The sequence below is a fragment of the Blautia sp. HCP3S3_B11 genome (assembly GCF_052064435.1).
Classification (GTDB): Bacteria; Bacillota; Clostridia; order Lachnospirales; family Lachnospiraceae; genus Blautia_A.
Genome location: NZ_JBQHVP010000026.1, coordinates 1 through 48,719, shown reverse-complemented (window position 1 = coordinate 48,719; position 48,719 = coordinate 1). Strand labels below are relative to the sequence as shown.

Annotated in this window: 44 protein-coding genes, 2 pseudogenes and 1 riboswitch; of the genes and pseudogenes, 11 read left to right on the top strand and 35 right to left on the bottom strand. The window is 41.7% G+C overall.

The window, feature by feature from the left end; genetic code table 11:
- Positions 1-399 precede the first annotated feature (399 nt).
- The 8 genes from ACTNC0_RS16745 to ACTNC0_RS16710 form a co-directional block, all read right to left on the bottom strand.
- A complete protein-coding gene (locus tag ACTNC0_RS16745) occupies positions 400-1,137 on the bottom strand; it encodes an SDR family NAD(P)-dependent oxidoreductase (protein WP_441088283.1) in 738 nt (245 codons plus the stop codon).
- Positions 1,138-1,236: 99 nt separating this feature from the next.
- On the bottom strand, positions 1,237-2,979 hold the full coding sequence (locus ACTNC0_RS16740) for a thiamine pyrophosphate-binding protein (RefSeq protein WP_441088282.1): 1,743 nt from the start codon (positions 2,977-2,979) through the stop codon (positions 1,237-1,239).
- A gap of 11 nt (positions 2,980-2,990) precedes the next feature.
- A complete protein-coding gene (locus ACTNC0_RS16735) occupies positions 2,991-4,151 on the bottom strand; it encodes a LicD family protein (RefSeq protein ID WP_441088281.1) in 1,161 nt (386 codons plus the stop codon).
- A 20-nt stretch (positions 4,152-4,171) separates the two neighbouring features.
- Positions 4,172-6,466 carry a LicD family protein gene (locus tag ACTNC0_RS16730; RefSeq protein ID WP_441088280.1) on the bottom strand — a complete coding sequence of 765 codons (2,295 nt, stop codon included), beginning with the start codon at positions 6,464-6,466 and terminating at the stop codon, positions 4,172-4,174.
- Entirely contained in the window at positions 6,463-7,770 is a 1,308-nt protein-coding gene (locus tag ACTNC0_RS16725; RefSeq protein WP_441088279.1) for an adenylyltransferase/cytidyltransferase family protein, read from the bottom strand. Before ACTNC0_RS16725 ends, ACTNC0_RS16730 begins: the two co-directional genes overlap by 4 nt.
- Before the next feature lie 364 nt (positions 7,771-8,134).
- Positions 8,135-9,592 carry an acyltransferase family protein gene (locus ACTNC0_RS16720; RefSeq protein WP_441088278.1) on the bottom strand — a complete coding sequence of 486 codons (1,458 nt, stop codon included), beginning with the start codon at positions 9,590-9,592 and terminating at the stop codon, positions 8,135-8,137.
- A gap of 115 nt (positions 9,593-9,707) precedes the next feature.
- Positions 9,708-10,457 carry a glycosyltransferase family 2 protein gene (locus ACTNC0_RS16715; RefSeq protein ID WP_441088277.1) on the bottom strand — a complete coding sequence of 250 codons (750 nt, stop codon included), beginning with the start codon at positions 10,455-10,457 and terminating at the stop codon, positions 9,708-9,710.
- A gap of 2 nt (positions 10,458-10,459) precedes the next feature.
- Complete coding sequence (locus ACTNC0_RS16710) at positions 10,460-11,860, bottom strand: sugar transferase (protein ID WP_441088276.1); 1,401 nt, start codon at positions 11,858-11,860, stop codon at positions 10,460-10,462.
- A gap of 264 nt (positions 11,861-12,124) precedes the next feature.
- On the opposite strand from ACTNC0_RS16710, the gene ACTNC0_RS16705 reads away from it, so the two are divergent.
- The 3 genes from ACTNC0_RS16705 to ACTNC0_RS16695 all read left to right on the top strand — a co-directional run bounded on the left by ACTNC0_RS16705 (position 12,125) and on the right by ACTNC0_RS16695 (position 15,342).
- Positions 12,125-13,264, top strand: coding sequence for a glucose-1-phosphate adenylyltransferase (locus ACTNC0_RS16705; RefSeq protein ID WP_441088275.1), 1,140 nt, complete (start codon positions 12,125-12,127; stop codon positions 13,262-13,264).
- Between the two features lies 1 nt (position 13,265).
- The gene (glgD, locus tag ACTNC0_RS16700) at positions 13,266-14,381 is read left to right on the top strand and encodes a glucose-1-phosphate adenylyltransferase subunit GlgD (RefSeq protein ID WP_441088274.1); all 1,116 of its coding nucleotides are present in this window, start codon (positions 13,266-13,268) and stop codon (positions 14,379-14,381) included.
- 367 nt (positions 14,382-14,748) lie between these two features.
- Entirely contained in the window at positions 14,749-15,342 is a 594-nt protein-coding gene (locus ACTNC0_RS16695) for a 50S ribosomal protein L25 (protein WP_441088273.1), read from the top strand.
- An 85-nt stretch (positions 15,343-15,427) separates the two neighbouring features.
- Here ACTNC0_RS16695 and ACTNC0_RS16690 read toward each other — a convergent pair whose 3' ends face one another.
- From ACTNC0_RS16690 to ACTNC0_RS16670, 5 genes are all read right to left on the bottom strand, one after another.
- Positions 15,428-16,954: an APC family permease gene (locus ACTNC0_RS16690; RefSeq protein ID WP_441088272.1), complete on the bottom strand. Its 1,527-nt coding sequence runs from the start codon at positions 16,952-16,954 to the stop codon at positions 15,428-15,430.
- A 20-nt stretch (positions 16,955-16,974) separates the two neighbouring features.
- Positions 16,975-17,157: a P-II family nitrogen regulator gene (locus tag ACTNC0_RS16685; protein WP_441088271.1), complete on the bottom strand. Its 183-nt coding sequence runs from the start codon at positions 17,155-17,157 to the stop codon at positions 16,975-16,977.
- A gap of 20 nt (positions 17,158-17,177) precedes the next feature.
- Entirely contained in the window at positions 17,178-17,621 is a 444-nt protein-coding gene (locus ACTNC0_RS16680; RefSeq protein ID WP_441088270.1) for an iron-containing alcohol dehydrogenase, read from the bottom strand.
- A complete protein-coding gene (locus tag ACTNC0_RS16675; RefSeq protein WP_441088269.1) occupies positions 17,596-18,348 on the bottom strand; it encodes a PucR family transcriptional regulator ligand-binding domain-containing protein in 753 nt (250 codons plus the stop codon). The genes ACTNC0_RS16680 and ACTNC0_RS16675 overlap by 26 nt, the downstream gene beginning before the upstream one ends.
- Positions 18,349-18,434: 86 nt before the next feature.
- Positions 18,435-19,145 carry a sulfite exporter TauE/SafE family protein gene (locus tag ACTNC0_RS16670; RefSeq protein WP_441088268.1) on the bottom strand — a complete coding sequence of 237 codons (711 nt, stop codon included), beginning with the start codon at positions 19,143-19,145 and terminating at the stop codon, positions 18,435-18,437.
- 322 nt (positions 19,146-19,467) lie between these two features.
- Here ACTNC0_RS16670 and mscL point away from each other — a divergent pair, with 322 nt between their 5' ends.
- Entirely contained in the window at positions 19,468-19,884 is a 417-nt protein-coding gene (mscL, locus tag ACTNC0_RS16665; protein ID WP_441088267.1) for a large conductance mechanosensitive channel protein MscL, read from the top strand.
- A gap of 57 nt (positions 19,885-19,941) precedes the next feature.
- On the opposite strand, the gene ACTNC0_RS16660 is transcribed toward mscL, so the two are convergent.
- Entirely contained in the window at positions 19,942-20,808 is an 867-nt protein-coding gene (locus ACTNC0_RS16660) for a helix-turn-helix domain-containing protein (protein ID WP_441088266.1), read from the bottom strand.
- A gap of 706 nt (positions 20,809-21,514) precedes the next feature.
- On the opposite strand from ACTNC0_RS16660, the gene ACTNC0_RS16655 reads away from it, so the two are divergent.
- From ACTNC0_RS16655 to ACTNC0_RS16645, 3 genes are all read left to right on the top strand, one after another.
- Entirely contained in the window at positions 21,515-22,411 is an 897-nt protein-coding gene (locus ACTNC0_RS16655; protein WP_441088265.1) for a serine hydrolase, read from the top strand.
- Positions 22,412-22,566: 155 nt separating this feature from the next.
- The gene (locus ACTNC0_RS16650) at positions 22,567-23,547 is read left to right on the top strand and encodes a hypothetical protein (protein ID WP_441088264.1); all 981 of its coding nucleotides are present in this window, start codon (positions 22,567-22,569) and stop codon (positions 23,545-23,547) included.
- Positions 23,548-23,624: 77 nt separating this feature from the next.
- Entirely contained in the window at positions 23,625-24,068 is a 444-nt protein-coding gene (locus ACTNC0_RS16645) for a phosphate-starvation-inducible PsiE family protein (RefSeq protein WP_441088263.1), read from the top strand.
- 370 nt (positions 24,069-24,438) lie between these two features.
- On the opposite strand, the gene ACTNC0_RS16640 is transcribed toward ACTNC0_RS16645, so the two are convergent.
- Positions 24,439-25,569: an Ldh family oxidoreductase gene (locus tag ACTNC0_RS16640; protein ID WP_441088262.1), complete on the bottom strand. Its 1,131-nt coding sequence runs from the start codon at positions 25,567-25,569 to the stop codon at positions 24,439-24,441.
- A 282-nt stretch (positions 25,570-25,851) separates the two neighbouring features.
- Here ACTNC0_RS16640 and nudC point away from each other — a divergent pair, with 282 nt between their 5' ends.
- A complete protein-coding gene (nudC, locus tag ACTNC0_RS16635; RefSeq protein ID WP_441088261.1) occupies positions 25,852-26,700 on the top strand; it encodes an NAD(+) diphosphatase in 849 nt (282 codons plus the stop codon).
- A gap of 149 nt (positions 26,701-26,849) precedes the next feature.
- Here nudC and ACTNC0_RS16630 read toward each other — a convergent pair whose 3' ends face one another.
- The 17 genes and pseudogenes from ACTNC0_RS16630 to ACTNC0_RS16550 form a co-directional block, all read right to left on the bottom strand.
- The gene (locus tag ACTNC0_RS16630; protein WP_441044281.1) at positions 26,850-28,001 is read right to left on the bottom strand and encodes a DnaJ C-terminal domain-containing protein; all 1,152 of its coding nucleotides are present in this window, start codon (positions 27,999-28,001) and stop codon (positions 26,850-26,852) included.
- 125 nt (positions 28,002-28,126) lie between these two features.
- Entirely contained in the window at positions 28,127-28,594 is a 468-nt protein-coding gene (locus ACTNC0_RS16625) for an Hsp20/alpha crystallin family protein (RefSeq protein ID WP_008705425.1), read from the bottom strand.
- A gap of 185 nt (positions 28,595-28,779) precedes the next feature.
- Positions 28,780-29,247 carry an Hsp20/alpha crystallin family protein gene (locus ACTNC0_RS16620; RefSeq protein ID WP_441088260.1) on the bottom strand — a complete coding sequence of 156 codons (468 nt, stop codon included), beginning with the start codon at positions 29,245-29,247 and terminating at the stop codon, positions 28,780-28,782.
- Positions 29,248-29,616: 369 nt separating this feature from the next.
- Complete coding sequence (locus ACTNC0_RS16615; RefSeq protein WP_441088259.1) at positions 29,617-30,822, bottom strand: ATP-binding protein; 1,206 nt, start codon at positions 30,820-30,822, stop codon at positions 29,617-29,619.
- A 396-nt stretch (positions 30,823-31,218) separates the two neighbouring features.
- Positions 31,219-34,365 (bottom strand): ATP-binding protein, encoded by a 3,147-nt coding sequence (locus tag ACTNC0_RS16610; protein ID WP_441088258.1) that lies wholly within the window; start codon positions 34,363-34,365, stop codon positions 31,219-31,221.
- A 136-nt stretch (positions 34,366-34,501) separates the two neighbouring features.
- Positions 34,502-35,218, bottom strand: a complete 717-nt coding sequence (locus ACTNC0_RS16605; RefSeq protein WP_441088257.1) for a 4Fe-4S binding protein — start codon at positions 35,216-35,218, stop codon at positions 34,502-34,504.
- Positions 35,219-35,383, bottom strand: coding sequence for a CD1871A family CXXC motif-containing protein (locus ACTNC0_RS16600; RefSeq protein ID WP_291814583.1), 165 nt, complete (start codon positions 35,381-35,383; stop codon positions 35,219-35,221).
- Positions 35,384-35,419: 36 nt separating this feature from the next.
- A complete protein-coding gene (locus ACTNC0_RS16595; RefSeq protein WP_441088256.1) occupies positions 35,420-35,626 on the bottom strand; it encodes a HipA N-terminal domain-containing protein in 207 nt (68 codons plus the stop codon).
- A 20-nt stretch (positions 35,627-35,646) separates the two neighbouring features.
- Positions 35,647-35,952, bottom strand: a pseudogene (locus tag ACTNC0_RS16590) (group II intron maturase-specific domain-containing protein); the annotation flags it as partial.
- Positions 35,953-35,990: 38 nt separating this feature from the next.
- A complete protein-coding gene (locus tag ACTNC0_RS16585) occupies positions 35,991-37,067 on the bottom strand; it encodes a threonine aldolase family protein (RefSeq protein ID WP_441088255.1) in 1,077 nt (358 codons plus the stop codon).
- A gap of 37 nt (positions 37,068-37,104) precedes the next feature.
- Positions 37,105-37,746, bottom strand: a complete 642-nt coding sequence (locus ACTNC0_RS16580) for a helix-turn-helix domain-containing protein (protein WP_441088254.1) — start codon at positions 37,744-37,746, stop codon at positions 37,105-37,107.
- Positions 37,727-38,401 (bottom strand): DUF3990 domain-containing protein, encoded by a 675-nt coding sequence (locus tag ACTNC0_RS16575; RefSeq protein ID WP_441088253.1) that lies wholly within the window; start codon positions 38,399-38,401, stop codon positions 37,727-37,729. The genes ACTNC0_RS16580 and ACTNC0_RS16575 overlap by 20 nt, the downstream gene beginning before the upstream one ends.
- 195 nt (positions 38,402-38,596) lie before the next feature.
- On the bottom strand, positions 38,597-39,463 hold the full coding sequence (locus ACTNC0_RS16570; RefSeq protein ID WP_441088252.1) for a DMT family transporter: 867 nt from the start codon (positions 39,461-39,463) through the stop codon (positions 38,597-38,599).
- Positions 39,464-39,641: 178 nt separating this feature from the next.
- Entirely contained in the window at positions 39,642-40,532 is an 891-nt protein-coding gene (locus ACTNC0_RS16565; RefSeq protein ID WP_441088251.1) for a ribokinase, read from the bottom strand.
- A gap of 81 nt (positions 40,533-40,613) precedes the next feature.
- Positions 40,614-40,952 (bottom strand): hypothetical protein, encoded by a 339-nt coding sequence (locus ACTNC0_RS16560; protein WP_441088250.1) that lies wholly within the window; start codon positions 40,950-40,952, stop codon positions 40,614-40,616.
- A gap of 65 nt (positions 40,953-41,017) precedes the next feature.
- Positions 41,018-41,158, bottom strand: coding sequence for a hypothetical protein (locus ACTNC0_RS16555; protein ID WP_441088249.1), 141 nt, complete (start codon positions 41,156-41,158; stop codon positions 41,018-41,020).
- Positions 41,159-41,424: 266 nt separating this feature from the next.
- Positions 41,425-41,529, bottom strand: a complete 105-nt coding sequence (locus tag ACTNC0_RS16550) for a DUF6783 domain-containing protein (protein ID WP_441088248.1) — start codon at positions 41,527-41,529, stop codon at positions 41,425-41,427.
- A gap of 30 nt (positions 41,530-41,559) precedes the next feature.
- A riboswitch (TPP riboswitch) is annotated at positions 41,560-41,663 on the top strand.
- Positions 41,664-41,722: 59 nt separating this feature from the next.
- Here ACTNC0_RS16550 and thiW point away from each other — a divergent pair.
- Together thiW and thiM are read left to right on the top strand one after the other, a co-directional pair.
- Positions 41,723-42,310 (top strand): energy coupling factor transporter S component ThiW, encoded by a 588-nt coding sequence (thiW, locus tag ACTNC0_RS16545; RefSeq protein WP_441088247.1) that lies wholly within the window; start codon positions 41,723-41,725, stop codon positions 42,308-42,310.
- Complete coding sequence (thiM, locus tag ACTNC0_RS16540; protein ID WP_441088246.1) at positions 42,240-43,031, top strand: hydroxyethylthiazole kinase; 792 nt, start codon at positions 42,240-42,242, stop codon at positions 43,029-43,031. Before thiW ends, thiM begins: the two co-directional genes overlap by 71 nt.
- A 237-nt stretch (positions 43,032-43,268) precedes the next feature.
- On the opposite strand, the gene ACTNC0_RS16535 is transcribed toward thiM, so the two are convergent.
- From ACTNC0_RS16535 to ACTNC0_RS16525, 3 genes and pseudogenes are all read right to left on the bottom strand, one after another.
- Positions 43,269-44,597 (bottom strand): MATE family efflux transporter, encoded by a 1,329-nt coding sequence (locus tag ACTNC0_RS16535; RefSeq protein ID WP_441088284.1) that lies wholly within the window; start codon positions 44,595-44,597, stop codon positions 43,269-43,271.
- A 352-nt stretch (positions 44,598-44,949) separates the two neighbouring features.
- Positions 44,950-45,282 (bottom strand): annotated as a pseudogene (locus tag ACTNC0_RS16530) (2-hydroxyacyl-CoA dehydratase); the annotation flags it as partial.
- Positions 45,278-46,642 carry a chloride channel protein gene (locus tag ACTNC0_RS16525; RefSeq protein WP_441088245.1) on the bottom strand — a complete coding sequence of 455 codons (1,365 nt, stop codon included), beginning with the start codon at positions 46,640-46,642 and terminating at the stop codon, positions 45,278-45,280. The gene ACTNC0_RS16525 and the pseudogene ACTNC0_RS16530, both read right to left, overlap by 5 nt.
- Positions 46,643-46,947: 305 nt before the next feature.
- Here ACTNC0_RS16525 and pepT point away from each other — a divergent pair, with 305 nt between their 5' ends.
- Positions 46,948-48,165: a peptidase T gene (gene pepT / locus ACTNC0_RS16520; RefSeq protein WP_441088244.1), complete on the top strand. Its 1,218-nt coding sequence runs from the start codon at positions 46,948-46,950 to the stop codon at positions 48,163-48,165.
- The last annotated feature ends 554 nt before the right edge of the window (positions 48,166-48,719 follow it).

Sequence of the window (48,719 nt, the reverse complement as noted above, 5' to 3'; positions counted from 1 at the left end):
AGAATCAATCATATGTGAATTGTCAAAGTTCTCCGGCTGCTGAAAAGTAGCCGGGTATTTTTCTATCAACGGCTGAAAATTAAGCGCTTACCACAAATCTGTCACATAAAATTATTTTTTTCAGAAATAATCCACTTTTTTTCAAAAATAGTCCCCTATTTTTTTCATCATGATATCACGAATTATCATGTAGGACAACTCTTAGAATGTACAAAAAAAATCCGAAAATGTAAAAAAATTCCCGACAGTTTCTGAAGAAGCTTCTCCATTTTATCTGTCGGGAATTCAAGCGGATATTTGCGATCCACTTTCGTCACTTGGTTTAAATCAACCGGATATTTGCAATTGAAGCAGGGGACTTACTTGATTCGGTTAAATCACCTGATTGGTCAGGTTCTTTTAGAAGTAGTCATATCCTCCATGGATATCCACGATGCTTCCATTCATATAGTTGTTCGTGAGAATACTGTACGCCATATCCGCCACATCCTTGATCTCTCCGAATCTGTGGAGGGCGATCTTGCGGTTGATGCGTTCGTAGCTTTCCGGTGTGCGGTTCTCGTGCCACGGGGTCTGGATAAATCCCGGGGCTATGGCATTGACTGTGATGCCTTTTGGCTCGAATTCCTTTACCAGGGATTTAGTAAGGAAATGAATTGCCGCCTTAGTCACTCCGTATACGAGTGAAGAAGAATATGCCTGCTGCCCCGCATAAGATCCCATAAAGAGAACTCTGCCGCCTTCCGTCATGACCGGCATAAATTCCTTGATCATAAATACCGGGATGGAAAGGTTGGTGTTTACGATGTTATTCCATTCTTCAAATGTGTAATCCTGAAATTTATCATAGGTGCTGATCCCGGCATTGCTAATCAGCCAGTCTACATGTCCGGCTTTTTCTTTCACTTCTTTGACGAAATTCATCATATCGTCATAGGAAGACATATCCGCTTTCATTATGATAAGCTTCTCCTGATCTTCCGGTTTCAGGCTGTCCCAGAATTCGTTTGCCTTGTACGCATTGTGCGCATAGGTGGCAAAGATCAGATCGTCCTGTTCTGAATTTTCCAGGATCTTCTCCACAATGCCACGGCCGATTCCGGAAGTACCGCCTGTGATTACTGTTACTCTGCTCATTTTTTCCGCTACCTCTTTGTTATATTCATCTTTATCTATCAGTTTAATAGATAATCCTGATACGCTTTCGCTGCTTAACATTAATCTATGGCAATTGTTTTATAATTCCATCAGTCTGTCATAAACATTCTTCGGCGCGTATGGCTGCTGGTTGTGGATCGGTTCACCCAGGCAGGTCTTCGGATATGCGAAAGTTCCGTGCTCAAGCATAACTTCCAGAAGTTTCGGACCCTCACCTTCAAGGAATTCCGGTGCCTGTTCTCTTACCGCATCGCAGTGCATTCTCAGTGCGGGAATGCCGTAAGCCTTTGCCACTCCTGCAAAGTCACAGGATGCAAATCCACATCCGTCTGTAGTTCCTGCAAAGAGACAGTCAAAGTAATCTCTCTGGAGATGACGGATCATACCCAGTGCTTCGTTATTCATTACCATTATTTTAATAGGAAGATTCTCTCTCTTCACCCACTCCAGTTCCTGGATATTCATCTGGAGTGCACCGTCTCCGCAGATGCAGGCGGTCGGTTTTCCGGTTGCATAATACGCTCCGATAGCTGCCGGAAGCCCGTAGCCCATAGCTCCATGTCCGCCGGAGAAGAGAAGTTTCTGTCCTTCATGGTTCTTAAATGACTGATAGCTCCATACCATGTGCTGGCCCACATCAACTGCGATAGCAGATGTATCCTCCAACATATCACTAAGGTCTGCGATCATACGGTTCGGATATCTTTCCGGCGTGTTATCATCCACTGCCTGGAGATTCTCTTTGATCTCTGTGCAGACATTCAGCCAGTCGCTTAAGCCATCCATTTCCGGACAATGTGCTCTTGCCAGACAATTGATCACTGCACCGGTCTCAGCCTGAAGTTTCACTTCATTCTCTCCGTTCTCATGAATATCTCTCTGAAGATTATACTGGTCGATGTCCACACGGATGATCTTTGCTCCTTTGGCAAATTCATGTACTTTCGTTCCAATCTGTCTGGTGCAGAGAGAAATACCGAAACAGAGAAGCAAATCACTCTTTGCATTTGCGATCATGTTCGCATAGCGGTGTCCATACGCACCTCCGATACAGCCGAAGTTCAGCGGATGGTCATAGCCCAGCACAGATTTTGCAAGGACACTTGTGATGATCGGAATCTGTCTTTTCTGTGCGAAATGAATCAGCTCCTGCTGGCTTACCTCGCTGTCTACTCCATGTCCGAGCATAATCACAGGGCGCTTCGCCTGTTTCAGTGCTTCCAGAATTGTGTCAGCTGCCTTCTGCGCTGTGGCCTCATCTGTATGTTTATCCTCGAATTTCATGTCATAAACAGGATTCTCTACTTCACTTCTCTGAATATTCATAGGCAGGTCGATAAGTACCGGGCCTCTTCGTCCTGTCGTTGCGATGTGATAAGCCTTATTTAATTCTTCGACGATATCCTCAGGATTACGAATCTGGACAGCATACTTCGTGATCGGTTTCGCCATTGCCACGATGTCAGTTTCCTGAAATCCCTGCTGGCGCAGTCCCTCGATACCGGAATATTCATAAGTGTTTAACTGTCCTGTGAGGAAAATCACAGGCAGGGAATCATAATAAGCATCTGCCACACCACTCAAAAGATTGACCGCTCCCGGTCCGCTGGTCGCATAGGCACATGCACATTCCTGTTTCGTCTGCGCATAACCACATGCTGCAAAAGCCGCTCCCTGTTCATTATAGCTGGAGTGATTTTCCGTCTCCGGATTTCGTTCAATAGAATCTACCACATGTGCGATCATCGTTCCCTGATATCCAAAGAAATGGCGGATACCTTTTTTCTGTAAAAACGTAACAATATAATCTGAAAGTTTCATTTTTCCTCCCGTCAGATCAGTGCACCGATCTTCTCTCTCTGTACTGTTTTTCCTGTTTTTTCCAGCACATCTGTATAAATATCAAGAATCTCTTCGTCCTCCGCAAAGAGTTCGCCTTTTTGCAGACTCTTCTGCATCATCTTGAAGTATGGACGAAATACTTTCTCAAGTGTCATATAATCTTCATTCTTATACAGGTTCTTGATATAGTCCTTCTGTTTCTCATAAGATACGCCCAGGTTCATCCGCTCTCCGCAGAATTCCACATAATCCCAGCATTCGTTAAAGTAGTCCTTATGCCGTCTGCTCTTTGCAAGCCTGCGGGCATTTTTCATACGTTCTTTGCAGTATTTGTCGAAATCTCCTGCTTCTTTCCAGAATTGTGTGTAGCTTACTCTGGCGCTGACTGCCAGCGCGATCGGAGTGACATAACGCGGCTCTGTGACATCCTTATAATTCTTTCCATAGCTTATGGTCAGATATTCTTCGGTTTTTGCCGGAACCTGGAGCTTAACTCCCTCCATCTCGACACGCTTACTCTTCGCAAAAATGTCGGCAGGATAAACGGTGGTCTGTTTTTTTCTCTTAAGGGTATATTTGCCTGTCTCCGGCTTCTGATACAATCTGAGGAATCGGTCGTATAAACGGGAAGCCTGTCTCTGACGTCCATTGACCAGACAGCGCAGCCTCATCCAGGTACGGTTGAGCCTGTTTTTCAGACTCCTGTCTGCATAATTGATATGGCAAAGTTCCATCCACGCATTCTCATCTCTTGAGAACCTGCGTCCGGCCGATGCTGACTCTGATTCCGATCTGAGGGGGAAAATGCTGATTCCGATTCCCGGAAATGCGTAATCTCTGGTGTTATCCATATTCAGGCACAGAGTATCTGTGTTTGTATAGCGCAGATACAATCCCGAGAACCATTTATGGCTTTTCAGCGACTCCAGCGCGCGTCTCTCTCTCGGATCTTCATCTACTGCCTTACGGAAATGCTCCATGTCTGCTACTTTCATCAGAACGATTCCAAACATGGGATTCTGTGGGAAAGGTTTTCCCTCCACAGCACAGAGAGTCAGTCGTGGAGAGAGGTAATATTCAATTTGATTCTGCTGGCATATTTCATCTATTTCCTGTAATAATGATAAAATTACCTTTTGTTTTTTATTCAACTCTTTACTCCATTTCTATTTCACATTACTGACTGTACGATTCGCTTCACATCTTCAATACTTCCGTATTTATCCAGCCAGTTATCAAGCACAACTGTGATGTCTGCCTTCTTTGCAAAGCTCTTCGCCTGTCTGCTTCCATCGTTCAGATCATTGATAAAAATACGGTACAGTTCGGTCTTTACGTAGGATGGCATCTCATATTCCAGTGCTTTCTTATAATTTGCAAAAGCTTCTCTGGTCTGTCCCTGTTTCATGCGGACATCTCCTACCAGTTTATAAACGCAGGCCTTCTCCTCTTTGCGGAACTGTTGGTTTCTCACCTGCTCGGCAAGCCATTCCAGCTCACTCTCCTCACCGGTACAGATGATCTGTGTGCGCAGGGCTGCTAATTCTTTGGAATAGCCAAGACGTTTCCATGCTCTCGTAAGTGCTTTTTTATACATCTGGTGTTCTTCAGATTTCTTATTTTTATTTGTTTTCTCTTTCACCGGTGTAAGCATTGGTATCTCGATCACTCTGCGGATCTCATTAATTTCCTGCTCTATCTCACTCTGGGTGCGTGCGCAGGCTACTTTTGCCAGATAGAACGCGCCCTGGATATCGTCATCCTCCGGAATCAGCTGATTCCACAGTTCCATAAGGGAGAATGCCTCTTTCTTTCTGCGGGCTGCCAGAAGCTCTTCGCAGTTTTTCAGAATCTCTGCCTTATATCCTCTGAAAAATCTGTCCATCTCCAGCCAGACAACTCCATTCGTGGTCTTACTCTTCACCTGAAGATAGAGTTCTGCTGCCTTTTGTACCTCGCCGTTCATCCAGAAGATATCAGCCTTATATTTCAGGAAATAACCATCCTCAGGAAACATCTTAAGAGCCTTATCAAGAAAACGTTCTGCTTCGATCCGGTTCTCTCCCGCATCCTCCATCAGGAACCTGCACTTAAATTTCATAAATCCCGGATGTCCCGGATATTTCTGCAAAAGGTCGCTGATAATCTGCTCTGCTTCCTTCATTCTATGAAACTCATAGTGATCCGCTGCTTTCCGGAAAAGCTCAATATCTTCTTTCAGTCCCTCCATCTCAGGACTCAGATGGTCAAGCTGCTGACGGACCTGCATCATCCGATATGCCTTTGACACACGTTCTGTATAAAACAGAGTAAGCATTGCCGCATAGAATACATCGTCAGGTATCTCCACAAGTGTTGGATGATAAAAAGCATAAATGTTGGTATAGTCTTCTCTTCCGATAAAGTCAGCACTGAGCTGATTCTTATAATAAGAGCCAAAAAGTGCACTCAGCTTACGGAAAGATCTGCTTTCCACCAGCTCACTGATCTTAAGTCCTGATTCATCGATTGCTCTCTGCAGGTCCAGTGCTACTGCGCGGGCTTTCATTGCAAGTCCTTCCTGGCGGACTTTATGGTTCTTTTTAGCAATAAGCATATTGTAGAACTTACGGAATACAGAGTCCCGGCGCAGTCTGCCTTTATGAATGTTCGGCATATATTCCTCACGAAGTTCCTGATAAGGAAGTTCGTCTACGCAGACAGCCACATGTCCCTCCCTCTTATCATGAGGAGGCATATATGACCACTCGTCTCCATAATGCCAGATCAGATAGTCACTGCACTTATTTGGAATCATCGCTTTCTGTCCCTCGAAAATCCCCTCTTTGACAGGGAACATCATATCTTTGTCAAAAAGAAACGGGCAGCCGCCCCAGCGCATGGCATAACGGTCACATTCCTCTTCTTTATAAGAGAACATGATCTTCTCAAGCTTTGCCAGTGTTCTTTTTTTGCCAAGAAAAATATAAGAAAGAAGATACTTCAGATACATGGATGCAGGTATCTCCCAGCGGTCGCTGTAGCCTACAGAAATATTGATAAGATCTGAGTAGATCATCATATGTGTTCTATATTTCTCGTATTCTTTGTCATCAGCCGGAATAGGATCCAGTGTAAGAATGTCTATGATCTCTCCGCCACAGTCCTTGCCGATGATCTGGCTTTTATGAATCGCACAGGTATCGGTAGATGCATAGCGTGGAAATGAATTTGTATAATTTCTGTCCACCTCCGAACACTGTATCTCTCTGTTCGGCGGCAGTTCTGTCCTGCAGATCTCTATAAATTTCTCCCAGTCCGGACGTGGCATATAAAGGTCTACATCATCATCCCAGGGAACAAATCCCTCATGTCTGAGAGCTCCGATCAGGGAGCCTCCTGCCAGCACGTATCTGAGGTTATGTTCTCTGCAGATTTCATCAACCTCCCTGAAAAGCTTCAGGAGGTATTTCTGTTTCTCCGTCATGAATTGTCCTTTCTGTTGATTGTTTCCAAAATTTCTATTATTTTTACCGACTCATCATAGAAAAGCCGGGTACATTCTGTCCGTTTGTCTCTGATCATAATCATCAGCTCCTGCAGCAGATAGCGGAAACCATTTCCCTCGAAGTTAAAGCTGTACCTTTTCAGAAATTCTTTTCCTGAAATATTGGCTTCAAAGTATCCGGTGTTCCACCAGTCATTAGGGATAGTTACCCTGCCGTTGCTTCCGATGATCACAAGTTCATTCTCGATATCTACGGTTGTTCCGATCTCAATGGTCGCCAGTGCATTGGCATACTTCATGGTAATCATGTCATATACAAATTTCCCTTCCTGATCGCGGACTGCATTTGTATTGATATCCTGGCACTTTCTGCCAAGCAGTTTAAGTACCGCGCAGATTGCTGTGCAGACTGTCTCATTAAAAGTCCTGCCACCTTCAAAATCATCCTGGGAAATCGCACATTTAACGCTGACCAGATCTCCTACCAGGTTGCTGTGCACCAGCCATACCAGCTGGTTAAAAGCACGCAGATAAACCAGCGTCATCCTCTCGATCAGGACTACATTGTTCTCCCTCGCAACTTCAAAAAGATAGCGCAATTTCTCCGAAGAAAGCGTTAACGGAGAATCACTTATCACATATTTGCCCTGTTTCAGTGCGCGTTCGATATACTCCGCCCGTTTGCTCAGCGAAGTTTTAATATAAACGATATCCACATCTGACAGGAACTGGTCATAGTCGCTCCAACAGGATCCAAGTTCAAATTTATCACAGAATTCCTGCGCAGTCTCCGGATTCTCGCTGAATACCCGTTCTACGTGAATACCGCTGACATATTTGGATTCCTGCACAAAATCATTATCTTTAATATTGTCTGTCACAATTCCCATATTAAAGATAACACCCTCACTGCGAAGCTTTGTACTGGAAATATTCTTGGTACGTTCCAGATAAACGACATCGCAGTAGTTCTTAAGATAATCAAATTTGCCCCGCCAGTCTGAACCAACTACCAGAACATCTATATCATATTTGATGATATCGCTGACTTTCTGTCCCTGGTACTCTTCAATAATAATCTCATCTGCCAGTCCGGTACGCCGCACATTCTCTATTCTCTTAATAAGGCTGTCTCTTACATTAAGCTTGCCTCGTTCAATATCAAAGCTCTCACTTGTAACGCCAACGATCAGATAATCGCCAAGCGCCTTTGCCCTTTTTATAATATTGTAGTGGCCCTTATGAAACAGATCAAAAGTGCCATATGTGATCACTCTCTTCATCTTCTCTTTATAACTCCCGATAAATATTCCTGCCCGTAACTGTTCCGTACCTGACGGACAGTTACCCTTGCTTCACACTATAGATGATTTGATTATATCATAATTTCCAACTTCCGTCACCTCTTCGTTACAAAAATGTTAAATCCGCATTAATTTATATCATTTTTTTGTCCGGCCAGAATTTATAACCGATCCGGAAAATAATACGGTTAAAACAAAAGGACTCCGAAATACACCCCATGTATCTCAAAGTCCTCTTTCGTTTTTTATTATTTTCTTCTGCTATTTCTTGTTATTACCGTGCTAACAAGTTGATTTCTCAAACAATCTTGTCGGTACACTACTTTTTACGATTCCCTGTTTTTTACTGTTTATTCAAAATGTTTTCTGTCTCATCTGAATGCTCTGCTTCGACTACAGTTCGAGAAACATTCTCCGCTATTACTGTCTGCGCCGTATCGTCTTTCAGATCAGCTTTTCCTATATTCTTCGTAGCTGCTTCCAGCTCCTGGATCAGATCTTCGAGTGAAAGTTCTTCTTCCTCCTGAATGATCTCATCCGGTATATCATCCAGATTATCTTCTTCGATATCCAGTTCCATACCCGCTACATTGCTGAATCCTTCCGGTTTATCCGGCACACTCTCCTGAGCGAGAGAATCATCATCCAGGTTTATTTTCTCCATATGGCCGTCCTGCTCGCTCTCGGAATCCAGAGTGGCGGCCAGCTCCTCAATGGCTTTCTTTCGTCTGAGAAGTTCATATTCATGGTCCTCGCGGTCATATTCCTCTTCCAGTCCCTCATCTCTGACTGTCTTATCCTTCTTGATCAGAATAAATGCAACCAGATTCAGCACACCTGTATAAAGAAGATCCACCGGCAAACTTCCCAGAACAAGGACAAACACCAGGGATACGCCCAGCAGAACCCACACGTTGTTCATCTCAGGAATCTGCAGCAGATACAGCCCGTTCATAATGATCATGATCGGGTAATGGAAGAAGTAAATTCCCATTGTGTGGCGGCCCACATAAGTAAGCGGAAGCTTGATATCCGGCAGTAACGCAAGAAATGTATAGATCAGAATAAATGATACCAGATACATCAGCAATCTGAGAACGATACCTTCCGGATCTGTCAGACCACAAAGTTTATACCCATGGTTACCACGAAAAATAGCAATTCCCATTTCATTGGAAATCATATAGTTTGGTATTGCCCAAAGCAGTACTCCCGAAATAGGCACTAACACCCATTTTCCTTTAAATTTGCGAACTGCGGTGATATATTCACTTTTCCAGAGATATCCTGCAACAAAGAACGGGAAAAATACCACAATTCTTGATGCTGATAAAAACGTTGTAAATTCTGGTCTTGTTCCTGCCCACAGTGCAATAATGATGCTGAGCGGAACAATAAATCTGATCTTACCCAGTGCTTCAATGGTAAGACGGTAGATAAACAGTGCCAGAATATACCACATAACTGTTCCGGTAGGGCGCAGAATCTCGTAATCCACCGAACGTCCCAGCCATATCTGGGAGTACCAGGTAAGACTGTATCCCAGAATATACGGAATCAGAAGATTCTTAAAATTCTTTAATGCATTCTGAGGTTTCTTTGACAAATACCCCGAAACAAAAATAAACGCAGGCATATGGAAGATCGTGATTGCATACCACACGTATCTCACCACTGTGTCCACTTTTACAAAATTGAATGCAATAATATGGTTAAATACTACCAGAAAGATAAGCAGGACCTTGAAGTTATCGATCAGGTAGGTATAAGGCACAGCAGGCCTCTCTTTCTTTAATTTCATCTTAATATTATCCTTTAATCATTCATAATTATTATCCAAAGGATAACATATTTTTATGATTTATGGAATAGAAAGTTAATAATTTATTTATGAAACTATTTCCAGACATTCATTTTTATCTATGGCAATACTTCCAGATTCCATGCAGTGCATAGGAGCAAAAGAAAATACAACTCTTTATCCGTCCATACCCCGCATATCTGTAAACATTATAAGTCATCACTGCTGACTTCAGCTTATTTCTGGACTTGCCGCCCTCACTGAGGCGGTATTTCAGGTATGGCTTATCGATTCCGACCGCACAACCGTATTTTCGCAGAACTTTCAGCCAGGTGATATAGTCTTCATGGCTGTCATCATGCTCCATTGGAAACTCCCGTGCCACATCTGTTCTGATCACTACGGAAGAACAGTTAATACTGTTATGCTTCAGAAGCTCTCTGTAAGTAATCTTCTCTTTCACCGGAATCGTACGGCCGGTGCTGCTTCCATCGGATCTTATCAGCTCGCGGCCGGTAGAACACAACACGTATCCCGTCTCTTCGAGACGTTTAAGCTGCTCTTTCAATTTGCCTTTTTCCCACCAGTCATCCGCATCAAGAAAAGCAATGTAATCTCCCTTAGCAAGCTTCACTCCTCTGTTTCTGGAGCCGGCCGCGCCCATATTCTGTTTGTTCTTAATATACTGAAAGCCCTCTCTGCCCTCATAGGCAGACAGGACTTCCTTTGTACGATCTGTAGATCCGTCATCAATTACCAGCAGCTCCAGCGAAACTCCCTGCTCATAGACGGAATCTACAGCCTGTTTAATATATTTCTCTCCGTTGTAAACCGGCATGATCACAGATACCAGCGGTTTATTCATGGTCATTCCTCCGTTTTATCCTCTGATGCCCCGGTGTTTCTTCCGGAATCTTTCAGAGCATTTACCTGTTTATCATCTACTCCCTCAGACACTTCCTTCTGGAAAAAGATCTTGACTGTCATAAAGATCAGCTTAATATCCAGCAGAAAAGAATAGTTCTCAATATAGAACAAATCCAGCTTTAATTTATCATAAGGGGTGGTATTATATTTGCCATAAACCTGCGCATATCCGGTCAGTCCTGCCTTTACCTTCAGGCGATAATAGAACTCCGGAAGTTCCTTCTCATACTCCTGCATGATCGTCTTACGTTCCGGACGTGGACCTACCAAAGACATATCTCCTTTGAACACATTGAATAGCTGCGGCAGCTCGTCCAGATGAAGGTTTCTCAACACATGACCTACCGGAGTGATACGGGAATCATGTTTGGAAGCCAGTCTGGCTCCGTTTTTCTCAGAATCCACACACATACTGCGGAATTTGCAGATTTTAAATGGCTTACCGCCAATCGTAAGACGGTCCTGGAAGTAAAATACCGGTCCCCGGTCGTATGCTTTTACCGCAATGGCTATGAGCAACATAATTGGTGATGTAATGACAATACCGATTCCGGAAACCAGAATATCCATAATTCTCTTCGCAACTCTCTGATCTACCGCAAGTCCCATATTTCGTGACATCAGAAGCGGTGTATCGAAAAGATGAATTCTCTCGCTTCCCATAAGAATGATATCCGAAATCTTCGGACTGATATAGCATCGGATGGAATGAGCGAAGCAGAACTTCAGATATCGGTTTCTCTCCATTGACGGCAGATCCCATATGATCACCCCGTCATAATTACGCATCATCTTGTGAATTTCTGTTTCTCCAAGGCTGACATGCACTTTATCGCTGATATCATATTTATCCTTTCGGGAATTCATCTTATGGATCAGATCATCCCCCGGATCGCGGTCACCGTAAATGACCAACAATCTACGCGCACGATATAATCTGGAATAAATATGTCTGGATCCAAAAATCCAGATAACAATCAGTACCAGCTGTACCATTGTCATCTCGATCATCGGCCCCACACTCAGAAACCATCTGTTGATCAAAGTGATCTCCAGATATTCCACTACGTTGGTACATAAAAGCGCTAACGTCAGGGAATAAAATACGTCTATTCTTTTAAGGTATCCGACTTTTAGTCCTCCATACAGCTTGGCAAACATGGCAAACAGCAGACCGTAAATTGCGATCAGCACCCAGTTACCTTTTCGCCAGAATGGTTCATCAATCTGACCTCTGTAGACTGTATACCATACATAGGCAAAGACTGCCATCTGTGTCAGTACTACCAGACTCGCCAGACAGAACACGATAAGTCGTTTGTAATCTTCTCTCTTACTCACGTGATAACCTCTGTTTCTTTTAAATTTTTACCTATTATAACGTAAGAACTATTATACGTCCACCTGTTTTCCTTAAATTTGTGTATATTTACAAACCTGTACTTTACCATTTTTTACCGCAAATTTGTGTATAATGTATAATTTTTTCTCGAATTTCATCTGTTTCTAGCGAAAAATTTACATATTTTTTTCAGAAACCTATGGAAAAATGACAAAAAAAATTGTATAATATTATATAATAAATGAAAGCGAGGGTTCACTATTATGAAACAGAATAGTATGTTGGCTATGATCTTAGCCGGCGGTCGTGGCAGCCGTCTGCATGACTTAACCAATAAAGTGGCAAAGCCAGCCGTTTCATACGGCGGTAAATATCGTATTGTAGACTTTCCTTTAAGTAACTGTGCCAACAGTGGTGTAGATGTTGTTGGTGTTCTTACACAGTATGAGTCTATCCAGCTTAACAGCTATGTAGCAGCCGGCGGACGCTGGGGACTTGATGCCAAAGACAGCGGCGTTTACGTTCTTCCTCCACGTGAGAAAGCAGATGTGAATCTGAACGTATACCGCGGAACTGCAGATGCAATTTCCCAGAATATCGACTTTATCGATAAATTTGATCCTGAATATGTTCTCGTCCTTTCCGGCGACCATATTTACAAGATGAACTATGACGAAATGCTCACAGCTCATAAGGAAGCTAACGCAGACGCAACCATCGCAGTTATCGAAGTTCCGATGAAAGAAGCAAGCCGTTTCGGTATCATGAATACAGATGAAAGCGGACGTATCGTAGAATTTGAAGAGAAACCGAAACATCCGAAGAGCAATCTTGCATCCATGGGTATCTATATCTTCACATGGAAGCTTCTCCGCAAGATGCTTCTGGCTGATATCAAGAATCCGGATTCCAACCATGACTTTGGTAAAGACATCATCCCTACTATGCTTAACGATAACAAGACTCTTTATGCATACAAATTCAAAGGTTACTGGAAAGATGTCGGAACTATCGACTCTCTCTGGGAAGCTAACATGGATCTGTTAAGCTCCAAGAACGAGCTTGACCTTGGTGATCCTTCCTGGAAAATTTATACAGAAGATGTCACTGCACTTCCTCAGTACATCAGTGCAGAAGCAGATGTCAAAGATGCATATATCACTCAGGGCTGTGTAGTTCAGGGTGAAGTTAAGCATTCCGTTCTCTTTACAGGTGTTAAGATCGGTGCCGGTGCCAAGATCATTGACAGTGTACTGATGCCGGGTGCTGTTGTAGAAGAGGGTGCTGTTGTTCAGCGTTCACTTGTAGCTGATGGTATCCGTATCGGCAAGGGTGCTGTTGTAGGCGATCCAAACAGCGAGCACATCGAGCTTGTAGCGAAACGTGTAAAGGGGGCAGAATAATATGTATAAGGCATTTGGAATCGTAAACTCTTCCGGGAGAAATATTTATGTAGATGGTATGCAGGATTATCGCCCGATCGGCGCGTTTTCCTTCCTTGGCAGATACAGAGTCATTGACTTCCCTATCTCCAACATGACTAACAGCAATATTGACCGTATCCAGGTTTATATCAATAACAAACCTCGTTCCGTTGTAGAACACGTTGGAACAGGACGTCATTACAACATCAACTCCAAGAGCGGTAGGCTTCAGCTTCTCTTCTCAGAACATAATAATGACAATGATATTTACAATACAGATATCTCCTGCTACCTGGAAAACATGGAATCTCTGAGCAGAATGTCTCATCCATATGTTGTTATCGCTCCCAGCTATATGGTTTATTCTATTGATTTTGACCAGTTTATACATACACATATTGACTCCGGTGCAGATGTTACTCTACTTTATCATTCTGTTGATAATGCTAAAGAAGCATATCTTACCTGTAATGTTCTGAATCTGAACCGTCAGAAAGGTGTTGAAGCCATCGGACCTAACCATGGTAATAAGAAGAATCAGAATGTATTTATGGACACCTGTGTTATGAAAACAGAGCTTTTCATCAGCCTGGTTAGAGAAGCTAAGAAGCTTTCCTCCATGTATACTCTGGCAGATATCCTGAACGATAAATGCGAAACTCTTGATATCCGTGGCGTAGCACATAAGGGATTCTTTGCAAGTATCACAGACTTCCCAAGCTACTATGCAGCAAACATGGATCTTCTTGACTACAAAGCAGCTCAGGAACTGTTCCATGAGAACTGGCCAATTTATACCCGTACGAACGACTCCTGCCCGACTCAGTATTTCGATACAGCAGAAGTTAAGAATTCCGTAATCTCCAACGGCTGCCAGATCGAGGGTACTGTTGAGAATTCCGTAATCGGACGTGGATGTGTCATCAAGAAAGGTGCTGTTGTCAGAAACAGTGTTGTTCTCGCTGAGGTTACTATAGGTGAAGACGTTCACGTAGAGAATGAAGTAGTCGACAAATGGGCGAAACTGATCCATAAGAAAGAAATCATCTCCCCGGCTGACCAGCCTGGTTACATTAAGAGAAACGATACTCTGTAATTTTTATAATTAAGTAATGAAAACCCCCGGTACACTTATTACGGTGTATCGGGAGTTTTGTTTATTGGCATATTATGTTCCTTTTGTATTAACATATGATATACCTGACATGTTGTCACATCCCCACACCGGCAACAGGAGAACAATCTCTTTTTTGTGATTTGGTAAGATTTCACAAACTCTTCACATTTCAGGTCTTGCATTTCTATTGTTGCGTGTTATAATACAGTTATAACAAAAATAAGAAACAAGCAAACAACTGAATACTTAAAAATACTTAGCACCACCTGAAGCATTGCAGAAATGCTCCTGAATCAAGATAGTGTCAAGCGTGTCACCTCAGCTGTAATAATGGAGGAAAAGTCAAATGAATACTTTAAAAGCTGAAAAAAGAACAATGGACACAAAGGCCAAAAGATTAAGAAGAGAAGGTTACGTTACAGGTAACGTATTTGGCAAAGAGATGGAAGGTTCCATGCCTGTCAAAATGGAGAAATCCGCAGTAGAGAAACTTCTCAAAACAAGCAACAAAGGTAGCCAGATTATGCTGGATGTAGATGGTCAGTCTTATGATGTACTGATCAAAGAGATCCAGTTCAATCCGTTAAAAGGACAGGTGGATGAAATAGATTTCCAGGCACTGGTAAGCAACGAGAAAGTACATTCCGTAGCCGAGATCGTACTTGTAAACCATGATAAACTCGCAGCCGGTGTATTACAGCAGCATCTGGAAGAGATTTCCTTCCGCGCTCTCCCATCCGCACTGGTTGACAAAGTTATGGTTGATGTCGGCGATATGAAAGTCGGCGATGTAATCAAAGTAAAAGACCTCGACATTGCCAAAGATAAAGATGTAGACTTAAAGACAGACCTTGAAGCCGCAGTCGTATCCGTAGCTGCAGTTCATGTAGATCCGGCTCTGGAAGCTGAAGAGGAAGCTGCTGAAGAAGAAGCTAAATAAATTTTTAAAATTTTTATTTCATTAAAACAGCGAAGCGAATTTCTATATCCGCTCCGCTGTTTTTCATTTTTGCCCCTAACATCATTTATATTTTAGGCTGTACAACATTTCCCTGCACAACGCTTCCCTGATTCTTTCCTTTTCTCATCCCTCTGACTACCTGCACATTTCCAAGAATCAGATAATCCATTTCTCTCTTGGAAATCTTTGCAAAGTTTTTCTTAGAAACAAAATAGAAAGTAACACCCATAAGTACCCACACGATCAGTGCTGCAAAAGACTGTGGTGCCATAAATGCCGGAGACCCTGGTACGATCAGAAGGAGCAGAATCATAACAGAAATAATACATCCTCCCAATGCCACTGCCGGATGAATTCGGTTTGTATCTGTAGCATCCCCATATTTCTTCAGGAGAATATAAGCGCCCGCACATGTAAAGAAATATCCAAACGCTGTACCTACAGAACACATATCAACAACCCATCCTATTACTTCTCTGCCGAAAAACGGGCAGATACAGCAAATAATCATTGTAAATACCACACATACAGATGGTGTCTTATGTTCCGGATGAACCTTTTCAAAAACAGAAGGAAGCATTTTTGCTCTTGCCATTCCAAACAGAAGACGGCTGGATGTCATAAAAAATCCATTCATTCCTGTAAAAATTCCCATACATACAGCTAATGCTACAAAGCATACGCCAATTTTTCCCATTGCAAGGTCAAGAATTGCACCCGTATGCCACTTTACAAGAACTCCATTCGCATCCGTCATTGTCAGAACCTGCTGCCATGGAACAACGCAATCTGTTACAAGGGCCATTGCCCCATAAATCAAAGCCCCTACAATAAGAGCCGAAATAATCAGCAGCTTACATTTCTGTGGTGGAAAATCGTATTCTTCTGCTGCCTGCGGAATACAGTCAAACCCTACATAGAGAAATGGAGCCAACGCCAGAATGGAAACAAAGCCTCCTCCCAGTGTTTTGCCTTCAGCACCGTAAGCCGGCTGAAGATTTGTCACATCAAAATGTCCTGTCACAACAACTCCGGCCACAGATACAACTACAGCAGCACACATAATAAGAACCATGATCAGTTGAAGATTTCCAACAGATTTCGCGCCCTTGTAATTCATAATTCCAAAAAGAATAATGAAAAACAATGACAGCCCGACTTCTCCCATATATACATCATATCCGGCAATTGTATACAGATAACCTCTGTTAAACACTCCTGAAAAAATGTAGGATGCCAATACCGGAAGAGCTGTCGCATTCAGTGCTACAATTGACAGATAGCCAAGCGATAGCATCCAGCCACAGATATAAGAAGCAGTTCTTCCAAATCCTTTATAAGCATAAGCAAATTCACCGCCTGCTACCGGAAATTTTGCAATCATATAAGAATAACTGTAACCTACTACGATCATAAGCAGTCCGCCTGCCAGAAATCCAAGGAACAAAGGAAGTGTTCCACCCGCACGTTCCGTCCAGAGACCACCCTGTATAAAACATCCCCAGCCAATAATAGAACCAACTGCTACTGCCCAGATCGAACCAGGTCCCATAGATTTTTTTAATTTTGTCCGTTTTTTTCTTTCACCCATATGTGGCCTCCTGCTATAGCTTATTCATCATCGTCTTCCCTTGTTTCTTCGCTGATCGTATATGCTTCACTGATATCAGAAACAAAAATCTTTCCATCACCATAATGACCATACTGACCACTTTTTGCACTGTTGATAATGATATCTACTACTTCATCCTTCTCTTTATCTCCGACAGTAATGTATAACATATTTTTTGCCATTTCCTGATAAAGTACATCTCCTACCTGGCATGCATGGCAAGCACATCACAGATTGGCTGATGTCCTTTGCTCCAGTATCCTTCTATTGCATGGGAAAGAACATCAATTCCGGTTCCTGCTGTAGTTGGAATTGCGATCAATGGTAAATGTTCCTGAGGCATTGCTACTCCGGTTCCATGATATTTACGGATCGAATCCGGAGTCAGTGCCACACTGGCAGCTGCTTTTGCACAGTCCATAGGGCTGCCTCCACCCAGGGCCACTACAAATCCGATATTTTTCTGACGGATTACTTCTGCACAGGCATCTACCTCTGTGACATCCGGATTTGGTGAGACATCCCCGAACGAAGCCACTATCATCCCTTCTGATTCTTTTATAATCTTTTCTGCCAGACCGCTTTTAAAGAAAAACGGTCCGGCTACCAGAAGACCTCTTTCACATCCAAGTAAAAACCTGTTCATTCCGATGAGTCATACTACATAATTTATCAAAAATCCGCCCCACTGTCTCCTGACACATTTCAAAGGAATAATCACACAGAACCATCAGAATCTGTTTTTCCTGAGCACAGCACAAAATCCCGTTATAATTACACCGAAGATGGCTGTTTAAGGTAGAAGCAATCTGATCCAGACGTACACCTGGCACCTGACTGTCTTCCTCTTTTACACGAATATTCACAACAGTATACTCGCTTCCTGCAAAATATCCTTTACGCATCAATGCCGAAACATATAATTCCTCCTGCCCCGGGCAAAGAAATGCGTTATTCAGTGCTGCTGTCACTTCAATCGTATTCTGCTGTTCTTTCGTTATTGCAAAACAAATGATCCGCATGATTTCAGCCATGTGGATTTTCCATGGTACCCGAAACACCGGGAGACCCTTTTCATTAGCAAAATCAATTACATCCTGTCCGATTTCATTGATGTACGGACCAATATTGATTACGATCCCACTGGCTTTATTTCTCCAGACTTCCTTCACAAGCTGAAGCAATGTCAGATTTTTATTCAATCCCAGTCCTGTTGTAAAAGTAAGCTCCTGCCCCTGAAGAAACGCTGAAATCGTATCGCTGTCTACCATATGAGTCCAGGATACTTCCTGATCCAGACCTTTCTCCCCTGCTACCAGTTCCATCTCCAGGTGCTGCACCTGTTTCATAATCTCACGTAATATTACAGCCATTATTTACACCTTTCTCCAGATGAACAGATTACTCAGCAATCCGGCAGCTTCACAGAATAACAGACAGCTGAATAATTGTATGCTTTCTATGCAATCAAAGATATTCCTGAGATCAGTAACAGTATATAAGTCAGATTCAAAAATACTTTCTGAGATACTTTCTTCACCAGTTTCTTTCCAATCCAGGTTGCCACCAATAATGGCACAATGCTGATAAGAATCAGCCTGACATCTGCCTGTCCGATCAGTCCGGCACGCATCTGTGTAAACATCAGACAGGAATTCAATACTACCCATACCGGAGCTACTGTCGCACGGAATTCTTCTTTATCTTTCAAAACCTGTGTTGCATAAATCACAAGCAATGCCCCTCCAGACACAAACATTCCATGGATGATCCCTGCCAGAAGCAGGATAATCCCCAGAATAACAGGCGAAAATTTCCTCTCACTGTGAATGCAGAGATTCTTCAATGCAACTGACACAATCACAATACCATATACTGTCAAAAGAACATCTTCAGACTCCACAACTCTGCAGATCTGTACACCCGCAAACATTCCCACAAGCATGAAACCAGACATTTTTATAAGTTCTTTCCAGTTAATATGCCTGTATCCGGTTACTGCTATCATGAGCCCTGAAAACCATGCCATAGCATTCAGAATCACTTTTGCATGATCCAGTCCAAGTAAATATACAGATGGCGGCATTGCAAGAACTGTACCTGCAAATCCTGTAATCGCCTGAATAACATTAGAAACAAACAACACAATCAAAAATAATAATTCTTTCATAACATTCTTCCTTTTCCTGTGTCGTTCGTTCACCGCAAAAACAAATTAAAAATAACTACCCGGATATTTCCCTCTTATCTGCCAGATAATTATAATTCAGGGTAACTGTTCAGTGCCTCGCGGGATAGCAGACTGCTGAATAGTTACAATTTGGATTCATTATAGCACCAGTTTATTTAAGAATCTACAAAAACTTTATAATCCGTAATCCTATATTTTGTGAAAAGTATTGACGCTCTAACCTTCCGGCGTTATCATAAAATTACGATGGCTGTCTCTTATCTACATATACAGTCAAAAATACTTTCAGGGGGAAATTCCAATGAAAAAATTTATGGAAGAATTCAAGGCATTTGCCCTGCGTGGCAATGTCATGGACATGGCAATCGGTGTTATTATCGGAGGTGCTTTTTCCGGAATCGTAACCTCTTTAACCGACAACTTCATCAATCCAATCCTTAATGTACTTACAGGCGGAGCTACATATTCACTCCAGGATGTATCCGGATTCGCATCCTCTTTCATTTCTTCAGTCGTTAACTTCATTATTATGGCATTCATCCTGTTCTGTCTGCTGAAGGCAGTGAACAAAGTAACATCCTTCGGTGAAAAAAAAGAAGAGCCAGCCGCTCCGACTACTAAGAAATGTCCATTCTGCATGAGCGAAATCGACATCAAAGCTACACGCTGTCCACACTGCACTTCCCAGTTACCGGAAGAAGAAACCAAACAAGCATAACAAAAAAGTCTTCGCAGCATATAACATCTAAAATGTACCATACTGCGAAGATTTTTATTATTCCTTCTCCTCTTCCTGTTCCAGCAATCTGAACGATAGTTCCAGGTAAAAAACCTCCTCCGGATCATCCAGATCTGACTGAAGAATTTCTCTGATTCTGTCGAGTCGATAGAGAAATGTACTTCTATGAATAAACAGTTCACGCGCAGCCTGTGTCGCGCTTAAATGCTGTTCAAGATATACTCTCAAAGTCTCCATATACTGCGTCTGATTTTCTTCATCATGTTTCTTTAATTCCAACAATCCCTCATGACAAATCATAGTTCCCGGCAGCCTCCTGGTCGCCTGCTCCAGAATATATGTCATTGCCACCTGTAAAAGCCGCTCCATTCCCGCATGCTCCAGCATCAGGTCATGGATTTTCCTTTCCCATCCATCCGCAGTATCAAAAATCTCCTGCATATCATTCATAAATTCCGCAATTTCTTCCAGATTTTCAAGTGCCACCTGAATATAAGGGATGTTTCCAAAATCTGAGTCATCGCAGCCGCTCACAGCTACCTCAACCTCATTTCGGTTTATATCTGTTTCAAAACTTTCAGGAGCTCCAGCCTCAACTTCAGTTCCGGTTCCAATTCCAACAATCATATTATCATTTTGCTTTTCTGAATCCGATTTTTTACAAAAAATCCAGAAAATGTATTTCATTACCGGCACTACACGTTTCCATTCTTCATCATCACGCACCTGAATCACATATACATGCCCACTGCGGAATCTATCTTCTTTCTTCCTGTCATCTCTGTTAATTCCACAACGCAAAAAAGGGCGCAGATATCCATCATTACCGGACAAATTTCCCTTTTTCAGAATTTCATATTTCTCTTTTATCTTTTCATATAAATAAACAGATGACAACCGCAAGTCCCGTTCCTCCCGTCACATAACTCATAAGCTGATTCTGATATGGCTCACGCTAATTAGCAACCTGCTTCATTCTGGCTGTTATTCAGATTCTTTCATTGGCTCTTCTTTACCACTAATTCACACGCATTATACAATAAACGTCTTGGCAACTTCCACAGCCTCAATGCAATTTTCTGTATACGCATCTGCCCCCATATCTTTCGCCAGCTGTTTTTTAACTAGTACATCGAAAATTAAGTTTCTGCTATATTGACGCAGGATGATTTCTTCAGCTGCAAGGCGGAGGAATGAAGCGTAGCGGTGGCTACGGCGATTGACGACAACGCCGCAGATGAAAAATCAGACAAGTCAATATAGCAGTTACTTAATATTCGCTGTACTAGTGTGCCGACAAGTTGATTACTATTCTTCCCATTCTCAACAACGTATATCTCGATATGGAAATATGAACCTACATGTACAAAGCTCAAGGAGTACCATTTGCCCCGCAAGCTTAATTTATGCTGATTATATAAATTCTGTGCGGTATGTCTCGGGATTTTGGCATTCTCATGCCAAAACACTTCGCGGGACAGTGGCGTGTGAACAGTAACAAAAACTGTAATAATATCATTATTATTCACTCAATTATACTTGTAACTTCTCCCCATACACGCTATAATTTTAATATCTACAAATATTTATTTAACAGGCGGTGAACACAATGAATTTAAAAAAGCTTTTGCTTCTCCTGCTATCAGTGAGTCTCCTTGCAGCTCCTGTATCCACCGGCTGCGCAGCAGAAACAGAAACGGATCAGGGTACACTCTCCCCCTCTTCTGAAAATTCTGACAGCGTATTTGGCGGAGCATCAGCTTCAGATGAGCCAGTCACAGACGAAGCACTTCAGACACTCTTAAATCAAATTCAGGGACAGCTCCCTGCAGATAACGGCAGCTGGTCTGTTTTTGTTTCTGATCTTATAAATGAAACAGAAGGAAGCATCAATGACCAGACTATGCAGGCAGCCAGCCTGATTAAGCTTTATATTATGGGAGCAATTTATGAAAATTATGACCAGATCATTGGACAATACGGCAAAGATTCCGTAGATTCTAATCTGCACTCCATGATCACAGTCAGCGATAACGATGCTGCCAATACATTGACAACCTATCTGGGTGGCGGGAACTCCAGCGCAGGTATGCAGGCTGTCAACAGTTTCTGTCAGGAACGTGGTTATACCCAGACTCATATGGGACGTATGCTTCTGGCAAGCAACGATCAGGATGACAATTATACATCCGTAAATGACTGTGGACATTTTCTCATTGAAGTTTACAAAGAAGAAGAGTCCAGTTACGCCCATGCTTCTGATATGTATGCCCTGCTTAAAGCACAGACACGTCAGAACAAAATTCCAGCCATGCTTCCGGATGGAGTGAAGACGGCAAATAAAACAGGCGAACTTGATAATGTAGAGAATGATGCCGGAATTATCTACGATGCCGCAAACGATCTCGTTATCGTATTTATGTCACAGAATCTCTCCAGTGCCGGAAACGCCCAGAATACGATTGCATCACTGAGCAGAACTATCTATGACTACTACAATAACTAACGTCATAACTTAATATGTCAGATTTCAAGAGCAAAAGCTTTATTGGCAAGTCCCCACCCACTGCTTATTGCTCTTCGCAATTGAATCAGGGGACTTACTTGATTCGTTTAATATCACAAACACCATATGGTAATAACCAGAAGGAGGATCTACTTATGAAGAAAAGAAAAAATGTTATAATTCCTATGATGCTCGCAGCCGCAGTTGCCGCTGCGTCCGTACCTTGTAGTTCTCAGGATGTTGAAGCATCCTCCAATACCTATGAAGTAAGTGTAAGTAAAGGTTATCTGGCTCTCCGCTCTTCCATGGCATATGATTCTTCCAATGAAATCGGAGAACTATATTCCGGCGATCTGGTTGAAGTTACAGAATATACCAATGGCGACTATTGGTATGTTTATTCTCCGAAATATGACTGTTGGGGATATGTAAACAATGATTATCTGGTTTCCCTTTATTCCCAGTCAGGCGGCTACTCTTATTCTACTTCCTATACAGTTAGTGTAAGCAAAGGATACCTGGCTCTCCGCAATGCTAAAGCATACGATTCTTCTAACGAAATCGGGAAGTTATATTCCGGCGATACCGTATCTGTTTCTGACAGCAGTGATCCACAATATTGGTATGTCTACGCTCCGAAGCTGAACTGCTATGGATATGTAAATAAAGACTATTTATATTACAGTGGCGGCGGAACAAGCACACAGAATGTTTCCCGCTATTATGGTGAATCAAGAACAGTAAGTGTTGCTACGGGTTATCTGGCTCTTCGCACCCAGAAAGCTTACGATTCCTCCAATGAAATCGGACAGCTATATTCCGGTGATACTGTTCAGCTACTGGATACCAGCGATTCCCAGTATTGGTATGTCTACGCTCCAAAATATGATATGAACGGTTATGTAAATAAGGATTACCTCATCGGTGGAACCGCATACAACACTAAAACTGTAAGTGTTGCCACAGGTTATCTGGCTCTTCGTAATGCCAAAGCATACGATTCTTCTAACGAAATCGGACAATTATATTCCGGTGACACCGTTCAGCTTATTGATTCAAGTGATGCACAATACTGGTATGTTTACTCTCCGAAACTTTTTCTGTATGGATATGTAAACAAGGATTATCTGTATTAAAATACAACTAACTATTTAACAGCCTGCTATTCCGCAAGGTGTTTGGGTAAAGATATAATGAAAGGACTCTTGCTATCATGAGCCCCAAAAAAGAAATAAACCACAATATTCGCAAACATTTTAATGGTATCATTTACAATATCTCACGCTACACAGAAATCGTGCTGTCTATCATCATCCTTGTAGTGATCGCATTGGCCGGAATTCGTCTTATCATGGAAGTTGCAGGCACCGCCGTTCCCGATATGAACACAAAATTCTTTACCAGTTTCCTGTCTCAGGCATTGTCCCTGGTAGTCGGCGTAGAGTTTGTAAAAATGCTCTGCCAACATTCCGCACAGACAGTTGTCGAAGTTCTGATGTTTGCCACTGCACGTCAGATGGTCGTTGAACATCTCGGTCCAAATGAGACACTTCTCGGTGTGATTAGTATTGCAATACTTTTCGGCATCCGCAAATACCTCATGACCGACAACGATGACATGAACTCACACAAAAATAAGGACACAGAAGAACAGTAAAATCTGCTCTCTTGTTCAGGAAAGAATCCTGATTGCAGGATTCTTTCCTGCGGCGGATCGTTATAGCGACATAATTCCTCTCCGCCGCAGTGCGATTATGCCCGAAGGGCTTTATTATATCATAGGAACATTACGGAATAATTTCCCATGATTGATATAATAAAAAGACTGCATGGTTTCATACTATCTGTAATTTTTACAAACAGTACGAAACTATGCAGTCTCTTTTTTATTTCCACATACTGATAAACGGTTGTCTCAAAAAAAGGTATATTTCATATATTTTATAGTTAATATTATCAGTACGATGGGCTCTGTTTAGCAGTTTTTTTGTAATTTTTATTTAATGATTTTTGTTGAGGTTTTGTATTTAATAATTTCCACTGAAGAACTTGCTGTCTTTCGGAAGTTCATAGTCTTTGAAATAAGTGCCAAAATCAATCTTCAGATAATCGCAGAGGTTTGCAAGCTCTACCATCGTATTGTCATTTACAGGAATACCATTTTCCCTGCGTTCTTTTTCTGCTATAATTTCTTTCTCACCATGAGTATAAATCTGCTCTGCACCCTCGGCCTTCGGACTCTGGCGAAGAGTTTCCAGATATTCTGAGAAATGCGCCTTGATATCATCTGCATTTCCGAAGATTGCAGGATCGATTGCTGCAAATCCATGGCAGATACCTGTCTTGTCTTTAAATGTACAGCATTTATCAGAAGTAACACCCATAGAAAGAATAGAACTGAAAATCTCACAGAGCATTCCATATCCATAACCTTTATGGCTTCCATTTACCTCTTTATTACCGCCAAGCGGCATAATTCCGCCGCCTTTCTTGCCGACAATATTTGCAAGTACAGCCGGTGCATCCGTACTTTCATGTCCGTCTGCTCCGAGAGCCCAGCCCTCAGGAAGCTGTTTACCTGATTTATTATACATTTCCAGTTTTCCTCTGGTTACAACTGTTGTAGAGCAGTCAAAGAGAAACGGATATGGCTCTGCAGGCATCGCTACTGCAATCGGGTTGGAACCTAACATTGCCTTACGTCCAAAAGTAGGTACCATGATTGCTTCTGAGTTAGTGCATGCCATTCCAAGCAGTCCCTGTTTAGAAGCCATTTCCGCATAATATCCTGCAATACCAAAATGATTGGAATTTCTTACTGAAACGAAACCAACGCCTGTTTTTTTTGCTTTCTCAATTGCTTTCTCCATTGCAAAATGACTAATCAACTGTCCCATTCCGTCATGTCCGTCGATCACTGCTGATACAGGTGTCTCAAATACAACCTCCGGTTCCGCATCCGGATGAATCGTACCTTTCTCAATTCCTTTATCATATCTTACCATTCTCTGCATTCCGTGACTCTCAATCCCGTACAGATCTGCGGTAAGTAAAACATCTTTAATAATATTGGTCTGTTCCTCATTGAAACCAAACTTTCGAAATACATCGTGGCAAAAAGTATTTAATGTGTCATAACTCCATTTTACATATCCCATAACTGTAAAAGCCCTCCTTGAAGTATTACTCGTTCTCTTTTTGGTATTACCAATTTTCTGAGTTGATTATACCACTTACTTTTTCAAAGCGCAATACGCTATTTTATTTTTTTCAGAGCTTACTATTTTTTTGAAATATCTTTTCAGATATTTTTGTCTCTTGCTTTTATAAAAGCTCAGGAATATACTATGAGCAGATAATAAACCGACTGTTAAACAGTCTGTACCTTTCAGGGTATTCTCATTATCTCCTCATATTTTTCAGAAAAGGACTATTACATTATGATTCAAGACATCGCACCACATATTTACCATAACGAATACAAACCATCTGCCCCGGATAAAGACAGCTTCATCCTCACCTATGAAAATGGCAGAATTCTTCTTCCCCGACAGAATCGTGAAGAGGCAATCACATTTCCACGTTTCCAGGAATTAGAGGGAAGGCTCGATAATCTTTATGTGAACTATATCTACCTCTTCTCCATTGATAACCAGCGCTTTTATCTGATCCCACATCTGGATACTGCACTTCTTCCTGACTATGAATTTCAGGATGTACGTGTCCTGCGTACTGCACATCCGCAACATCTGGCATTTGCAGGAATTACAGGACATCAGTTGTTCCAGTGGTACAACAATCGTCAGCATTGTGGCTGCTGCGGAAAACCAATGGTTCACAGCCAGAAGGAACGTATGATGGAATGCCCTTCCTGTGGCAATCACGAATATCCGGTTCTGTGCCCTGCTGTTATTGTAGGGATTACAAACAAAGATAAGATCATCCTCTCCAAATATGAGGGACGCAGCTTCAAACGCTATGCTTTGATTGCAGGTTTCGCAGAAATCGGAGAAACCATCGAAGAAACCGTACACCGTGAAGTAATGGAAGAAGTAGGTCTGAAAGTCAAAAATCTCCGCTACTACAAGAGCCAGCCATGGTCCTTCAGCGGCTCTCTGCTGTTTGGATTCTTCTGTGATGTAGACGGTGATGATACCCTGACCGTTGACCATGAAGAACTCTCCATGGCACAGTGGGTAGAACGTGACAAAATCCCGGATCAGGGCAATAATATCAGCCTGACCAAGGAAATGATGATGCTCTTCCGTGATGGAAAAGAACCCAGATAAACAATATTCTATATCAGAAAAAGCTCATAGAATATTTTTCCCTATTATGCTAAAAGGATACATACACGGTAATGTTACTGTGCATGTATCCTTTTCGTTTCTCTGTAAAATTGATTCACTATATGTTCAAAAATATTTCTGATTACTCTTCACGCCGCACTCCCGCTGCCAAATCCACGGCTTCTGCGGTTTCCATTACATTCCTGTTCGAATTCTTTCAGTTTCCGTCTTGCTTCCGGTGTCAGATTTGTCGGAACTTCAATCTGTACAGTTGCATATTCATCGCCATGTACAGACGGATTGTTCATGGCAACGATACCTTTACCTCTCAGACGTATCTTCGTTCCGGACTGAGTACCCGGTTTGATGTTACAGAGAACATCACCGTAAATGGTGTGAACCTTCGCCTCACCACCAAATACTGCTGTTGTAAATGGGATATTTACAGTTGTATAAACATCTCTGCCTTCCCGTTTATATCCCGGTTTATCCTGAACATTTACTTTCAGAAGAAGGTCACCGGCTTCACCTCCGCCCACTCCCGGATAGCCTTTTCCCTTAAGTCTGATAGATTTACCGGATTCAATACCTGCCGGAATATTGACTTCATAGTTCTGGACGCCACCGTTGCTGCTCTGCAGGCGGATAACCTTCTTGCCACCAAAAGCAGCTTCATCAAAGCTGACAGTAACCTCTGCATGAAGATCCTCACCTTTGCTGCTGTAAGAACCGCCAAAGCCCTGACTGCGGAAATCACTTCCACCTGTACCAAAGCCACTGCCGAAGCCGCCAGTTCCATTGCTTCCGAATCCACCAAAACCACTTCCATGAAATCCACTTCCAGCGAAACCGTTGCTTCCGAAACCACTGGATGATTTACTCTTCTTAAATCCACCACCAAAGAGATTCTTCAGGATATCATCCATATCTTCGCCATTCTCAAAATGATATTCATGATAACCATTGCCATCACTGTATGAGCCATGGAAACCACCGCCAAATGGATTGCCCTGTGCTCCGCCAAAACCGCTGCCAAACGGGCTGCCCTGTGCATTTCCATAATTACCGGCACCTTCTTCAAAAGCAGCGTGACCAAACTGATCATACAGTTTACGCTTCTTCTCATCACTCAGAACATCATAGGCTTCGTTTACTTCCTTAAAATGCTCTGCTGCCGAAGCGTTTCCCTCATTGCTGTCCGGATGATATTTCTTTGCCAGTTTTCTGTATGCTTTCTTAATCGTTGCTGCATCTGCGTTTTTGTTCACGCCCAGAACTTCATAGTAGTCTCTTTTCAATATCATCACCTTCCCTCATAAACACATTCTAACGCAATCATTCCTGACTTCATATTTCTGCAATCCTCATTATGCAAACAACGGGAAGCCAAAAGATTTGACCTCCCGTTGCTGTAACTTAGCATTTATTATCCTTCAATGGAGATGCTGTGCTTCTGTTCCACTGCTGGCTTTGCTTCTTTCTTCGGAACAAATAATGTCAGGATACCATGTTTGAATTCTGCTTTGATGTCATCCTGATGTACTTCTTTACCTACATAAAAGCTACGACTGCAGGCACCTGCATAACGTTCTCTGCGGATATAACGTCCTGTCTCTTTTTCTTTCTCGTCTTTATCCAGACCTTTCTCTGCACTGATGGTCAGATAACCATTTTCAAGTGCTGCATGAACTTCATCTTTCTTAAATCCTGGAAGATCTACAATCAGTTCGTATCCGTTATTCATTTCCTTGATATCAGTTTTCATTACATGATTTGCTTTATGTCCATAAAGTTTCTTCTCTGCATCTTTCATTGCTCTGTCATCATAATAGAATGGGAAATCTCCAAAAAAATCATCAAATAAATTTTCTCCAAAAATACTAGGCATTAACATAAGTCATATCTCCTTTTCTAATATATTTTATATATGTCAAATCTGTTCACCAGATTTACTTTCCAAATCTATCTTTACAGGTTTTTTCAACCTTTTATTTTCAATCTTTTAGTGTAAGCTTTTATTTTTATATCTGTTTTTAATCTCTGGCTGACCCTTAACGGGTCAGTCAGAATATTTATTCATCAGCCTTCAATGGCAATTGTTTTCTTCTGTTCTACTGCTGGTTTTGCTTCTTTCTTTGGTACAAATAATGTGAGGATACCATGTTTGAATTCTGCTTTAATGTCTTCTTTCTCAACTTCTTTACCTACATAGAAGCTACGGCTGCAGGCACCTGCATAACGTTCCTTACGGATATAACGTCCTGTCTCTTTCTCCTGCTCATCTTTGTCCAGACCTTTCTCAGCGCTGATAGTCAGATAACCATTCTCCAGGTCAGCCTTTACTTCATCTTTGGTAAATCCCGGAAGATCTACGACCAGTTCATAGCCTTTATCAGTTTCCTTGATATCGGTTTTCATTATGTGGCTGGCTCTGCGTCCGTAAAGTTTCTTCTCTGCATCTTTCATTGCTCTGTCATCATAATAAAATGGAAAATCTCCAAAAAAGTCATCAAATAAATTTTCTCCAAAAATACTAGGCATCAACATAAGTCATCTCTCCTTTTCTATACCGTCCATCTACATGTGATGGACTCTCAGTTATGCATCTTTACCTTGTTTCTTTGGAACTTAGGTTATCAGGAATCTCATAGAACTTATTTCTTTGTTCTCTTTTTGTTCCCCTTCCTTTGTTCTAGCTGTAATATAACACTTATTATTAGCACTGTCAAGAGGTGAGTGCTAATTTTTTGTGAAGAATTTGTGAACGCTACGAGCCATGCAAAATGACAAAAGTTTATACCACAACAGTCACAGTTTCTGGCAGGTTCATTTTAGACATCTTATTCTCCACATGAAACTTCTCTGCAATATGATTATCTTCTGTTTTTATATATTATTACCATGAATTTGCATTGTTCAGTCTACAATCCCCAATAACCAGTCTCTGGCATTAATACGTCGAATTCCCTCATATTGTTCTTCTGGTTCTTCATCCATTGTTAAGATAATCTTTGGATAATGATCTCGTATCGCCTGTAATGGTCTTAATTCTCTCAAAAGTGTATTTTCATCTCGTACAGTCAGTGCCACCTGGAAATATACCGTTCCCTTTTTATTCTGTGCCACAAAATTCACTTCATATGAATTGATTTTTCCAACATACACATCATATCCTCGACGTAACAATTCCAGATAGACTATATTTTCCAGAACATGTCCTGCATCTGCCTGCCTCGACCCTAAAAGCATATACCTCATTCCAATATCAACTATATAATATTTTTCAAGAGTTTTTAAATATTGTTTTCCCTTTATATTATAACGTTTTGCCTGATATATAATATAACTCTCGCTAAAAGCCTCCAGATATTTTTCCACTGTTTTTGTATCAATTTTTCGCCCTTCTGAGGTCATCGTATCTGCAATTTTTTTTGATGACAATGGATTTCCTATATTATCAAACACAAATCTTAAGACACTCTTAAGCATCATAGTATCTGTGATTTTTTTCCTGTTTATAATATCCTTTACAACAATCGTATTATAGATTCCTTCCAGATAATCTCTGATCTCATCTGGCTGATTTTTTAATTCCAGTGTAAACGGAAATGAACTATTCTGCAAATACTCAGCATATTTGATTCCTCTGTCATTCATACTGCCAGTACTCTCCATATATTCCTTAAAAGACAACGGCAACATTTCAATCTGAATATATCTTCCTGAAATCATAGTTGCAATCTCACTGGACAACATATATGCATTGGAACCAGTCACATAAATATCTATGTTTTTTTTAATATAAAGACTGTCCAGCACTTTCGGAAAATCTGTTACATTCTGAATTTCATCAAGGAAAATATATGTCATTTTTCCATCAATCAGACGTTCCTTTAAATATTTATATAATTTCCTGTAATCTGTCAGTTCTTCATAATCAAGATCTTCAAAATTAATAGAAATAATCTGTTCTTCCTCAATCCCATGCTCTTTTAAATAATTGCGATAAATTTCCAGAAGCATAGATTTTCCACAACGTCGTACACCTGTAACAATTTTAATCAACTGCTTATCTTTCCAGGCTATCAGTTTTTCTAAATATTCTTTTCTTTCTATAATCATAATAATGCTCCCTTCTTTTTTACTAATTATATTCCAAAAGTGATAAAAAATTCAATAGTTTTTGGATTTCAGTCCCAAAACTATTTATTTTTATATTTTTATTGAAATAAAATCCAACTTACTAGATCAATATTTTTTTACTGTATTATTCCCCTCCACATGGACTTATATACTCAACTATAAATGAGCAAGTTCGTAATTTTGCATTTCTCATCATTTTTTGACCACAAATTTACGACATTTACGACAAATCTAACACCGCTTTACAATACCAGACAAAAAAAGACGCAACCCACATTTCTGTGACTCACGCCTTTCTCTGCTCATATTTTCATCATCCAGACTATTAACTCTGATTATGTAATTTACTCATGGCAACAAACCTTACAGATAACATCACTTTCCACAGCACTCCACAATGGTTTTCTCCACATCTTCTATCTGGAAAGGTTTTGCCAGATGTGCAGTCATGCCGGCTGCGAGACATCTTTTGGCATCTTCCTCAAATGCATTTGCAGTCATTGCAATGATCGGAATTGTTTTTGCATCTGCCCTGTCCATGGCACGTATGGCTTTTGTTGCTGCAATACCATCCATAACAGGCATCATGACATCCATCAATATGGCATCAAAGGTTCCCGGAGGATTACTTTCGAAGTGCTCCACTGCCTGTCTGCCGTTTTCTACAACTGTAACCTTCGCACCGTCATCTGTCAGCAGCATTTCTACGATTTCTGCATTAAGCTCATTATCCTCGGCTGCCAGCAGATGCAATCCACGAATATCATATTTCTCTGCAATTTCCTCATCCTTTTTCTGTTCCTGGGCAATCTCAAAGGGAATGGTAATGACAAACACAGATCCAACTCCCACCTGACTTGTCACTTCAATACTTCCATTCATCTGCTCAATCAAGCCTTTAGTGATCGCCATTCCCAGACCGGTTCCCTGATAAACACTACGGGCATCTGTTTTTTCCTGTGAGAACGGATCAAAAATATGACTCAGGAACTCTGCACTCATCCCTATACCTGTATCAGAAATCGTCCATCTGTATGTACAGATTCCATCATGTACATCTGCTGCCTCCATTACCGTAGTAATCTTTCCTCCCGGTCGGTTATACTTAATACAGTTTCCATAGATATTCAAAAAAATCTGACGAAGATGCAGTGAGCTTCCATAGACATACGGATAAGGAATATCCTCCTTATTTTTCTCATAAATCCACTGAATATCCCCATCTGCTGCCCTGTGCGTGATAATGCTCTCAATCTCATAGATCAGGTCTTTGAGGCAGATATATTCATGTGTCAGAACAATATGACCCTCCTCTATTTTGCTCATCTGCAGAACATCATTGATAAGGGAAAGCAGGTAATCCGCTGCTATCTTCATCTTTTTATGATTTTCCCGTATCAGTGCTTTATCCTCAATATGAGTCTCATCAATCTTTAACAGACCAATAATACCATTCAAAGGTGTCCTGATATCATGGCTCATGCAGCTGAGGAAATTGGTTTTTGCCCTGCTCTCGGCACGCATCTCATTGAATGCTGCCTGAAGGCGCGCCTGTTCCTGCTCATCCCGTTCATGTCTCTGTGTGGTATCCTGCAGCAGAATGATCGCATAGATCATGGGTACCTCAGCAAGAATTTCTGTATCAAACACCACCATTCTGGTCATCAGAACTGTTTTCTGTACCCAGCGGATACTTCCATCGTCTTCGCGGGCACAATATTCCACAGACATATTTGTTTCTCCGTTCTCAAATCTCTTACGAAGCTTTTCACAATTATCTGTCATACAGTAACCGGCAATTGTTTCCTGAGTGATTTTTTTCTCATATTCCCAGCAATAATCCTGATAAGAACATGGAAGCGGGTAGTCCATAAAAAGTTCCCGGCTCTTCTGTTCTTTTCCATTCAGTGCGATTCTTCTTTCCAGAACATCCTTTGTCAGATTTACTGTATAGATCACATCTGACAATTCCAGAAGTGCATCCACATAGCTGTCATTTTCCAGGATTGACTGTTTCAGTTGTTCATAATAGAGCTGAAGCTGCTCTTTTGCACCTGTCTGACCTTCAGAAGTCTTTCGGATGGTTTCAAATGCCAGAAGAAAATGATGCAGCTTTTTGTCCTCATCCCAGTCCACCGGAATCAGTGTCAGACGGTTATATGCCTCCTGTTTCCCGACATTATACTCATATTCCAGCACATCTTTCTTCGTATGCATCTTCTTTTGAAGTTCCGAAATCTGCAGTCCTTCGCGGATATCTGCCTGACTGGATTTTTCAACCTGTTCCTCTATGATCTGTTCCACTGCTCCGGAATATGCACCATCAGAGGCCAGGAAAAAATTTTCACTGGAACGGATTGCCCGATAAGTATCCATCCTGGCATCACAGTACAGACAATCCGAGAAATTACTGCCATGCTGATTAAGCAGCTTTAACAGCTGATATCCCTGATGTTTTTCTGCAGCAGCTTCTTCCCATTTCACATGATTTTTATTAATATACATGTTCTTGTCTGCGCAATTAAACAGCTCTCTCATTGTACTTCCGGGAAAATCGCCGGCCAGTGCAAATCCCACCGCATAGCTTAGGGGAGTATCCGGATACACTCTGGATTCCTCTGTCATATCCCTGCGCACCTTTTCAAGGCACTGTGTAAGCTGTTCCCTGTCCAGTCCATGGGTAACTACAAGAAACTCATCTCCACCTGCTCTTCCCACAAACTGCTCTGCCGGCATGGAAGCCCGCAGGCAGATGGCAAATCTACGAATATAGGCATCACCGGCTTCATGACCTCTGCTGTCATTAATACGCCGGAGATTATTAAGATCAAAACTGCAGACACCGGTATCTGCACCCGGTTCTTCCTCACTCAGTAATTCTTCACATTTATTTTTGTTCGGAAGCCCTGTCGCATCATCCAGATATACCTTTCGCTGCAGTAAACGATTCATTGCAGCATATTGTATTGCTTTGATGAATTCATATCCGATCAACAGCATCAGCACAACAATATCTGCTGCGATATATTTCTCAAGCAATGATAAGGATGTGGCTTTTTTCTGCGAATATTTTTCAGCCAGGCCTGTTGCTTCATCGCAGATCACAAAAAACTCCTCACTTTCCGGAATAATATCTGTGTTTCTGGCTCCTTTGAACCTCACAAGATAAATTTTCTTATACAGGTCAGAGAATTTATCATCCAGTTCCTGCATTTTATTCTGAAAATCAACATCATTGAGACGTACAAGATTTAATTCATCATTTCCATTTCGCAAACCGTCAATAAAAGTTCTTATCTCATGGATCATCTCATTTTCCTGTTGCGTGGAAAGCTCCAGTTTTATGAGTCTCTGTGTCTCTCCCCTGACTAAACCGGTATAATTTACAATACGGGCCGTTCCCTGAATATCTGAGACAATTCCCATCATTATGATAATAAGGATAGCCAGAATAACTGCCAGAACACCAATACTGACCTGAATAATACTTGATTTCTTTTTCTTATTCTTTACTTCGGACATGGCCCTCCCCCTTTTGTTTTATTTTGGAAAAATACTTTCTGCACTCTAACTATTTTACCGTACTTTTTCCGTTATGCCTACTAAAATTTGAATGTATTTATTTATAAACAGGCAAAAACACCTGACAGACTACTTTTTATAGTCTGTCAGGTGTTCTTCTGATTCCACACTGGATTGCATCTGTCGGGCAAACTTTCTTGCACCTGCCGCAGCGGATACATTCCGGACTGTTGGAGTTTTCCACAGGGTCTACGATCATCTGGCATGCCTTTGCACATTTTCCGCATTTTATACACTTATCCTTATCCACTCTGTATTTATACAGGGAAATGGGATTAAATACGGAATAAAGTGCTCCCAGGGGACAGATATATTTGCAAAACGGACGGTAGATCAAAATAGAGAGAATGATCGTTATGACAAGGATCACATTCTTCCATATGTACAGCCAGCCCAGTGCACTGCGCATGGATTTATTCAGAAGTACCAGCGGCAGTCCGCCCTCCAGTGTTCCTGCCGGGCAGATCAGTCTTCCCACCATAGCTCCGATGAAGATAAGAAATCCCACCACATAATAAGCCATCTTGAAATTCCAGCTCCCTATCACAGCCTGAAGAGAACCGATAGGACAGGCGCCAACAGCACCGGGGCAGGAATAGCAGTTCAGGCCCGGAACACAGGCATTTTTCAATTTGCCTGTGTAAATTTTGCCTGTGACAAAGCCGGTAACATGACTGTTTGTAATAAACGCCCACAGTGCCTGGATTCCGTGGCGGGGCCACTCATTGATCTTCATATTTTTTGTGTTTTGTTTCTTATTACTTTTGTTATCGCTGTTCTTTTGATTACTCATTTATCCTATTCCTACACATTCCATACAGATATTAATGGCTTTTGTAAACACCACTGCCAGCTCTCCGCGGAAAATCCCATATCCCATAAAGCAGACTCCCACAAGCATAAGAATCAGCGCCGGCCATTTACTGTTCCATATTTTGCTGGTTTTTAATTTATCCATTTATTTTCCCTCTGTGACATTCTTATTCTCTGCCTATCAACACTTTTTTCCCTTCAAATGCAATCCATACTTTCGAATCCTGTCTAATGAAATGCCTTTTGCTTCAAGGCTTACTGCAACTGCATCCTCTCTGTTTAAATAATCTTTATCATAGACAAACGTATATCCTTCTTCTGTTTCAGCAATGATTCCGGCAAAATGACTTTGAATATATACATATCCTTTTCTATATTCTGACTCCACCTGTTCTGCTTATTTTATATCTGCCAGTGTTTCCATATACACATACGCAGTCTATATCGAATGTTTGAATCAAGCTTTGCACAGAGTGTTTTCATACTTCCTATCTTGAAATAGTTAATCCGTTCTCTGGTGAGCTGATTGACTTTCTCAACCTTGTAGCTGTTGCTAACTCCCCAACTGCGACAGGTGAGTTCTTTCATTCTCTTCTTAAACTTCGCTATTGACTTTGCATATGGTTTTGCCTTGTACTGGTATGCTTTTGAATCAAAGTAGAATCCAAATCCAAGGTATTTAAGTCCACTTGGTCTATCTACTTTACTCTTTGCCACGATGGCTCTCATGCTGCCTGTAAATTAATCATTTTTTATTTTCTAATATCATCCAGCAATCGAATCAACTTCTGTGTATCTTCCATCGTAGTAGCCCAGCTTGTGGCAAATCGGATTACGGAATGTGTCTCATCATATTTTTCCCAGAATCCAAATTCCACATCCTGGGCTATTTTTTTCATTACCTCATTGGACACAATACAGAAAATCTGATTTGTCGGTGTATCCAGAGCAAGTTTATATCCAAACTTCTTCAACGCTTCTTTAATCTGCTCTGCGGCATCGATTGCCGGTTTACCAATTCGCTCATAAAATCCATCTGTAAAAAGCTCATCAAACTGAATCCCTGCAATCCTGCCTTTCGCAAGCAATGCACCATGCTGCTTGATAATCGTAAAGAAATGCGGAATCAATCCTTTCTGCGGAATCACAACCGCTTCGCCGAATAATGCCCCACATTTCGTACCACCAATATAAAATGCATCACAAAGCTCTGCCAGATCCGATAACGTCACATCATTCTCCGGACTTACCAGTGCATAGGCAAGACGTGCTCCATCCACATAAAGCGGCAGATGATTTGCCCGACATACTTTACTGATTTCGGTTAACTCCTCTTTTGAATACAAAGTTCCATACTCTGTCGGCTGAGAAATATATACCATTCCAGGCATTACCATATGCTCATAGTTGGCATCATCATAGAAATCCTTTACCATCTTTTCAATCTGCGCCGCTCTGATTTTCCCATCCTTCTGCGGTAATGTCAGTACTTTATGACCACCAAATTCAATCGCTCCTGATTCATGTGTCGCAATATGTCCTGTCTCTGCCGCTACAACTCCCTGATAAGATTTCAGTAGTGCATCGATCACCGTTGCATTCGTCTGAGTTCCACCCACTAGCAGAAATATATCTGCATCCGGTGCATTACAAGCTGTTCTGATCTTCTCTTTCGCACTCTCTGTATAAGGATCCAACCCATATCCTACAGTCTTCTCCAGGTTTGTCTCCACCAGTTTCTGCATAATCGCAGGATGTGCGCCTTCCATATAGTCACTGGCAAAATATAAACGTAACACCTTATTGTTTTCATTATCTGTATTATTCATCTTTTATTTTTGTCCTCTCTTTTTCTGCCTGATCCGGTCAAACCTTTTCCATCAGTTCCTCTATCTCACAACATAAAACTTTTGCCAGACGAAGCAACGTTTCTGTCTGTGCCCTATTAATATTCTTCTGTCTTTGTTCATACTGTTGAATCGTGCGTACCGAAATACCGGACATTGCAGACAGTTCTGACTGACTAAGCCCTGCCAGTTTTCGTAAATCTTTCAATTTGGTATCCGGATTTGCAATACGATATAACTCATTCAGACGATCTGTCAGTTGCCTGATATCCATCTCATGATATGGTTCATAAAGCATTCGTATTTCCTGAATAGGAATCGCATTCTCAATATCCGAGAACGCCAGTCCTGTATCCCATTGATAATAGGCAAGTACCCATCCGGTCCAGTACTCCTGACTTCTATTATACGAATACCTACTCATAACCGAAGGAAACTTTTTCCCGGCTTCCCCAAGCACTGCATAAGCAATCTCAACTCCCGATTTTCCGGCAATTACAGAACAGTCTCCATTCTCAAATCGAAAGGCCATTTCACTGGTCAGGAAATATTTCCATGCAGTTTCTATCGAATTATCAAGATCGTTCACCAGATAGTCCAACATCCCCGCCAGATTTTTCTGCGCATTAGAAAGGTAACTCTTATCGTAAGCGTGGATCATCTGCTTTCATCTCCTCATCCAGAATTGTTGTTATATACAAATCTCCCCGCTGTCTGCGATTTCTTTCCACGTCAAAATACTGACGCCGGGCAGATTTATCACGGAAAGATTTCTTCTTATACCATTCTCTGCAATCTGCGGTTTCATATCCCAGAAATTCTAACCTCGCAAATGCCTGCCTGCTTTTTAATACAAACTGTTGCCCTAATTTTCCCAGACGCATGGCGTTCGATAATTGTCTGTAAGAAATTGCACCATTAATAAAATCAGATGCAAAAGAAAAATAGCTGTCATCTGCACGGTATCCAATAATGATATCATATGACAGGTAATCTAAATGACAGTTTTGTATCAAATACTCTTTTGCTTCAGCTGCAAGAGGTGTGGATACATCAAATTCCCGATTTTCCAACAGGATTGTCAGCCAATGCAGCATTGTATAGTCTTTATTCAGGTTTAAAATCGAAAGTCCTTCACATTCCATTTTATACTGATTTGAATAGCCATTGTGGTCTATCCCAACACCCCATTCTTTCACCATATTGGGATTCTCCGTACAGTAAAAACCTATACCATAGTCATTATAGGGTTTTCCATATCCGTATTTTGGTTTTTCTATGATATGATCCGAACCATGATAAATTATTTTTTCCATAGACACCTCCTGTCATTAATATACTCCTGTAGGAGTATAAATTCAATATAAAAAAGGTTACTATCTATAATCAGATAGTAACCAAAACTTACTGTTTACTCCGTTCTCAGTAACAGCCAAAATTTCTCTAAAAAAACCTTTATATATGAGCTGGAAAGTGGGCTCTCTTTTTTTGTATCCATAACCAAACACACTCTAGTGCGCCATCTTCATATTGTAAATAAATGTTCCTAAAGATGCGAGAATGATCAACGCATATCCCGTAAAACTGTATTTATCCGGAATCTCCCCAAACAGGAAGAATCCCAGCAACGTTGCAAAAATAATCTGCGAATAATCAAAAATAGAAATTTTTCCAGCTGGTGCATAAGTATAAGCCGCCGTAATTGTAAACTGCCCACCTGCAGCAAACAGCCCGGCCATCAGTAATGTGACAAGCTGTTTCATACTCATCGGCGTAAAATGAAATACCATCCATGGAACCACCGACAGACAGGAGAAGAAGGAAAAGTAAAACACAATGACCGGTCCCTTCACACCATGCGTTCCAAGCACACGAACCATCGTATACGCAATTCCAGCTCCAAGTCCACCGCACACTCCAATCAGTGCCGGTATCAGTGCTGCATTATGAAATCCCGGCTTCACCACAAACAGACAGCCGATAAATGCCAACGCCACACAAGCTGCCTGCGCTGGTTTAATTTTCTCCTTTAACAACAAGAAAGAAAAAATAATTGCAAAAAACGGAGACAACTTATTCAAAATCGAAGCATCTGCCACCAATAAATGATCGATCGCGTAAAAGTTACAAAGAATCCCCAACGTACCGCAGACGCAACGAAGAACCAACGGTCCCCAATATTTCTTATCAACCTTCGGTGCCGTACGATTTTTGCACAAAATAATCGCCGCAAACACCGCCGCCACCAGATTTCTAAAAAAGCTCTTCTCCACTGACGGCAAATCACCTGCCAGACGCACACTCACATTCATACAAGCAAAGAAAAACGCCGACAGGATGATCATTATCATACCCTTTATGTAATTTTCCTGTTTCATCAGATTTAACCTGCCTTTCTGTCCTGACATTTTACATATTACGTTTCAGTCTAAACTACTTACAAACACTGCTATAATATATGCAACCTGTCTTTTACCCGTTAATCATAACACGAACCGAAGATTCGGTACAGATATAAATAGCGTCAGGCGGATATTCACAATTGAAACAAAGGACTTACTTGATTCCCAGTTCCTTTTTTACTTCCTTAATTTCCGGAATAGACGGTGTCGCTCCCGGTCTTGAAACTGCAATGGAAGATGCCTTTGCAGCCATTCTCAAAGCTTCCTGAATGCTTCTTCCTTCGATAGTTGCCGCAATAAAGTATCCTGTAAACGTATCACCGGCCGCTGTGGTATCCACCGCTTTTACCTTAAAAATATCCTGGAAAACTTTCTCTTTCCCATCATAATAAACTGCCCCATCACTGCCCAATGTCAGTACAAAACAGGCATTTGGGAATTTCTCTGCCATGGCATCCAGAATCTGATCTTTATCTTTAAATCCGGTAATCTGCTCTCCTTCAATTTCATTCAAAAGAAACAGATACACCTTACTAAGATCGCAGGTACTCAGCTTATCATCAAACGGTGACGGATTCATTACAATTTTCATCTTTTTCTCATAAGCCTGGTCAATAATATAGTCCAGCATATTGATTTCATTCTGTAAAATCAGGTAATCGCCCTCTCCGAAATCTGCCAGAACTTCATCCACAAATTCCTTCGTCTGCATCTGATTAGTTCCACCATAAAGAATAATACAGTTCTGCGCATTCTTATCTACCTGAATCATGGTATGACCGCCTTTTACCGGCATTCTGCGGATATATCTGGTATCTACCCCTGCTTCCTTACATGCATCCAGAAGAATATCCCCATCTGTTCCAACAATCCCGGCATGATAAACAGGAACTCCCGCCTTTGCCAGAGCAATAGACTGGTTCAGTCCCTTTCCGCCGCTGAAAACTTCCAGCTTAGACGAATGCTGAGTCTCACCGCCTACAATAATGTGGTCCACAGAATATACATAATCCACATTTAATGAGCCATAGTTTAATACCTTCATGTAAAAATCCCTCCATTTATTTCGTTTTTACCGTACAAAATTTATCTGAACAGTGTTTATATCTATATTATGTTGTGCAAGTCAACTTCCGTCAACATTATTTTTCCTCCTGTCTGCCCTCGTCCATACCAACACATTTGTCAAAAATTCATCCGTTCCCAAAATCCTCTCATCCATAATCTGGCATATCCGCGAAACAAGATACGGGTAACCGCTTGTATAATCATAAATCAGCTGACTGATTTCCCGGATATTCATTCCCGTCTGATAATCCTGCTCATATTCATTCAGCATGCTTTCAATATCTTTAACTGAAAAGCTCATGTCCAGACGAAAATCTACTGCTATATTCCATGGACTGTTATACTTTGATTCCTCCTGTGGATGCAGTTTTAGTTTTAAAGTTTTTACATCATACACACCTGCCAGAACCACTGACTGAAATGTAGAATCCTTCCCCTGCTGCCATTTCAGATATTTCTCTCTCAGCAGTCCGAGAAAAGAAAGAAAAATGTGATTTTCATTCCAAGCGAACGCATTGGAAACTTTTCAGAAAGAGGGCTGCTCCAGTCATTTACAGTTTTCTCCGGAACACAAGTTCCTGTAATGCAAAATTTTTTTGCCATGACCGTATCCTCCTGACCTTAGTTTACAGACCAGGCGAATATGCACAATTCGCCTTCGCTGCTTGTTTGATTTGAGTCAATCGGATATTCGCAATCCGCTTTCGCTACTTGCTCATAACCGAATAACTGCTCCGCAGTTTATCAGGAGGGGCTTGTACCCCTCCTGATACAAGCAAGTCCCACCCACTGCTTATTGCTTCTCGCAATTGAAGCAGGGGACTTACTTGATTCGGTTAAATTGTAACACGAACCAAAACCAGTTACAATCATCTCTCATTGACTTTTCCATACTGTTGTGTTACCCTAGAGCGTGTTTGAAAAAGGCTTTCTACAAGATATGCGTCACAATTTATGGGAGATTTTTCAAACACGCTCTAACAGCAGTAAAAAATTTGCATATGGATAATAACAACGGGAGCCTGTGTAACAGGCTGAGAGGAAGATATATCTTCGACCGCACCTGATATGGATAATGCCAGCGTAGGGAATGTATGAATGAATCGAAATCTGCCAGTGTATTATTCCGGCAGATTTTTTATATTCCACAACTTAAGGAGGTTCACAATGAACACAGACAGAGCAAAAACATTCCGAATGGTCATGCTCGCCATGATGGTTGCCATCGGCGTAGTCATTTCACCAATTCTGAGAATCGAGGGAATGTGCCCGACCGCACACCTGATCAACATCGTCTGTTCCGTACTTCTGGGACCATGGTATTCACTTCTGTGTGCCACTCTCATCGGAATTATCCGTATGATGTTTATGGGTATCCCACCACTGGCACTGACAGGTGCCGTATTCGGTGCATTTTTATCCGGTGTTTTCTACCGCGCATCCCATGGAAAAATCATCTGCGCAGTGATCGGTGAAATCTTCGGAACCGGCATTATCGGTTCTCTGGTTTCCTATCCTGTCATGGCATTTCTTATGGGAAGAAGTGGACTGAACGCATTCTTTTACACACCAATGTTTCTGGCAGCAACCTGCATGGGCGGTACCATCGCCTACTTCTTCCTGAAAGCATTAAGCCACTCAGGAATGCTTGCCAAATTTCAGCAAAGCCTTGGAGCAAAAGTATATGATCGAAAATCAGACAAGAACCAGACAACTTACCAGAGCAGCACAGCCGCTGATTCACTGCATCACTAATCCGATTTCTATCCATGACTGTGCCAATATCATCCTGGCGGCAGGAGGCCGCCCAATCATGGCAGAACACCCTGCGGAAGTAGCCGAAATCACCAGCCACGCGCAGGCACTGGCATTAAACCTCGGGAACATCACCGATGCCCGTATGGAGTCCATGCCGAAATCCTTAAAAACTGCTGGCATCATTCACATTCCAGTCATGCTCGATCTGGTAGGAACTGCATGTAGCACTCTTCGCTATGAATTTGCGCAAAAACTTATGAGCATTCATATGCCAGAACTTCTAAAAGGAAATATGTCCGAACTCCTTGCGATGTCCGGACAGACCGCTCACGCGATCGGTATCGACGCAGGTACACAGGATACGCTCACAGACGCCAACCGTTTCCACCTGCTGGAACTCTTCCAGGAAAAAGCAGCTCAGTGGAACACCACACTCCTTATTACCGGAAAAGAAGATATGGTTGTCTCAGCCGACAAATGTACATTCATTACGCGCGGCACTCCTGCCATGTCGCAGATTACCGGAACCGGATGTATGCTTGGAATGATCTGTGCTACTTATCTGGCAGTTACCGATCCGTTCACTGCTGCCGTATCTGCTGCTACAGAATTTGGCATTGCCGGGGAAAAAGCAGAAAAAAACAGCTCCGGTCCCGGAAGTTTCCAGGTGGAACTGTTCGATCAGTTTTATAATCTTGCACCGCAGGATATTTTTTAGCCGAATCAAGTAAGTCTCTCCGAATAAACTGCATAACAGTTATTCCGTGTAAAACTATGTATTGAAAGCGACTTAAAAATACCCCCTTATCTAAAAAAGTCCTTCCAGATGCTTCAGATAAATTCTTATCTCGTTAATCTCGGAAGGACTTTTTCTTTTACTAAAATAAAAAATTTCTTATTCTGTATGCTTTTATAACATTTAACTTTTGCTACTCTATTATATCTCTTAAGTTTCTTACGCTTCTACTCCACGCATCTTCGCCAACTCTTTTCTGGCAAACACAATCGCCAGCACAAATGCCGCAGCATCAGCGATCGGACCTGCATACATCACGCCATCAATTCCCATAAATAACGGGAAGATAACAATCAATGGCAACAGGAAAATTACCTGTCGTGTCAGCGACATAACAATACCCAGCTTCGCTTTTCCAATAGATGTAAAGAATCCGGATGACATTGGCTGAATTCCATTTGCAAATGTCATAAACATAAAGATTTTCAGATAACGTTCCGCAAACTGGAAATACAACTCACTTCCTGTTCCAAAAATCCCCACAATCTGGTGTGGAAACAGCTGGAAACATAAAAAGAATATCGTTGCGATTACCGTACAGGCAGTTACAGAATAACGATACGCCTGTCGAACTCTGTCATATTTTTTCGCTCCGTAATTAAATCCCCAGATTGGCTGACTTCCCTGAGAAATTCCAATGCAGATAGCCATAAATACCTGATTTACCTTAGAAATAACTCCAACACACGCAATCGGAATATCACTTCCATAAACCGAATTTCCGCCATAATAACGCAGAATATTATTCAGCACGATCTGCACAATTGCCATGGCAATCTGGTTAATACAGGAAGCAAGCCCCAGTGAAATAATTGCCTTCAGGTATCTCATTCTCGGTTTCAGCATCTCACTTGTCAGACTCATATTTCGGAATTTCCAAAAATATACAACTACCAGAATTCCAGAAACGATCTGCCCAATCACAGTTGCCCATGCAGCGCCCTTAATTCCCCAGCCAAATACAAAAATAAATAATGGATCAAGAATCGTATTGATAACCGCACCTATCATAATACAAGTCATAGAATAAGTCGGGCTTCTGTCCGCTCTGACAACATGATTGCCGCCAACAGACAAAATATAAAGCGGAAGTCCAAATGCAGTAATTCCTGTATAATCAACCGCATACGGCATCACATCCGTAGTTGCCCCAAACAATGTCAGCAACGGTTTCAAAAACACCAGAACAATCACCGCAAGAATCACACCACTGATTACCAGTGAAGATAAAGCCGTACCTGCAATCCCACTGGCCTTCTTCTCCCGTCCTGCTCCCATTTCCAGATTATAATTCGACGCACCTCCGATTCCCAGAAGCAACGCCAGTGAAGTGGCAATCGTCGTAACAGGAAATGCCACATTGGTAGCTGCATTTCCCAGCATTCCCACACCCTGTCCGATAAAAATCTGGTCCACAATATTGTACATTGCGCTGACCAGCATACTGATAATCGCAGGAATCGCAAACTTTGCGATCAGTCCACCCATCGGTACTACACCAAGTGGATTTTGTCCCAGTGAGTTCGCTTCCTGCGTACCTTGATTATTTTTTTCCAAGTAAAATTCTCCTTCTTTCCCTCAATTTTTCATAGGTTTTTCATTCGCAGCGTTATCCTTAATCTCCGTAACTGCCACTTATTTATAGTAAAATCCTATTTTTAATTTTACAGCACAGCATTTACTTTACCATTTCTTAATCTTTCCTGCAATGCAAAAAGCATGCAAACTCTTTCTATTTTTGAAAGATTCTCATGCTTTTATAACCAGTTCTGTTAAGTTTACAGCATCTCGATCAACGCAGCAATTCGTGTATTCAGCTGTCCCATATCCGACTGAGAATAATCAGTCTGTCCACACTCTTTGCACCGGAACAGTTTTCAAAAGCAACAACCACACCGCCGTTTTCTTCAATGGCCTTCACAACTTTCATCGTAGCTCCGCCCATTGGACATCCTGTGATCAGAATACGATGTTTCTTTCCTTCATTCTTGCCTGCTGCATATTCTTCTTTTACCTTCGCTGTCAGTGCATCAATCTCTGCCGGAACCTTAGAACGGTCAAATTTAAATTTCTTCTCCAGATATTCCTTGAAACGGATAATCTCACTCTTCCAATACTGCAATGCAGACTCTGTCTGTTTATGCGGAAGTTCCAGAATAAATATATCTTTAAAACCTCGTATGCCTATTCACATATTTCGCCTTATACTTTGAATACACGATCGTCTGATCCTTATACAGCCCATAATATCCTGAAGCCGCATAACTGATAGACACCGCGATCAGATAAAAAGAAACACCCTTAAATCCAAACATCTCAAATGCAATCAAAATCGATGTAATCGGACAGTTCGTTACTCCGCAGAACACAGCCGCCATACCACATGCCGCACAGATAGACGGTGAAAGTCCCAGCCAGTTTCCCATCACACATCCAAACGTTGCCCCGATACAAAATGATGGTACAATCTCACCACCACGAAATCCTGCACGCATCGTCAATGCGGTCAAAATCAGCTTCCAGAAGAAATCCAATGGCCGTGCCTGACCTTCTTCCACTGCTTTCTCAATCAGTTCTGCACCAGCTCCCATATAATCTGTTGTCCCGAGAAGCAATGTAATTCCAATTACAAGACAGGCACCCACAACTACGCGGACATACGAATTTTTAATCCATCTTGTATAAACCCCTGCAACACCGTTCAATACCATACAAAATACAATACTGACCACTGCACATCCACATGCCACAACTCCCATTTTCAAGCCAGTCTCAATCGTCAGCTCTGGAATATCCACCACATGAAAAGCCTCCGGCGTAACTCCCATTCCGGCAGCAAACCCAGATGCGACCAATGAAGCGATCATACAAGGCATCAATGCCGTATAATACATAACTCCCACACTTACAACTTCCAGTGCAAACACAGCTGCCGCCATCGGTGTTCCAAACAATGCGGAGAAAGCTGCACTCATACCGCACATAACAATCACATGCCGATCCTCTTCATCCAGATGAATCCATCTTCCAAGCTGATTCGCAATACTTCCGCCAAGCTGAATCGCCGCTCCCTCACGTCCTGCAGAACCTCCGGCCAGATGCGTAAGAGCCGTAGAAATAAAAATCAGCGGTGCCGACAAAATCGGAACATCATCCTGTGATCTTACTGTAGAAAGTACCTGATTCGTACCTCCATCATCCTTGCCAAACTTCTCATACAAAAATACAATGATCAGTCCCATCATCGGCAGCAAATAAAACGTCCATCCATTTTCCTTCCTGTAACTGGTCACTCCTTTTAGCGCAAAAGAAAACAGCGTACTGGCCGCCCCTACAATACATCCTACAACAACTGCTATCATCAGCCATTTCACAAGATTCCCCACATCACGCTGAATCTCACCGCTATAATATTGCAGTTTCCTTTTTAATGTACTTTCTTCCAACGGACTATATTCTTTCGGACTTTGTTCTTCTGTACTCTGCTTCTTTGTGACATTCTCCTGAATTGCGCACTTTTCCTCTTTCTTCATTTCCCCCTCTTGCCTTTCCTATAGCAGTCTCAAGATTGCTATAAATTCTTTTTCTGTAATTTTCTCCACCACTACAATAATTTCTGCTTAGAAAATTACACCTGTATTCATTTTAGCATATCTCAAGTACATCTTCCATATAGAGAAAAATATATCCCATGCACTATAATTACGCTAATATAAAAAATATTTGCAAAAAGCAGGAATTTTTTTGCGCAATTTCATTAACGTGTTATACTTAACTCATTAAGGCAGAAAGCTTTTTCCAAAATACAATTCCAGCTTCAGCCAGGAGGATTAAATTTATGAAAGCATATGAACGTTTATTATCTTATGTAAAAGTCTTCACCCCAAGTAGTGAAGAAACCAATACATCTCCATCCACACAATACCAGTTCGACCTTGCCAGACAGCTTGTGCAGGAGTTAAAAGAACTGGGAGTAGATGACGCTAATGTAGATGAACATTGTTATGTCTATGGACACATTCCGGCAACCAACGGATACGAATCTCGCAAAAAACTCGGTTTTATCGCACATATGGACACCGTATCTGATTTCTGCGATCATCCGGTTACTCCTATCGTTACTCCGGATTATGACGGTAAAGAACTTGCACTTGGAACCAGTGGCAGAATTCTCTCCCCGAAAATGTTTCCTCATCTCTCAACCTTAAAAGACAGAACTCTGATTACTTCCGACGGAACCACAATTCTCGGCGCAGATGATAAAGCCGGAATCGCCGAAATCATGACCATGATTGAACGACTGAACAGCAAAAATATTCCTCATGGACCACTCTCCATCGCATTCACTCCAGACGAAGAAATCGGAATGGGACCAGCACATTTCAACGTAAAGAAATTCGATGCAGATTACGCCTACACACTCGACGGCGATACAGAAGGCGAAATCCAGTACGAAAACTTCAATGCAGCCAGAGCAGTTGTAGAATTTACCGGCGTCAACGTCCATCCCGGTTCATCCAAAAACACCATGGTAAATGCAGCATTAGTCGCTATGGAGTTTAATTCTATGCTTCCATCAGCCGATACTCCACGCGATACCGAAGACTATGAGGGATTTTTCCACCTTTGTTCCATGAACGGCGATGTATCAAGTGCTACTCTCGATTACATCATCCGCGATCACGATATCTCCTCCTTCGAAGCCCGCAAAAAAACAATGCAACACATCACCAAAATCTTAAATGAAAAATGGGGCACCGGAACTGTGAAACTCACCATCACAGAACAATACCGAAACATGAAAGAAATCATTGACACATGCATGGAACTGATTGACTGCGCAGTTGCCGCATGCAAAGAATGCAATACCCCATCACTGATTACCCCGATCCGCGGCGGCACAGACGGCGCCCAGTTAAGCTTCATGGGCCTGCCCTGCCCAAACCTCGGAACCGGCGGACACGCTTACCATGGACCTTATGAGCATATCACTGTAGAAGGTATGGATATCGCTGTTGAAGTAGTATTAAAGATTGTTGAATTATTTTATAAATAATTTCTATTTAACCAGATTAAGCAAGTACCAATAAACTGCAAAAAGTTATTCCGCATAAAAACACGTAACGTAAGTGAATGACCTTATCTGCTTAATTGACTTACTTCTCTTTATGGAAAACAAGACCCTCACTGCCAGATAAATATAACAGTGAGGGTCTCATTATTTATATATATTTCCATTTTCAAGCGCAACAGATTATTTATTGGCAATCCGCTTCGCTGCTTACTCATAACTGCTTTACAGTTTGTTTAAAGCACAAGTACTCATATTAACGTTCTTCCCAACTTCTCCATTCTCTGTCAACTCTACCTTTACATTCTCAGAAGAAACAAAACCATCGTCTGAATCATGTATTGTAATAAAATCTTCTGAAGGCCATTTCTGAACAAAAATATTATTATAGAAACGGTCATCTATTTTCTATGAACAGTTAGTATATAGATACCTGTTTTTCCACACAAAAAAAACCAGCTAATTACTAGCTGGTTTTTACTATATCTTCAAAACTACATACATGTTGACATTTCCTTGAGATCATTCTTCCTGCGATT

Coding starts and splice junctions, on each gene's coding strand:
- ACTNC0_RS16555 (WP_441088249.1), bottom strand. CDS start 41,158: ATGGCAAAAAAATTTTGCATTACAGGAACTTGTGTTCCGGAGAAAACT.
- ACTNC0_RS16720 (WP_441088278.1), bottom strand. CDS start 9,592: ATGAAATTAAAGAAAGAGAGGCCTGCTGTGCCTTATACCTACCTGATC.
- ACTNC0_RS16625 (WP_008705425.1), bottom strand. CDS start 28,594: ATGTTAATGCCTAGTATTTTTGGAGAAAATTTATTTGATGATTTTTTT.
- ACTNC0_RS16690 (WP_441088272.1), bottom strand. CDS start 16,954: ATGGGTGAAAGAAAAAAACGGACAAAATTAAAAAAATCTATGGGACCT.
- nudC (WP_441088261.1), top strand. CDS start 25,852: ATGATTCAAGACATCGCACCACATATTTACCATAACGAATACAAACCA.
- ACTNC0_RS16715 (WP_441088277.1), bottom strand. CDS start 10,457: ATGAATAAACCGCTGGTATCTGTGATCATGCCGGTTTACAACGGAGAG.
- ACTNC0_RS16525 (WP_441088245.1), bottom strand. CDS start 46,642: ATGAAGAAAGAGGAAAAGTGCGCAATTCAGGAGAATGTCACAAAGAAG.
- ACTNC0_RS16650 (WP_441088264.1), top strand. CDS start 22,567: ATGAAGAAAAGAAAAAATGTTATAATTCCTATGATGCTCGCAGCCGCA.
- ACTNC0_RS16675 (WP_441088269.1), bottom strand. CDS start 18,348: ATGGCTGTAATATTACGTGAGATTATGAAACAGGTGCAGCACCTGGAG.
- thiM (WP_441088246.1), top strand. CDS start 42,240: ATGATCGAAAATCAGACAAGAACCAGACAACTTACCAGAGCAGCACAG.
- ACTNC0_RS16615 (WP_441088259.1), bottom strand. CDS start 30,822: ATGATTATAGAAAGAAAAGAATATTTAGAAAAACTGATAGCCTGGAAA.
- ACTNC0_RS16605 (WP_441088257.1), bottom strand. CDS start 35,218: ATGAGTAATCAAAAGAACAGCGATAACAAAAGTAATAAGAAACAAAAC.
- ACTNC0_RS16565 (WP_441088251.1), bottom strand. CDS start 40,532: ATGAAGGTATTAAACTATGGCTCATTAAATGTGGATTATGTATATTCT.
- thiW (WP_441088247.1), top strand. CDS start 41,723: ATGAACACAGACAGAGCAAAAACATTCCGAATGGTCATGCTCGCCATG.
- ACTNC0_RS16740 (WP_441088282.1), bottom strand. CDS start 2,979: ATGAAACTTTCAGATTATATTGTTACGTTTTTACAGAAAAAAGGTATC.
- ACTNC0_RS16570 (WP_441088252.1), bottom strand. CDS start 39,463: ATGAAACAGGAAAATTACATAAAGGGTATGATAATGATCATCCTGTCG.
- ACTNC0_RS16610 (WP_441088258.1), bottom strand. CDS start 34,365: ATGTCCGAAGTAAAGAATAAGAAAAAGAAATCAAGTATTATTCAGGTC.
- mscL (WP_441088267.1), top strand. CDS start 19,468: ATGAAAAAATTTATGGAAGAATTCAAGGCATTTGCCCTGCGTGGCAAT.
- ACTNC0_RS16580 (WP_441088254.1), bottom strand. CDS start 37,746: ATGATCCACGCTTACGATAAGAGTTACCTTTCTAATGCGCAGAAAAAT.
- ACTNC0_RS16680 (WP_441088270.1), bottom strand. CDS start 17,621: ATGAACAGGTTTTTACTTGGATGTGAAAGAGGTCTTCTGGTAGCCGGA.
- ACTNC0_RS16645 (WP_441088263.1), top strand. CDS start 23,625: ATGAGCCCCAAAAAAGAAATAAACCACAATATTCGCAAACATTTTAAT.
- ACTNC0_RS16745 (WP_441088283.1), bottom strand. CDS start 1,137: ATGAGCAGAGTAACAGTAATCACAGGCGGTACTTCCGGAATCGGCCGT.
- ACTNC0_RS16535 (WP_441088284.1), bottom strand. CDS start 44,597: ATGGGTGGACTGATCGCAAAGTTTGCGATTCCTGCGATTATCAGTATG.
- ACTNC0_RS16685 (WP_441088271.1), bottom strand. CDS start 17,157: ATGGCAAAAAATATGTTATACATTACTGTCGGAGATAAAGAGAAGGAT.
- ACTNC0_RS16670 (WP_441088268.1), bottom strand. CDS start 19,145: ATGAAAGAATTATTATTTTTGATTGTGTTGTTTGTTTCTAATGTTATT.
- ACTNC0_RS16655 (WP_441088265.1), top strand. CDS start 21,515: ATGAATTTAAAAAAGCTTTTGCTTCTCCTGCTATCAGTGAGTCTCCTT.
- ACTNC0_RS16705 (WP_441088275.1), top strand. CDS start 12,125: ATGAAACAGAATAGTATGTTGGCTATGATCTTAGCCGGCGGTCGTGGC.
- ACTNC0_RS16575 (WP_441088253.1), bottom strand. CDS start 38,401: ATGGAAAAAATAATTTATCATGGTTCGGATCATATCATAGAAAAACCA.
- ACTNC0_RS16585 (WP_441088255.1), bottom strand. CDS start 37,067: ATGAATAATACAGATAATGAAAACAATAAGGTGTTACGTTTATATTTT.
- ACTNC0_RS16730 (WP_441088280.1), bottom strand. CDS start 6,466: ATGACGGAGAAACAGAAATACCTCCTGAAGCTTTTCAGGGAGGTTGAT.
- ACTNC0_RS16620 (WP_441088260.1), bottom strand. CDS start 29,247: ATGTTGATGCCTAGTATTTTTGGAGAAAATTTATTTGATGACTTTTTT.
- ACTNC0_RS16695 (WP_441088273.1), top strand. CDS start 14,749: ATGAATACTTTAAAAGCTGAAAAAAGAACAATGGACACAAAGGCCAAA.
- glgD (WP_441088274.1), top strand. CDS start 13,266: ATGTATAAGGCATTTGGAATCGTAAACTCTTCCGGGAGAAATATTTAT.
- ACTNC0_RS16725 (WP_441088279.1), bottom strand. CDS start 7,770: ATGAAGAGAGTGATCACATATGGCACTTTTGATCTGTTTCATAAGGGC.
- ACTNC0_RS16600 (WP_291814583.1), bottom strand. CDS start 35,383: ATGGATAAATTAAAAACCAGCAAAATATGGAACAGTAAATGGCCGGCG.
- ACTNC0_RS16640 (WP_441088262.1), bottom strand. CDS start 25,569: ATGGGATATGTAAAATGGAGTTATGACACATTAAATACTTTTTGCCAC.
- pepT (WP_441088244.1), top strand. CDS start 46,948: ATGAAAGCATATGAACGTTTATTATCTTATGTAAAAGTCTTCACCCCA.